Here is a 57,671-nt window from a genome sequence, read left to right as displayed (position 1 = left end):
GCACGCCGTAGACGGCGCCCGACAGGCCCTTGGACACGCCCTCGGCGATGTTGGGCACGAAGAGGATGAAGGCGGCACCGAGAAAAGCGCCCGGCAGCCAGCCGACGCCGCCGACCACCAGCCCGACCAGGATGGCCACCGACAGATAGAAGCTGAAGCTGTCCGGCGAGACGTACTGGACGACGATCGCGCTGAGAGCCCCCGCGATGCCGGTGAAGCAGGCGCTGACGGAAAACGCCAGCGTCTTGTAGAGCGCCACGTTGATGCCCATCGTGCGCGCGGCCAGCGCGTTGTCCTTCACGGCCGTGAGCGCCCGGCCCGTCCTGCTGCCGATGAGGTTGCGGGCCAGCCAGTAGACAAGACACGTGACGACCAGGGTCAGGACATACAACCACTGGTCCGCATTGAGCGGCAGGAACGCCGGCGCCTCAGGCTTCGTGATGGAAATGCCCTGCACGCCGCCGGTCCACGGGTCAAGCACCGACAGCTTCAGGATCTGAGGCAGCGCAATGGCGAGCGTGAAAGTGGCCAGCGCGAGGTAGATGCCCTCCAGGCGAAGCGCCGGCAGTCCGAAGGCAAAGCCCGCGGCGAAGGTGATCAACGCCGCGACGGGCAGCGCCCACCCATAGGGCATTCCGTAGCCGTCCATGAGGATGGCGACGGTGTAGGCGCCCAATGCATAGAAAGCGCCATGCCCCAGCGAGAGTTGCCCGTTGATGCCGACCAGAATGTTCAAGCCCATGATGGCAATGGCATAGACCATCAATTGCGTGGCCTGGAAGACGAAGAAGTCCTTCGCCAGTACGGGCACCAGAACAGCAACGAGGATCGCGATCACAGGGCCGTACCGGCCGGCTGGGGAGCGGGAGTTGGATGAAGCGGTCATACCCTGTGCGTTGTTGGCTTGCCGATGAGGCCCTGCGGACGGACCAGAAGCACGACCACGATCGCGATCAGTGCGATGGTGGACTTCAGCTCCCCGCCGACGACCGGAACGAAGGTGCTGATGAGGTTTTCCAGCACGCCCAGAAGCAGCCCGCCGATCAGCGCGCCGAGCAGGCTGTTCAAGCCGCCGAGCACGGCACCTGCAAAGCCGTAGATGACGATGCCGGCCATCATGTTCGGTTCGAGAAAAACGATGGGCGCCACCAGGATGCCGGCGATGGCCCCGATGCTGGCGGCCATGCCCCACCCCAGCGCTTCGAGCGCCTTGACCCGGATGCCCAGCAGCCGGGCGGAGTTCGGATTGCTCACCGCCGCGCGCATCGCCAGACCGGTGCGGGTGAAGCGGAAGAAAAGGAACAGCAGCAGCAGCACGACGAGGATCACGCCGATCATTCCCACCTGGTGCGCGCTGGCCAGGGGGCTGCCCATGAAAGGTGCCGTCCCGAAGGGCGAAGGGAACGGCTTGACGGTGTAGCTCCAGATGAACCCGGCCACACTGTTGAGCACCAGCAGCACGCCGATGAAGACGATGATCTGGTTGATGTCCGATGCGTTGCGGATCCGGCGGATGAGCAGGTGCTGGACCATGGCGCCCAGCACGAAGGAAAGCACCAGCGTCAGCACGAAGGCCAGCCAGTACGGCAGTCCGAACTCGATGAGCTGCCAGGCCAGGTAGGTCGAGACCATGGCCATCTCGCCCTGCGCGAAATTCACGTGGCCGATGGCCCGGTAGATCATGACGATCGCCAGCGCGACGCAGGCATAGATGGCACCGGTCGCAAGACCGGCGGTGACCTGTTGAACGAGCAGTTCCATGTTCAGCCTCCCAGGTATGCGCGACGGATTTCTTCGTTGTTCTGCACACTGGCGGCGCAACCCGAGAAGACGATGCGGCCTGTCTCGATCAGGTAGGCCTCCTGCGCAATTTCGAGGGCCAGGGCTGCGTTCTGCTCGACCAGCAGAATGCTCAGCCCCTCCTTCTCGTTGAGCTGGCGGAAGATCGCGAAGATCTCCGCGACAACCTTGGGCGCTAGGCCAAACGACGGCTCGTCGAGCAGCAGCAAGCGAGGGTGCGACATCAAAGCCCTGCCCACGGCAAGCATCTGTTGCTCCCCTCCCGAAAGCAGGCCGGCTTGCTGCAGGCGGCGCGCCTTGAGGATCGGGAAGTACTCGTACATCCGCTCGATGTCGGACGCCAGTTGCTTCTTGTCTTTCTGGAAGATCCCGCCCAGGCGCAGGTTGTCCTCGACACTCAGATGGGTGAAGGTGCCGCGCCCATCGGGCACGTGGCTGATGCCCAGACGGGCGATGTCCTCCGTGCCCATGCCTGTGAGCGGCTTGCCGTCCAGCTCCATGGATCCCTTGCGCGTCAACAGACCGCAGATGGCTCTCAGCGCGCTCGTCTTGCCCGCTCCGTTGGCGCCAAGCAGCGCTGTGACGCTGCCGCGCTTCACGTCGAGGTCGATGCCGTGCAGCACCGTGATGGCCCCGTAGGAGGCGGACAACTTCTTCACCTGCAGCAGTGGCGTCATTTGGATTCCCCCAGGTATGCCGCGATGACCTCCGGGCTCGCCTGCACCTGGGCAGGTGTCCCGGCGGCGATCCTGCGGCCGAAGTTGAGTGCAACGATCCAGTCCGAGATGCCCATCACCAGGCCCATGTGGTGCTCCACCAGCAACACCGTCAGGTCGAAGTCACGCTGCGTCCCGCGGATGAGCTCGGCCAGGCCCTCGACTTCTTCGTGGTTCAGGCCGCAAGCCGGCTCGTCCAGCAGCAGCAGCCGGGGCTTCATCGCCAGCGCTCGCGCGAACTCCACGCGCTTTTGCGTGCCGAAGGGCAGCTGGGCGACCTTGCGGTACGCGACGTCGCCCAGTCGCAGATAGGCGATCAGTTCGTTCGCCACGGCAGCCGCCGCGCGGTTGACCTGCCGGCTGCGCCGCAGGCTGAGCATGTCGGCCAGGAGATTGCCGTGCTTGCGCGTATGGCAGCCGATGAGGATGTTCTCGAACACGGTCGCACTCGGGAACAGCGCGAGGTTCTGGAACGTGCGTCCGATGCCGCGTTCCGCCATCGCATGGGCCGGCAGGTCCAGGATGGAAAGGCCGTCGAGTTCGATGCCGCCGGAAGTGGTCTCGTACAGTCTGCTCAGGCAGTTGAACAGCGTGGTCTTTCCCGCGCCGTTGGGCCCGATGAGTCCAACGATCTTCTGCTTGGGTACATCGAAGCTCACTTGATCGAGCGCGACGATGCCGCCAAACCTGACGACCACGTCGCGCACGCGCAGCAGCGGTGCGTTCGGGTCGGGCCGGGTGATCGATTCCAGGGAAGGGTTCATGGCATTCGCACACACGCGCAGCGCACGGCTTCGCAGGCGGAAGCCCACATGCACCGGTTGCATTCGCGCTGACTTCCTCCTTGCAGAGAAAGCTTGTCTCTTCGTTGTTCGGTGCTGGAACTTTAGGCCGCGCGCACTGCCGGAACAATGCACAAATAATCTGCCTTGTCTTTAGTTCTATTGAAACGACCCTGCCCTTTTCGCCCTCGACGCCGCGGGGTTCATGGGTGTCGTTCGTGCAGCGATACGCAAGGCTTCGGCGCGTTGAAATGACGAGGGACTTCCGCCCCAGGGAGATGCCGAGAGCGTTCCTTTCGCCCGCGGATTCAGCTGAGAAAAATCGTGGCTGCGCAGATGACTGCGCGCCCTGCGCTCACGCGCACGAATTCAGGCGCGCTCGTGCTGAACGTCGTTCTGGAGCGCCTCGCGCAGCATCGCGATCAGCGCGCGCAACGCGCTGGAAACATGCCGGTGGCCGGAGTAGTAGAGGCACAGGCCTGGATATGCCGGGCACCACGCATCCAGCACACGCTCGAGTCGCCCGTCGCTCAGCGCGCTGGCTGCGAGGTGATCGGGCACGAAGGCGATGCCGATGCCGTCGATGGCTGCATCGACCATCAAGGGCTGGTCGGTCAGGGTGAGCGGACCGTTGACGTTGACGGTCTCGGCATTCCCGTGGCGCTCGAACTCCCAGCGATAGATCGCGCCGCTGTCGAAGCGGAAGCGGATGCAGTCATGGCCATGCAGATCCTGCGGCACGGCAGGTCGTCCACGTGCCGCCAGATAGCCGGGCGAAGCCACCGCAGCGAAACGCACCGGCGCACCCACGCGGATCGACACCATGTCCTGCGGGACGGCCTCCGCCAGCCGGATGCCCGCATCGAAACCGTGGGCCACGATGTCGCTGAGCTTTCCGTCGCACACGATGTCGAGGTGAACCTGCGGGTTCTCGCGCAGAAAGCGCGCCAGCACCGGCTGCAGCACCAGGCGGACCGCGCCTTCGCTGGAATTGATCCGCAGGGTGCCGCTCGGGATGCCGCCGAAGCTGTCGATCTCCTGCAGGGCGCCGGCCACTGACGAGAGTGCGGGCCGCAGCGTGGCCGCCAATCGCTCCCCTGCATCGGTCAGCGACACGCTGCGCGTGGTCCGGTTGAGCAGCCTGACCGACAGGCGCTGCTCCAGCGCCTTGATGGAATGGCTCACCGCCGATGCGGTGATGCCGAGTTCCTTGCCTGCCTCGCGAAAACTGGAGTGCGCCGCGACGGCGAGGAACACATTCAGGGAGAGCAGGTCACAGCCCTTGAATTGATGAATGGGATTCACCGGCACAACAAGAATTGATGGGATTGTTTTGATCGTACGGGCTTCCTAGACTGAATGCACGATTCACTAGCAGGTACTCATCCATGTCCCAGAAGATCTTGATGACGGGCGCAAGCTCCGGTTTCGGCCGCGGCACGGCCATTGCATTGGCACGGCTTGGCCACAAGGTGGTGGCCGGCGCAGAAACATGGCCGCAGGTCCGCGAACTGCGTGCCGATGCGGCCGAAGCAGGCGTCGAGCTGGAGGTGATCAAGCTCAACCTGCTCGACAAGATCGACATCGCCCACGCGGGGTCCTTCGACCCTGACGTGCTGGTGCTCAATGCCGGCGTCATGGAGGCCGGGCCCATCACCGACATCCCGATGCAGCGGGCGCGCGAGTCGTTCGACATCAATGTGTTCGGGCACCTCGAACTGGTCCAGGCCATCGTGCCCAAGATGGTGGCCCGCCGCTCCGGCAAGGTGGTGTGGACCTCGTCCATGGGCGGCATCCTGGTGGTGCCGTTCCTTGGCATCTACTGCGCGACCAAGCACGCGATCGAGGCCATCGCGGGCTCGATGAAGGTCGAGCTCGCGCCCTTCGGTGTCAAGGTGGCCACCGTCAATCCGGGCGCCTTCCTCACCGGGTTCAACGACACGGGCGTGGAAAGCCATGTCCAGTGGTACGACCCCAAGACCGCGGTCGTTCCGATGCCCGACTTCACCGAAGGCCTGACCAATCAGGCAGACCCGCAGGAAATGATCGACGCGATGGTCGAGATCATCCCCGCCAAGGAACACCTGTATCGCACGATGCGCCCGTTCGCGACCGTCGACGTGGCCAAGCAATGGCAGGAGACGGAGTGGACCCAGAATGCCTGACATCGCCATCGACGAGGCGCATCGCATCGTGGCCCGCGGCCGCCAGGCGGCGAAGGATGTGGGCCTCAACGCGGTGTTCGCGATCCTGGATCGCGGCGCCAACCTCGTGACCTTCTCGCGCATGGACGATGCATGGCTGGCGTCGAACGAACTGGCGCTGGCCAAGGCGCGTGCGTCGGTGATGTTCCGCATGCCCAGCGAGTCGCTGAACGCGCCGCTGCAGTTGGGGGCGCCGACCCCGCACTTCGATCACGTCCATGCAGGGGGCCTGCTGTTGATGGGTGGCGGCGTGCCGATCTTCGACGCGGATGGGGCACTGACCGGAGCGCTCGGGGTGTCCGGTGGAACGCCGGAGCAGGACGCCGCCCTCGCCAGAGCGGCCGTGGCCTGAGGCGTGATGCAGCGGCTCCCCGCGCCGGACCTTCGGATGAACACGGCCGAGACCTACTTCCATGCGGAGCGATGGGGTGGCCTGATGTTCGTCGCCGTCGCGGTGACCGCGATCGCCGTGGCCGCATGGACCTGGCGCCACAGCGCGTTCTGGCGCGGTGCGGCGGGCCCGCTTGTCTTGGCGGCGCTGGTCCAGCTGGGTGTCGGCGGCTCCGTCTGGTGGCGCAGCCCGCAAGACCTCGCGCGCGTCCAGCACATCGTCGCGAACGAGCGGGTGCGCCTGGGCATCGAGGAAATTCCTCGCATGCAGGTCGTCATGAACGAATTTGCGAGGAATCGCTGGATCGAGTTCGCGCTCGCCGCAGCCGGGATCCTGCTCGTCATCCTTGCGCCGCAGAGCTCCGTCTGGCAAGGCGCAGGAGCTGGTCTTGCGGTGCAGGCGGCAATGATCTTCCTTCTCGACGGCAGCGCGGAACGGCGAGCTGCCGGCTACCTCTCCTGGCTGCAGTCGCTCTGAACCCGTACGGGCAAGGAGTCCAGTAGGCCGCCATCGTGCTCAGGCCCGCTGCGCGAACTGCCACGCCAGCTCAGCCATCGGCCGCACACCCCCGGCCTCGGCCTGCGCGCTCGACGCCGTGCCCGCCTCGACCCGCTTGGCGATGCCCTGCAGGATCGCCGCCATGCGGAACAGGTTGTAGGCCAGGTAGAAATTCCAATCGGGCGCCAGCGCCTCAGGCGTCGTGATGCCGGTGCGATCGCAGTACCTGCGGATGTAATCGCTCTCAGTCGGAATGCCCAGGCGCTCCAGGTCGAGTCCGCCGATGCCGCGAAACATCCGGGGCGTGATGTGCCACGACATGCAGTGGTAGCTGAAGTCCGCGAGCGGATGGCCGAGCGTGGACAACTCCCAGTCGAGCACGGCGATCGCGCGTGGCTCGGTAGGGTGGAAGATCAGGTTGTCGAGACGGAAGTCGCCATGCGCGATCGAGACCATCCGTTCATCGCGAGCGCTTTCAGGCACGTGCGCCGGCAACCACGCCATCAACCGGTCCATCTCTGGAATCTCCTGAGTGGCGGATGCAACGTACTGCTTGCTCCAGCGGCCGATCTGGCGCTCCAGATAGTTCCCGGGCTTTCCGAAATCGGCGAGGCCGTGCTCCGCGAACTTCACCGCATGCAGGGCGGCGATCACGCGGTTCATCTCGTCGTAGATCGCCGCGCGCTCAACGTTGCTCATGCCTGGCAGGGACTGGTCCCACAGCACGCGGCCCTGGACGAACTCCATGATGCAGAACGCACGGCCGATGACCGACTCGTCTTCGCACAGGCAGTACACGCGCGGCACCGGCACGGCAGTACCGGCAAGGCCGCTCATGACCTTGAACTCACGCTCCACCGCATGCGCAGAAGGCAGCAGCTTCGCGACGGGCCCCGGCTTGGCGCGCATCACGTAGCTTCGCGTGGGCGTCACCAGTTTGTAAGTTGGGTTGGATTGCCCGCCCTTGAACATCTCTACCGCGAGGGGGCCGGTGAAACCTTCGAGGTTGCTTTCGAGCCAGGCAGCGAGCGCGTTCACATCGAATCGATGCTGCGGGGAAATGGCACGTGTGCCGGCGAAATTCTTGGCGTCCTGGGTCATGTCTCTCTAATGGTCTTGATCGGCGTGAAGCGCCCGGCGCAGTTCGCGGGGGTCAACGCCCCTGAAAACTCGGCGCGCGCTTCTCGGCGAAGGCACGACGCCCTTCGATCCGATCGTCGGAATCGCGCAGGTTGCCGAAGCTCTGCTGCTCCAGTTCGAGGCCGGCGGTCAACGGCAGCTCGCGGCCGACCTGGGCGAGCCTCTTGGCGGTGACCACGGCCAGGGGTGCATTCGAGGCGATGCGCTGCGCGATCGACCGCGCGGCCGACGCGAGATCCGGTGGCGCAACCACCCGGCTGACCAGGCCAATGCGCAACGCTTCCTGGGCGTCGATACGCTCGCCGGTCAACAGCAGCAGCATCGCGTCCGACTGGCCCACCGCGCGCACGATGCGCTGCGTACCACCGCCGGCCGGGATGCTCCCGATGCAGACCTCCGGCAGGCCGAATACCGCGGTGCTCGCGGCGATCCGGATGTCGCAGAGCATCGCCATCTCGAGCCCGCCTCCCAATGCGAAGCCGTTGATCGCCGCGATCATCGGCTTGGGCGTCTGCAGGGTCGACACGGGCGGGAGGCCGGCCCTCGAGCCGAAATGCAGTTCAGCAAAGCTCTCTGCGGGCGGCATGGTCTTCTTCAGATCGGCGCCGGTACAGAAGGCCCGTTCGCCCGCTCCCGTGAGAATGCCGACCCGCACGTCCTTGCGAACCGATATCTCGTTCCAGGCTTCGTGCAACTGCGCGGCGGACTCCGGGTCGATCGCGTTCATCGCCTCCGGGCGATTCAGGGTCACGGTGGCAATGAAATCGCGCACCTCGAGCGTTACAGGCATGTCGTGTCTCCTTCGTTGTCGTGAGCGATCCCGGCGGCACGCAACACCTCGCGGGTGTGCTCGCCCACGAGCGGCGCGGGACGTCGGGCGCGCGGCACCTCGCCCACCGCGCGCAACGGCGTCCCGGGCAGGGTCAGCTCGCCGGCAATCGGATGGCGCACCGTCTCGGACAACCTCGCATCCGCGAATGCCGGCGAGGCGATGACTTCCGAGTAGTCGTTGATCGGCGCGCAGATGATGTCCACCGCCTCGAAGCGCTTCAGCCATTCGGCGCGCGGGCGGCGCGTCATGCGCTCTTCCAGCAACTGCACCAGCTCGCGACGGTGCGCAATGCGGCCCGACAGTTCGCGAAAGCGTGGGTCGGTCAGCAGCCCGGGGCATTCGAGGACCCCGCACAGCGCCTCCCAGCGCGACGGGTGGTAGGCGGCAAGCATGATCCAGCCATCCGCACAACGCAGTGCCTCGTTGGGCGCGGCATAGGGCGCGGCGCTGCCGATGCGCGCCGGGGGAACCCCGTCGGCGAAGTAGCTGGCGAAACTCATCTGCTGCAACGCGATGGCGGACGCAAACATGCTGGCGTCGATCCATTGGCCTTCGCGATCGCCCTCTCCCTCACGTCGGCGCCGCGCCAGCGCTCCCAGCACGCCGATGGCGGCGACGTAGCCGGTCACCATGTCGACGACCGGCACCTGCACCTTGCATGGCGGCGCCTCCGGCAAGCCCGTCACGCTCATCAGGCCGGAGACCGCCTGCAGCACACCATCAACGCCTGGCTTGTGCTGCCACATCCCCTCCTGCCCGTAAGCAGAGACGGAGCAATAGATGACGCCCGGATTGCGTTGCCGCACGTCCTCGTAGCCCAGGCCGAGCCGCTGCATCACGCCGGGACGGAAGCTCTCGACCACCACGTCCGCGTCGGCGGCGAGCTGGAGCGCCGCTTCGCGCTGCTGCGGATTCTTGAGGTCGAGCGCCACGCTGCGCTTGTTGCCGTTGAGCGCCATGAATCCGAGGCTCTGCCCCTGGACGAAGGGTGCCAGCGCGCGGCACAACTCGCCCGTGGGCGCCTCTATCTTGACGACATCCGCGCCGAGGTCGGCGAGTGTCTGCGTGCACACCGGTCCTGCGGCGACCTGGGTGAAGTCGATGACGCGGATGCCGTTGAGGGAGTCTCCAAGCATGTCGATTCGTCTCCTCGGTCAGCCGCCGCGAAGGTTGTTCGCGCGGATCACCTTCGTCCACTTGGCGGTGTCCTCCCTGAGTGCCTTCTCCGCCTCGGCGGGCGACAGCAGCATCGGCTCGAAGCCGCTCTTGAGCAGGGACTCGGTCAGCGCCGGGGTGCGCAGCGCCTTGTCCACCGCATCGCGCAGCTGCGCGATGACTGCTTGCGGCGTGCCGGTCGGCACGGTCACATGCCACCAGTAGCCGGCATTGAAGCCCGGCACCCCGCTCTCGCTGATGGTGGGGATCTCGGGCGCCAGGGCGGAGCGCTGCGCGGTCGCGACGCCGAGGATCTTCAGCTTGCCTTGGCGTGCGAACGGCAAGGCCGAAGGCAGGCCCAGCATGGCGAGCGGCACGTGACCACCGACCAGATCGGTCAGCGCCTGCGAGGTGCCCTTGTACGGCACATGCACCAGCGGAAGGCCCGCCATCTCGCCCAGGTAGATGCCTGCCAGATGGTGCGGCGAGGCGGTCCCGGGCGAGGCATAGGCCAGCGCTTGCGCGCCCTTTGCACGGCCCGTCGCGAGCAACTCCTGCAAACTCTTGGCGGCAATGCTCGGGCCGGCAGCCAGCACGATCGGCACGGTCGCCAGCGTGGCCACGAAGGCCAGGTCGGCCGAGGGATTGAACGCCAGCCTGTCGTACAGAAGGGGCAGCAGCGGGTCGCTGGTGCCGCCGACGCCGACGGTGTAGCCATCGGGGCGGGACCGCGCCAGTTCGCCCAGGCCGATGGTGGTGCCGGCGCCGGCCTTGTTGTCCACCACGAAGGGCTGCCCCATGAGCGTGGCGACACGCTCGAACACGGCGCGGGCCACGGTGTCGGTGCCACCACCGGGCGGATACGGCACGATCAGGCGCACGGGTTTCGACGGGTAGTTGTCTGCCCGCACGGACGCTGCCGGTGCCAGCAGCGCGGCGGCGGCTGCCAGCGTGAATTCTCTTCTTTTCATGATGTCTCCTTGGGGCCGGTGTCAGACCGATGCGCTGCTCAGGCTGCGCCCGCCGCACACGTACAACACCTGCCCCGTCACATAGCTGGACGCCGGCGAAGCAAAGAAGCGCACCGCGTTGGCGACATCTTCGGCCTGGCCGATGCGCTGCATGGGAACGGTGCGCTTGAGATCTTCTTGGGCCTGGGCCGCGAGCGTGCCGAACAGCGGGGTTTCCACGATCCCTGGCGCAATGGCATTGGCCGTGACGCCGCTGCGCGCGAACTCCAGCGCCAGGCTGCGGGTCAGGCTGACGACGCCGCCCTTCGACGCCGAGTAGCTGGCCTGTCCGCGGTTGCCCAGCCAGGCGCGCGAAGACAGGTTGATGATTCGGCCGAACTTCTGCGCGACCATCGTCGGAAGCACCGCCTTGCAGCAGATGAATTGCGAGGTCAGGTTGGTCTCGATGACGCGCTGCCAGAAGTCGAGCTCCATCTTCGTGACGAGCTTGTCGCCGCCGATGCCCGCGTTGTTGACGAGCACGTCGATGCGCCCGTTGCGCTCCAGGAGCTCGGAGGTGGCGGCCTGGACATCTTCCGGCGACGTCACGCTCACGCGGCGCGCAGACACCTCGGCACCTTCCGCTCTGAGCGCTGCAGTCGCGGCATGGAGCGCGTCCGCGTCGATGTCCCAGAGGGCAATGCGGCATCCGACCTCGGCCAGGCTTCGGGCGATGCCCAGGCCGATGCCCCGGGCGCCCCCCGTGACGATGGCGGTCAGGCCGGTGAGTCCGCTGGGGATGATGTTGTCTGTCATGGCAGGCTCCTTCTTCAGGCGGCGAGGATGTGAATGGAGCACGCGGCGTGGTCCACCCCCCAGATGCCGCCGCCCGTCACCTGGCTCAGGCCAAGGCGGGCGCCTTGCACCTGCCGCTTGCCGGCGCGCTGCTGCAGCTGCTCGCACAGTTCGACGATCTGCGCGACACCCGTGGCGCCCGGCGGATGCCCCTTGGCCAGCAAACCGCCGCTCGCGTTCACGGGAATGCGCCCGCCGAGCGCCGTGGCGCCGCTGGCCAGCAGTTCTGGCCCTTCCCCGGGCTCACACAGGCCGAGTGCCTCGTAGTACAGCAGCTCGGAAATGGTGAAGGCATCGTGCAGCTCGATCAGGCTGAGATCGTCAGCACCGACACCGGCCTGCTCATACGCCAGCCGCGCTGCGCGCCGCGTGATTTCCGCCTCGGTCATGTCCACCTGGTGGATCTCGAACAGGCCCGATTGCACCACCGAGGCCAGCACGCGCACCGGCTTCGCCGTGCCTCGGGAAGGACGCGTGCTCAGCACCAGTGCGGCAGCGCCGTCCACCACACCCGGGCAGCACTGCAGCAGCGTCAGCGGATCGGCCACCATGCGCGAAGCCAGCACCTCTTCGCGCGTCACGGGACGGCAGAAGGTCGCGATGGGGTTGAGCATGCCGTGGCGCCGATTCTTCACCGCCACATCCGCCAACACCTCGGCCGGAACGCCGCGCTCGTGCATGTAGCGCTTCGCGCGCATCGCGTAGAGCGCGGGCATGATCATGCCGCGCCGGTTGTTCCAGTCGCGTTCGTTCATGGGCAGCGCGCCGCCGCCGAGACCGCTCAGGTGGTCCATGCCGAAGACCAGCACCGTCTCGTACTGCCCCGCGCGAAGCGCCTGCAACGCCAGGTGAAACGCGGTGGCCCCGCTCGAGCAGGCGTTGTCGATGTTGTAGACGGCTTCGCCGCCGGTGCCCAGCTCGCGCAGCGCGCGCTGGCCGGGCAGGTGGCCGCCGAGCGCGTTGCCGCAGTAAAAGGCCTGCACATCGCGCATGCCCACACCCGCGTCCTTCAACGCAGACAGGATGGCGGCCTGCGCGAGCGCCTCTTCGTTGAGATGCGCAAAGCGGCCGAAGTCGGAGATGCCGACGCCGGTGATCAACGGCTCGTTCATGCTGTGGCTCCCTTCAGCGGCGCAAAGGCGTAATCCGGCGTGCCGTCCGGGAGTTCGAACGCGACGGCATGCACCAGGTCACCGATGGCGGGCTCGCGGCCCTCCGGCCAGGCCAGACGGCCAAACACCCGCATGCCGTTGTCGAAGTCGACCATGCCCAGCGCGTACGCGGCCGCCTTGGCGGGGTGAACCGTGGTGAAGGTGTACAGACGCCCGCTGGCGCCCATCGAGACCGGCTCCGCGGCCTCTCCGGCCTGGAGAAACTCGGGTGGTGGGAAGCGCAACTCGCCGGTGTCGCGGTAGCGCGCCCCCAGCAGCGTCATGCCGTCCGCATCATTGCGGAAGTGCGGTTCAGGGTACTTGGTGATTTCCATGTATTGCCTCGTCGTTTTAGATTGGCTAGATTTCAGTTTATGTAGCCGCCCATCCTGAAACAAGGCAGTTTTTTCCTTTACATCTTTTAGAAGCACTAAAAATGAACCGTAGCCGCCTGCCCCTGCTCGGCCTGCGCGCCTTCGAAGCCACGGCGCGCCATCAAAGCGTCTCGAATGCTGCGGCGGAGTTGTGCGTCACACCTGGCGCGGTGAGCCAGCAAGTCAAACTGCTCGAGGAAGTCGTGGGCGTGCCGCTGCTTCGGCGCAAGGGCCGCTCGGTCGAACTGACGGACGCGGGCCAGGTGCTGCGGCCCGCGCTCACGCAGGCATTTCAGACGATCGAACTGACGCTGAACGCCATCGCGCGCGGACCGCGTCACGACACGCTCAAGCTCTGCCTGCTGCCCACGCTCGCAGAGAAGTGGCTGGTGCCCCGCCTGTCCCGTTTCCACGGGGCGCATCCCGAGCTGGACATCCAGCTCATGACGAGCTTCCGCGAAATCCGCTTCGAAGCCGAAGACGTGGACATGGCCTCCTTCATGGGGACCGATGTACCTCCAGGCCTCGACGGTCTGAGGTTGTTCGACGACGCCTTCCAACCCGTGTGCAGCCCCGCATTCCTGCGCGACACATGCCCGCTCGCGACACCCGCCGACCTGTCGAAGGCGACGCTCCTGCATTCCGTGCGTCGCATGGACGACTGGCAACGCTGGCTCGACCACGCCGGGTTGACGAAGCTCAAGCCCAAGCGCCGCTTGTCGTTCGAGAACTCCTCGCTGGCGATCCAGGGGGCTGTCGATGGGCTGGGTGTCGCCATCGTCCAGCGCGCCTACGCTGTGGAGTTGCTCAAGGTCGGCACACTCGTCGCCCCCTTCGACCTGGTCGCGCGCAGCGACAACGGCTACTACCTCGTGTGGTCCACGGCGCGTGCGGCGACACCGGCCTTCGGGTCCTTTCTTCAGTGGATCCAGCAGGAGGTGCGAAACAGCGCCACCTGAGCGCTAGGGAGCAATCGTCTTGGTGATGGCGGCGAGCATCGCCTCGCGATGGCGATCCAGCAGCCGGTCGTGATTGGCGTTGAAGTTGCGCAGTGCGAGCGCGAGCAGCCGGGGCGCATCGGCGGCGGGGATTCCACAATCGTGCAAGTCGGTCCGCCACCCTTGCGCCTGGAAGTTGCGTGCCACTTGCGCCGCGACCTGCTCTGCCGCCTCGGTGCCGTTGCCGTTCGATGGCAGTTCCATGCCCAGTGCCTCGCCCATCGCGTGCGCCACCTCGGGCACTGCCGCACCCAGTTCACGGATCATGGCCGGTGCAAAGGCAGCATAGCCGCGCGATTGCGTCACTCCCTCGTAGTGGTTGAAGACGCCGACGGCGGATGCGTAGGCCGCGCGCGCCAGCAGCTGGCATGACCAGGGCCGCCCGCCATCTTCCTCGTCGCGGTTTTGCAGCAACGCAGCAGCGCACAGGTCGAGCCGGGCAGCCGCATCGTCCGCTTCGCCCAGCTTCGGATAAGCGTGTCGTGCCAGCTCCCACGCGTGCCGTCGACTGGCCTGGACCAGCGGGTTGGCTGTGCGCACGGCCCCCATGCACATCAAGGCCCACCAGTAGACCTCGAAGCTCGTGGAGCGCGCGAGCGCCGCCGGCGCAGTGGCCAGCGCCCTCGTGTCCCAGAACACCGCGCGTGGTCGGGTCTTCGGATCGAAAAATTCCAGGTGATGCGCGGATCCACGATAGCGCGCTGCCGAACCGCCACGGTTCTGCGCCGAGGTTGGCGAGGTCAGCACATTGAAGATTGGCATCTTCGGCGCAGCCAGGCGCTGACTCACCGGCGGCTCGTCATCGCGATGGACCGTTGCCATTTCCAGCAGGGAACGGTTCTCCCCGAGCAACATGGCAACGATGCGCACGCCCTTGATCACGCTGCCTGCACCGACAGCAATGAGCGCGTCGGCCTGCACCTCGCGCGCCTTCGCAGCAGCCTCCTCGAGGCACTCCGCAGGCGCGCCTTCGGAGATGCCCGAGAAGATGCCGACGATGCGGCCACCCGCCAAGGTTTCGATCACTTGCGTGAGCCCGGTGCGCTCACGAACGCTGCGCCCGCACAGGATCAGCGCACGGGAGGCGCCGGCGCGCTGGAGTTCCCGGGGGAGTTCGATCAGCGCATCCGTCCCCGAGTGAATTCTCAGCGGATAGGTTCGGGCGTGAAAGTCGTGAATGGCCGGTTCGTCAAAAGACATGTCGAAGCTTTGGGCGGTGGAGGATGTCGCCCAAGGTTAGAGACGGTCATGCCGGTCCACAATGCATATTCCATCGCTTGATCATTGAGTTCGCCTAAGGATTGCCTGTCGGCGGACTGTCGTAGAAGCGAATTGAACCGAGGCTTCATCGTGTCGACTACGGGACCCATCCGATGCGACGCACCAAGGCTGCGCTGATCTATCGGTGCACGAAGAATCTGCGCGCGGTGCAACTGCTGCTCGGGCACTCGACACTCGAGTCCACCGTGCGATATCTCGGCATTGATGTCGACGACGCATTGGAGATTTCGGAGCAGACCGAGATCTGAAGCGCACGGTCGCTGACAGCCAACGAATGACTGCTTCCGAGGCAGGCAGTCATATGGGCTCAAAATCTGAGCGGCTGCAATCAGTCTGAAGCAGCCGTCCAACACGTGCGACGGTCCGTTGCCGGCTTGTGGCCCCCCTGCCCCATCGGGGCGTCGCTGATGCAACCCGTTTCTGCGCCAACGACGAGCAGATTGCCCAACCGACGATAACCACAGGCACGCAAACACCTGGCTATCGGCGGCGGATCCCCCCTCTCAGTTCGCGATATCGGAACGCACGGCAGTGCGCGTTGACGCAACCTGCCGAACCGCCCCCTCCACCTCGCGAGCTCCGCATCCAGTGACCCCACTTTGCAAATCGAGCGCAGGCCGATATCCATCGACCGATAGATGAGGTCGAGACGTACGCTCAGTGCGAATAGACGCCTTGAGTGTCAATGGAAGTGTCGACCGCATAAGCGCGGAAAAATCAGCAAGCAGCGTGCACGCTCACCACGGCTCACGTTCGACTTGGACCCGGTGCAGACTAGGCTTGGTTTGGTTCGCGCTCTTGATCTTCCTCGCGTAGCCTGCGCAGCAGTGAACAACTGCATGAGCGCCAAACCAACATCATTGCGAACGTCCCGCCTCAAGCACTGACCCACTCGTCCGCGCCTGACGCGCGGGACTACTGCACGGATCAGGAAGGGCATACGCAAGGGGAATGTGAACCGTGTCTGCATACCCCAAAAATTCATCAAAAAAACCACAAAATCGCCTTTAAAAAGTATCACTGGTTTCCGTAGTACATCGGTTACCAATGAACTCCAGAGCCTTAAAAACGTGAAATATTTCACATGCAATTCAAATTCAATTCATACGAATTAATACTTAATCATCAATATGATGGATTGAAATCAAAAGTATTAGAAATTTTCAAAGATCAGACATAACCCTGCAGCGATACAATGATTACAAACAGATAAAAAATAGTGCGCGCAACTTTCATTTAAAAGTGGTGCTCGAGCGCAGGTACAGGGGGATTGAAAGCATGCACGCAGACTTAGCCTTAAAGATGATGGCGGACCTCTTTTGGACGGGGTTCCTGGTCTGTCTTCCATTGTTGGGACTGACCATGCTTGTGGGCATTGCGATCAGCGTGCTGCAGGTCGTCACACAGGTTCAGGAAATGTCTCTGACCTTTGTTCCTAAGCTTTTCACAGCCGGGGCAGTTTTGGTCATCGCGGGGCCCTGGATGCTGCGAAAGTTGTCGCAATTCACGCTCCAGCTCTGGAGCGGTATTCCCGCAATGTTTTAAGCGCCCCCGCTCGTCCCTCCTTTCCCAAACAGGCTTCAGTTCTTCAATGCCCGCAGCACCGTCGCTGCCCGACATGCTGGCGCCCGGATTCGGCGTCGCCTGGGTGATCTCGACAGGGCTGTTGAGCCTTCGCGTTGCAGCGACCTTCCTGATGACCCCTGTCTTCTACGCGCTGCCTTTGCCCACAATCGTGCGCACCCTGGCGATCCTCGCCCTGTCGATCGCCATCGCGGCCGGGCTGCCAACGCCTCGCGCGGAGTTCAGTGGCTGGAGTGCTCTGCTCAGTGCCGCCCTTGCCGAGATCTCGCTGGGCGCCACGCTGGGCCTGGGCGTTCTTCTGGCGTTCGGGGCCTTCTCGGTGGCCGGGCAAATCCTCGACGTCCAACTTGGCTTCGGCATCGCACAAGTGCTCGACCCCACCACCCAGCGCCCCATACCGATCCTCACGTCGGCCTTCGGTTATCTGGCCGTGCTCGTCTTCTTCCTGATCGATGGCCATCACGCGCTGCTGCGAGGGCTCAGCTTGAGCATCGAGCGGTTTCCCATCGGTGCGCCCTGGTCTGTCGCTCACGCCGCGTTGCCTCTACTCAAGCAGGCTGCGGGGCTGTTTGCGCTCGGCTTCGCCCTGGCGGCCCCCGTCGTCTTCTGCATTCTCCTGGTTGAATTCGTGTTGGGTGTCGTGGGGCGCAACCTCCCGCAAATGAACATGTTCGCCATGGGCATTCCGGTCAAGATCATTGCCGGCCTGATCGCCCTGTCCATGTGGTTCACTGGCATCGGCGGCGTGATGACCAGGGTCTACGCTGGCATCGCGACCACCTGGGATCAAATATTCACCGCAGTGCCCGTGCGGCCAGGGCAGGTGCGCTGATGGCCGAACAGGATCTCGATCGCAACGAGGCGGCAACGCCCTATAAGCTGCAACGAGCCCGTGAACGCGGGCAAGTCGCCAAGAGCGCGGACGTCGTGTCCGCGACGGTCTTTTTCGCGGCTGTGGTCTATCTCACGTGGCGCGGCTTCGGTGTCGCAGCGGAGCAGTTCCGCTTCGATCAGGCCTTGCTGATTCATGCGAGCCGCCTGGACGCATCGGGCGCCGGACTCTGGCCGACGATCGAACGCGCCTTGCGTGCAGCGCTCATGCTCCTGGGGCCGTTCTTCGCCGTTGCGATGGTGGCGGCCGTCATCGGCAACATGATGCAGACCGGTCCGGTGTTCTCGTTCGAACCAGTCAAGATGGACTTCAACCGCATCAATCCAGTCCAGGGTCTGAAGCGGATTTTTTCGATGCGCGTGCTGTTCGATGCTCTGCGCGCCGTCATCAAGCTGACGTTGCTCACGCTGGTCGCCGTCCTTGGGCTGCAAGCGCTCACCGACCAGTTCTATGCGCTGGCGTCACTGGCACCCATCGGCTACCTGCGCACCCTTATCGATGACCTTTCGAGCGTCGGTCTCAAGATGGCGCTGGTGCTCGGCCTGATCGCGCTACTCGACTGGATGTACACCCGACACGAGTTCGCCAAGAAGATGCGCATGAGCCAACGCGAACTCAAGGACGAGGTCAAGAACCGCGAGGGTGACCCGCGCATCCGCGCTCGCCTGCGCGAACTGCGCCGCGAAACGCTCAAGCGCAGCCAGTCGCTGCGGCAGACGCGCAACGCCGACGTGCTGATCACCAACCCAACGCACGTGGCGGTGGCGCTCAAGTACGAACACGGCCGCATGGTCTCTCCCCAGTTGTTGGCCAAGGGCGTAGGCCCAATGGCCGCTGCGATGCGTGAGATTGCGGCCCGCCACCGCATTCCGGTGGTACAGAACCCCGTCCTTGCACGGCGCCTGTACCGCGAGCTACCGGTCGACCACGCGGTGCCTCCGGAGCTCTACGCCCAGGTCGCACGAATCATCGTCTGGGTGTTCGCGATGCGCGAACAGCGCCAGGGCAGTGCCGCTGCGGGAGGAACACGATGAACGCATTCGCTCGCGCACTCGGCAGAAACAGCGATATTGCGCTCGTGGCGCTGGTGCTCGGCGTGCTGGTGGTGCTGTTCGCCCCCATCCCCAGCGGACTGCTCGATTTCCTGATCCTGTGCAACTTCAGCTTTGCCTTCCTGGTACTGCTGCTGACTTTCTACATGGCTCGGCCGGTGGAGTTCTCCACCTTCCCGTCACTGCTGCTGATCGCCACGCTGTTCCGGCTTTCTCTCAACGTGGCAGCCACCCGATTGATCTTGTCGGACGGCGACGCGGGCCGCGTCATCGGTGCTATCGGCGCCTTCGTGGTCGGTGGCAACTACGTGATTGGTCTGATCGTCTTTCTGATCCTGATCGTCGTGCAGTACGTGGTGGTGACCAGCGGTGCGCAGCGCGTCTCGGAAGTTGCCGCGCGCTTCACGCTCGACAGCATGCCAGGCCAGCAGATGAGCATCGATGCCGACCTCAACATGGGCTTCATCGATCAGGCCGAAGCGCAGCGTCGGCGCAAGAACCTCGAGAAGGAGGCCGGCTTCTACGGCTCGATGGACGGCGCCAGCAAGTTCGTCAAGGGCGATGCCATCGCGGGCATCATCATCCTCCTGATCAACATCATCGGTGGACTGATCATCGGCGTCATGCAGCACGGCATGCCGTGGGCCCAGGCGCTGCAAACCTACACACTGCTGACCATCGGCGACGGCATCGTGACCCAGGTGCCCGCGCTCGTGATCGCGGTTGGCACCGGCATCATCGTCACCCGCTCCTCCTCGGACGCCAACCTCAGCCGTGAGGCGATGCGCCAAGTGGGCTCCTTCCCCAAGACGCTTCTGCTGGTGGCGATGGCACTCGGTGGCTTGCTGTTGCTGCCCGGCATCCCGGCTTTGCCGACGCTCGCGCTCACCGCCTGCTTCTTGCTTGCGGGCACCCTGCTCTACCGCGCGAGCAAAACCGCTTCCCCCGATGCCGCTGCATCCCCCACTGCCTCGGCTGATGGAGCACTTGCTGACGACAGCGATGCCACCCCAGGCACATCGGCCTCGGGCTCCGACGACCCCTACGCACTGCTGCGGGTAGAGCCCATCGAGATTCACCTCGGTAGCAACTGGGTGCCCGTGGTGAACCAGCCCGGAGGCGTGTTCATGGATCGGATCTCCACGTTCCGCAAACAGCATGCGCAAGAGTTCGGGTTGGTACTTCCACGCGTGCGTTTCAGGGATTCGACGCGACTGTCGCCCGATCGCTATGAGATTCACCTCGACGGTGTGGTCGTCGGCAAGGGCGAAGCCCGAGCCGACCGCCTGCTGGCGATCCACCCGACGGGCGACACCAAGTCGATTCCTGGAGAGATCACACGCGATCCGACCTACGGCCTGCCCGCACTCTGGATCGAGGAACACCAGCGCGAAGCCGCGAGCCAGGCGAAGTTCACACTCGTGGACGCCCCTACCGTTTTCATGACCCATCTCACCGAGATGCTGCGGCGCGAATCAGCCACCCTCCTCACGCGCGCCGAGGTCGACCGGCTGCTCGCGCGAGTACGGCAGAGCCAACCCGGATTGGTCGAAGAGCTGATTCCAACCGTGTTGTCCTCCAGCGACGTACAGCGAGTGCTGCAGAACCTGCTGCGCGAAAAGGTCTCAATCCGCCACATCGAAGCGATCCTCGAGACCCTGGCCGATGCGGGTCGGTCCACGCGCGATGCACACCTGCTCACCGAAGTCGTACGCCAGCGCCTTGGCCATGCGATCTGTCAAGGCCTGCTGGGCGAGGCCAACTCCCTGCAGGTGCTGACGCTGGATCCAGCCATCGAAAGCCAGTTCCTGCAGAGCATCCAGACCGCTACCGAGGCAGGCGGCAACCAGCCCTTCGTGCTTGACCCCCGGTTGTCGGAGCAGCTCGTGAAGCGACTGGTGCAGCACGCAGAACGGATGATGAAGAGCAACCTCCTGCCCGTTCTTCTGTGCTCACCTGAACTGCGCCGCCACGTGCGCTCGCTTTCAGAACGCGTCATGCCTCATTTGCGAGTGCTGGCGATGACAGAAGTACCTCACACGATCGAGCTGAAGTCTTTCGGCATCGTTCAACTCTGAAACCCACGAAAGCGAAGCCTTTATGAGCGACGTACTCGCGATCAGCCTCCACAGCATGCAGCAGGACATGGCACGCCTGGAACGCATCAGCATGAACATGGCCAACGCCACCACACCGGGTTACAAGCGCGAGGTGGCGGTGTCGCTGCCGATCGGAGGGACCGGCACAGGGGCTTTCGTGGATGCTATGCGCGACGCTGGCGCCTCGCTGGCCGGAACATCTGGCACCGCCACATTGGGCGGCAGCTTCGTAGTACGTCCCGATTTGCGGCCGGGAACCTTGAAGTCGACCGGTCAAAGCCTGGACATCGCACTGACTTCCCCTGGTTATTTCGAGGTCTCGACCGACACCGGGCTTGCCTACACACGCCAGGGTGGCTGGCAGCTCGACGGTCGGGGACGCCTCGTCACGCCGCAAGGCCACCCGGTGATGGGCGTGGGCGGAGAGATCGTTCTCTCGCGGCCCAACCCGGTGATCGATGCCAACGGCCAGGTCTTCGAATCGAAGGCAGGCGGCGGTGCCGAGGCCACACCAATCGCCCAGATCAAAGTGGTGCGTTTCGATGACGCATCGGAACTGCGCCGCATGGGTGACGGACTCATGACCACCGCGCAGGCTCCCTCACAAGTGCCTGAAGCTGATGTGCAACTGCGTCAGGGCTTTCTCGAAAACGCCAATGTCAGTTCGATGCAGGAGATGGCCCAACTGATCCAGTCGATGCGCCACTTCGAGTCGATGCAACGCGTCGCGCTCGGCTACGACGAAATGATCGGCGGTGCCGTGCGCAAGCTCGGCGAGCTCTCCTGACGACCGGCCACACAGCCCCGCACCTTCTTCCACTCCTTTTTCCTCTCATCACCATGTTCGACGCCCTCTACATCAGCGCCACCGGCATGCAAGCTCAGCAGCTTAATGTGGACACCATCGCCAACAACCTGGCGAACGTCAACACGACCGGCTTCAAGAAGGCCAAGGTCGGCTTTTCCGACCTGATGGTGCGCGAGGCGGGTCGGCTGCAGCCGCCGACCGAAGAGCTCGGCATCCTCGGCGGCGATCGTCAGCTCGGCGCAGGGGTTGGCATCGCAGCGATATCCAAGCTCTTCGACATGGGCGACCTCAAGAAGACGGAGTCGGCCTTCGACATCGCGATCCAGGGCGAGGGATTCCTCGAGGTAACGATGCCCGACGGGACGAGTGCCTACACCCGGGGAGGCACTTTCAAGGTCAATCGCGACGGCCTGCTGGCCACACCCAGCGGATTTCCGCTGAAGCCGAACATCTCGATCCCCGACAACGCCCAGAACATGCAAATCGACGGCGACGGGCGCGTACGTGTTCAGGTGGCAGGACAGGGCACCCCCGTCGAAGCCGGCCAGCTCGACTTGGTGCGCTTCACCAACCCTTCGGGCCTGCAGTCGCAGGGCGACGGGTTGTACCGGACCACGCAGGGGTCAGGTGAATCCATCCTCGGCAAGGCCACCGAGGACGGTATGGGTAGCCTCGCACAGGGGTTCCTCGAGGGCTCCAACGTCAAACTGACCGACGAGATGGTGAACCTGATGGTGGCCCAGCGCGTGTATGAAGCGAACGTGAAGGTCATGCAGGCCTCCGACGAAATGCTGGGAATGATCAATGCCCTGCGCAAATAGGAACGCCCGGCGCACAGCAGCGGCGACCATCTCGGTCGCCCTCGTGGCCTGTGCCCATGCGGCGCCGGTGTCCATCGAGTTGCGCCCTGCGGTCCAGGTTCCTCAGGGTCAGGTCCGACTCGGCGATGTGGCCTACCTCACAACACGCGACCTTCCCACCTTGCGACGGTTGATGATGTTGCCTCTCGGTACCGCGCCGCGCCCCGGTTCGCCAGTGCTGCTTGACCGCGACACGCTCGAGCGCCGGATCCAGGCCCGAGGCAGCCTGGCTTCTTCCGAGCTCGACGCCGCTGCAGTTCTGCATTGGACCGGCGCCTCCGAGACGGTGATCGAGAGCGCAGCCCAGCAACTGCCGGGCGATGTGATTGCCGACGCCGCACGCTTGGCGCTGGAAAACTGGCTCTCGCAACGCAGTACCCGGGCCGAGGTACAGATCGCCTCAACCGTGCGCGACCTCACGCTGCCAGCTGGCACGCCGGTGCTGCGTGTGCGACCGCTGCCCGCCGGCGCGACGCCACAACGGCGCATGCTGGTCTGGGTTGAGGCCTGGGTCGATGACCGCTTCGTGCGTGCCACTGCCGTGAGCTTCGATGTAAGCGCATGGGCCCCGGTCACGGTGGCCTCGACACGGCTCGACAGCGGCGCGACCGTCGATGCCGTGACGCTGCGCGGCGCCACCGCATCGCGAGAAGTTGATCTGACCGCCTTGCGGCCCAGTGCACCAGTCAAAGCCTCTGGTCCCGCGCAGAACTCACTTGAAGCCTCCGGCCAACGCCTGCGCCGCCCGCTCAAGCCCGGCGAGGTACTGACCGCTGCACATCTGGAGTCGATGCCTGCCGTCGCGCGTGGCAACTGGGCGCAGTTGCTCGCGCGCAGCGGCGATGTCACCGTCGAAAGCCGGGTCGAAGTGCTGCAGGATGGCCGTAAGGGTCAGTTCGTGCGCGTCAAGGTGCCCGGCGGCAGCGGCGAGGTGCTTGCGCGCGTTACGGGCCCGGGCCAGGTAGAGGTGCAACCATGATTCACCTTCCACGCCGCTCGGCCCTTTCCATGCATGCTTTCGCGATGTGCTTGAGCGCTTGCGTCCTGCTCCTTTCGACTTCGGCCACGCTCGCCGAGAGTCTTTACCAGGAAGGCAGCTTCCGTCCTCTGACCGCCGACAACAAGGCATTCCGGGTTGGAGACTCGCTCACCGTCCAGGTGTTCGAAAACTCGTCGGCCACCACCAGCGCCAACACCGGCACGCGCCGTGCAAACGACATCAACGGCTCGGTCACCCAGACCGGCAACCGCACCGTCGGCCAGCTGGGCATTGGCGTCACCGGCGAGTTCGATGGCGGTGGACGCACGCAGCGCGCCAACAAGCTGCTGGCTACGCTGACAGTCACCGTGCTGGAAGTGCTGCCCAACAAGGAGCTGCGCGTGGCCGGCGAGCAGTTGCTAACCGTCAACGAGGAGCTGCAAAAAGTGAATCTCGAAGGTCGCGTGCGACCGCAAGACATCTCCGATGGAAACGTCGTCCTTTCTACACGACTCGCGGACGCGCGCATCACCTATGTGGGCGAAGGCGACGTGTCCGACCGCGCTCGACGCAGCGGATGGCGTCGCGTCTTCGATTGGCTGGGGTTCTGATGACCGACATGCGAACAACCTTGCACGCGACCGCGGTGCACCTGCTGCAGGCGGTGCTGGTGGTCAGCGCACTGTGCGCGGGCACCGCGCCGGCAATGGCTACGGACGCGATCCGCGTCAAGGACCTCGGCAAGCTCCAGGGCTGGCGCGATAACGCCCTGTTTGGCACAGGCATCGTCACCGGCTTGGCTGGCACGGGCGACTCGCCATCCAATCGAACCACGCGCCAGTCGCTGGCCAACGTCCTGTCGCAGTTCAACCTGACGATCGCACCCGAACAAGTTCAAAGTCGCAACGTCGCCGTCGTCATGGTCAGCGCCACACTGCCGACCTTCGCGCGGGAGGGTGATGCGCTGGACGTGACGGTGAGCTCCGCAGGTGATGCGCGCAGCCTGGTCGGCGGCACGCTGTTGACCACGCCACTCAAGGCTGCGAACGGCCGCGTCTACGCATTGGCCCAGGGCGGTCTTACCGTCGGCGGCTATCGCTACGACGCCAATGGCAACGTGGTGCAAAAAAACCACCCGACCGCCGGTGCGATCCCCAACGGTGCGACGGTGGAGGTCGGTGTCCGCGCCGCGATGCTCGACGAACGGCAGAACGTGACCTTCGTGCTTACCGAGCCTGACTTCACCACCGCCAGTCGTGTGGCCACCGCGATCAACAGCCAACTCGGCGGACGTATCGCCAAAGCGCGCGACGCCTCCGGCATCGAGATCGCGGTGCCGCCATCGCAGCGCGACGAACTGGTGGGCCTGTTCACCCGCATCGAGAACGTGATGGTCGAACCCGACCGCCGCGCCAAGGTGGTGATCAACGAACGCACGGGCACCGTGGTGTCGGGCGGCGATGTACGTATCTCCAAGGTCGCGATCTCGCACGGCGACATCAAGATCGCAATCTCGAACCAGAACACCGCCTCGCAACCCTATGGCGTCTGGGGCGGTGGCCCGGACATCCGCACAGCGATCGTCACCAACACCCGCATCGACGTCGACGAGCCCAACGGCCCCGGCTTCGTGACCGGCGCCAACACCGTGTCCGACCTGGTGCAGTCGCTCTCGCGACTCAAGACCAGCACCCGCGATGTGATCTCGATCCTGCGTGCAGTCAAAGCCGCAGGCGCGCTGCACGGCGAATTGATCGTCCAGTGAGCACATCCATGCCTACCTCCCCCAATCGCAAGACTTTCAGGAACACCGTCCGGAGACCCGAATGACCGATGGAATCGAAGCCGTGACCCGTTCGGCGCTGGCGCTCGCGCTTGATGCGGCAAGCCTGCGCCAGCAGGCGATCGCGAACAACATCGCCAACGCCAATGTGCTCGACTACGTGCCCCAGCGCGTCAGCTTCGATGCGCAACTGGCCGATGCACGCCGCAGCATGGCCCAGACCGGCCGTCTTGACACCTTCGCGCTCGGCCAGGTGAGGCCGCATCTCGAGCCCGCACTCGACGCCTCGGGTCTGCCAGAGACAGTGAAGCTCGATGCACAGGCCGCCGACATGGCACGCAACGCGGTGCACTACCAAGCCCTGGTCAAGGGCTTGTCGCGCCACCTCTCCATTCTGGCAATGGCAGCCGGCGACGGCAGGAAATGACCATGGACTACAACCAATCCTTTGCGATCAGCGCGATCGGCATGAGCATCGAGCGCACACGCGTGGACGTGGCGGCGCTGAACCTCGCCAATGCCAACACGGTGCAGGGCGCAGGCGGCGCGAGCTATCGACCGCTGCGCGTGATCGCGCAAGCACAGCCGCTGTCTGCCGAAGCGGGCAGCAATGCGATGGCCGGGGCCTTCGGCGCACTGGTTGAACAGGCCCTCGATGGCACCGTAGGCCCCACTGCAGGCGCCACCCCCATGGTGCAGGTCGTGGCGTCGCAGACCGGGCCGCGCATGGTGTACGAGCCGGGTCATCCGATGGCGGATGCACGCGGCTTCGTGGCCTACACCGGCGTGGACGCCGCCACCGAAATGGTAAGCCTGATGAGTGCCACCCGGGCCTATGAAGCCAACGTCTCGGCGATGAACACCAGCCGCACGCTCGCCCTGCGTGCACTCGACATCGGGAGCGGTTCATGAGCGAATTTCTTCCCGTCGAGGCACTGGCCGCGCTGTCGCCGCAAGCACGCGCCATGGCTACGCAGGCGCAGTCGCTGGTCAACGCCGCACCATCTGCGGCAACCGCATCGCTCGCCTCCTCCACCTCCGCCGACGGTTCGTTCGGCCAACTTGTCGCTGACGGCCTGACCAAGGTCAACGGCCAGTTGGTCTCGAGCCAGGTCGACCTGCAGAAGCTCGCCCTTGGCGATGCGCAGAACCTGCACCAGGTCATGATCGGTCTCGAGGAGAGCCGTCTGTCCTTCCAGCTGATGATGCAGGTGCGTAGCCGCCTGCTCGAGGCGTATCAGGACATCATGAAGATGCCGATATGAACCACTGGCGGGGACTCACGCAGCGCGCGCGCGCCGGCCTGGTGGCAGGCGTCGTGCTCATCGCGATCGCCACGGCCGGTGCGGCCTGGTGGATCTTTCATACCGAGTACCAGGTGCTGTTCGCGGACCTCAAGCCGCAGGACGCCCAGGCGATGACCACTGAGCTAGAACGCCAGAAGATTCCGTATCGCCTCGGCGATGCCGGGACCTCGATCCTGGTCGACAAGAACACGGTACATGCCACGCGCATCAAGCTCATGGGCAAGGAGCTTCCGCTGCAGGGCGCGGTGGGCCTCGAGCTCTTCAACAACACCGACTTCGGCATGACCGAGTTCGCGCAGAAGATCAACTACCAGCGCGCACTCCAGGGCGAGCTGACCCGCACCATCCAATCGCTGGCCGAAGTGCGCGAGGTGCGGGTGCTGCTCGCATTGCCTGAGCAGGGGCTGTTCAAGCAGGCAACATCGAAAGCCACGGCATCGATCACCCTCAACCTGCGCCAGGGCCAGGCCCTGCGACCGGAACAGGTACTGGGCGTGCAGCGCCTGGTGGCTGCAGCCGTGCCAGGCATGGCGGTGCAGGACGTGACCATCGTCGACAGCCACGGCATCGCGCTGACCCGGCATGATGCGGGCCATGCCGACGGCGAGGCGACGAGTGCGCGGCTCGACCTCAAGCGCGACACCGAGGCCTACCTGGCACGCAAGGTGGGGGCCGTTCTCGACCGCAGCTTCGGGCCGGGGCAGGCGCTGGCGAGCGTGGACGTGACGCTCAACATGGATCAGATCCGCACGACAACCGAGGACGTGCTGCCGGCCGCAAGCCGCGCTGGCCTGCAATCGACGGGCGTGGTAGTGCGCGAACGCGAGACGCTGCGCGATGGCGGCTCCACGCTTGACACACGCGTCAGCGACAGCAGCGGTCCACGTGGCGGCAGCGCGCAACGCGACGTCGAGTATGCCGTGGGCCGGCGTGTCGAGCAGGTAGTCAGCCAGCCCGGCTCGATCCGTCGCGTGCAAGTGGTCGCGGTGGTCCGCAAGGCACTCGACGCGACCCAAGAGGACCAGTTGCGCAAGCTGATCGCTGCCGCTGTCGGCGCCTCGCTGGAGCGCGGTGACACGGTGGTCGTCCAGTCGATGACTGCTGGGGCGGTGCAAGCGGCCGAGCCGGCAGCAGCCGCAGCTTCGCTTGCATCCCATGGCGAAGACACGCCGACTGCTGTCGCCCCCACCGAAGACAAGGGCCCCGAACTGCTGCGCTGGCTCGCGGCCGCCGTGGTGATCGGCTTGCTGGTTCTGCTCGTTCTGCGCATGGGCAAGCGATCGTCTCCCCTCCTCGACCGTCGCGATCCGCCCCCGTTGTCGGATTCTGAACGCGCCGCTGCATTGCAGCGCGTACGCGGCTGGCTGCACCAGCCACCCACCGCTGGTGTGGACCTCGCGGCCACTGGCGCCGGGAGGCGTCCGGGATGACCCCCGGCATTGCCATGTCAGGCTCATTGCTCCCGGGCGTCGACGCGGCCGAGTCCGGTGGCGCACGCCATGCCGCGCTGCTGCTTCACGCGATGGCGCAAGCGGATCGCGAATGGGTGCTCGACGCCCTGCCTCCCGCTCAGCGCCAGCCGCTCACCGCACTGCTCGCCGAACTCGAAGCCCTCGGGATCGAGCGCGATCCAGGCCTGGTCGCCGAAGCCACAGCCCATGCCGCGTCCGCGGCGACCGCTGCCGCGCACCGTATCGACGACGCCTGGCTTGAAACCCCGATGTCCGACGAGGCCATGTTGCAACAGCTGAGCGCCGCACGCGTGGAGATGCTGGTCAAACAGCTGCAGGGCGAACCTGCCGGCCTCGTGGCTGCCTTGCTGCGCGCAGGCACCTGGTCTTGGCACGCCACGCTGCTGCAAGCCCTGGAGCCCGTGCAGCGGCGCCGTGTCGAGGCGGCGCTCGCCGAGCACTCGCCTCACGTGACCACCCCACCTGCGTTGCGTGCTGCGCTGATCGCCTCCACGGCCAGCAGGCTGCGCGAACAGACGCTCGAATCCCCACATCCCCGGGACATCGCGCGTCGGCCGTCATTGGGTCGATCGCTGCGTCAATGGCTGGATGCTCGCCGCCGGCCAGGTGGAGCTCACCGATGAGCGAACGTCCGAACGGCCCGGCTTCCGGCACCACTGTCTTGCGGGACATCGCGGTGCACGGGCAGGTTGCGCTTGCTCGTCCCCGGCCCCCTCTCGCTCGCCCAGCGGCAAACGAGCCTGTTCGCCCAGCGGCACCGACGGTCGCACCTGCCCAGGCAATATCGCCTCTATCTTCAATCGCAACTCCACCGGCGGCGCGAGGTGATCCCGAAGCGCAGCGCCAGGGCTTCGAAGACGGCCTTGCACAGGGCCGTGCCAAGGCCGTGGAGGAAGCGCGCGACGCCGCCTTGCGCGCAGATCAGGCGCTGCAAAAGAAACTGCAGGACCTCGAGGCGCAAGCTCAGAAGCAGATGCAGGACCACCAACAGAAAGACCAGGCGGCTCTGCAATCTCGCCTGCAGCGCATCGACGCCCTACTCTCCGCATTGCCCGCACAAATTCACACCCGTATCGACGCGGCCGAGGACGATCTGCTGGCCCTGTGTTTCGAATCGGTCTGCCGCGTGCTGGGCTCCCACGCGGCGACCGCCGAAGGCATTCGGGCACAAGTCGCCCACGCACGCGAAGGCTTGCACAGCCGGGCGCTGGTGGCCGTGCACCTCCACCCCGATGATCTCGCGACGCTGCGCGGTGCGGCTGGAACTTCGCCGGACATCGGAAACGATGGCGTGCAATGGATCGCCGACCCCGCCGTCGCGCTCGGCGGCTGCATCCTCCAGTCACCTCAGGGCGGCCTTGATGCTCGACTCGAGACGCAACTGCGCACACTGGCCCAGTTGTTGGCCCAGTCGCGTGCGTCAGCACGTGCGGCCGCGACCAGCACTCCGCAAGAACGTTGACGCTATGAACGCCCTCGCCCTTTCACGTCAGACACTGCAGGCCACCGACCTGCGGCACCGCATCGGCCGGGTCATGGAAATGCAGGGCCTAGCCATCGACGCGCAGGGGCCCGACGCTGCAGTGGGTGAACTCTGCCGAATCGCCCTGCGCGACGGCAGTGCAGGCCATGACACGGACGGCACCGACGGCGTGCTCGCCGAGGTGGTCGGGCTCAAGCCAGGGCGCGTCACCCTCATGCCCTACGGCCCGCTCGACGGCATTGCCGCAGGCTGCGAAGTGCGTGCGCTCGGCCGCGAATCGCTCATCGGCGTCGGCCCGGCATTGCTGGGCCGGGTGATCGACGGTTTCGGCACCCCGCTCGACGGGCAGCCTGCACCAGCGGTCACAGAGCGCCGCCCGCTCAAGGCCACTCCGATCAATCCGATGCAACGTCCGCCGATCCGGCGCATTCTCGAGACCGGCATCCGCAGCATCGATGGACTGCTCACGCTGGGACAAGGCCAGCGCATAGGTATCTTCGCCGGCAGTGGTGTCGGCAAGAGCACGTTGCTCGGCCTGCTCGCGCGCCACACCAAGGCGCAAGGCCCCGACCAGGACCCGCGCGGCAGTGTCAACGTGATCGCGCTGATTGGAGAGCGTGGCCGCGAGGTGCGTGAATTCATCGAGAACCAGTTGGGACAACAGGGCCTGGCCCGTTCGGTTGTGGTGGTCGCGACATCTGACCAACCGGCGCTCGCACGCCTGCGTGCGGCCTACGCGGCGCTCGCCATCGCGGAGCACTTTCGCGACGACGGCCGCAACGTGGTCCTGACGATGGACTCGATCACACGCTTCGCGATGGCCCGACGTGAGGTCGGCCTGTCGGCGGGCGAGCCGCCTACCGCACGCGGCTACACACCGTCGGTGTTCGCCGAGCTACCCGAACTCTGTGAGCGCTGCGGCACTGCGCCCGGTGGTGGATCGATCACTGCGCTGCTCACCGTGCTGGTGGAGGGTGACGATTTCAACGAGCCCGTGTCCGATGCGCTGCGTGCCATCCTCGACGGCCACGTCGTACTCACTCGCCAACTCGCGCATCGTGGCCACTACCCGGCCATCGATGTGCTCAAGAGCGTCAGTCGGCTGATGCCCGAGCTAGCGAACGAACAGCAGCGTCAGCTCGCCGCTTCAGCGGTACAGCACCTCGCAGTGTTGGAACGCAACCGACAGATGATCGACATCGGAGCCTACGAAAAGGGTACGAACCCCGAACTGGATCGGGCGATCGCACTCGAACCTGGGCTGATGGCTTGGCTGCGGCAGGACAAGGGCGGGATCTCGCATGCTGAGGCGATCCGGAGGTTGCACGAGCTGCTGGCTCGGCCAATGGCGCCCGCGTCCCAGCCCGCCGTGCCTGCGCAGGGCCTGCCCAAGGGGAGACCATGAACGCGACCGCCTCGGCCAACGTTGCTGCCGTGAAGGATGTCGACATTCGCGGCTTCGCCTATGCGCTGGAGCCCCTTCGACAACGTCGACGTTGGCAACTGGATGCAGCGCTGGCGGCGCTGGCCCAGGCCCAGCGACTCCTCGACGAAACCGAGGCCCGACTGTCGGAGTTGCGCGAGGCCCACGACACCCAGGCCCGCGCACTCTCGGAAGCCGCGTTGCGCCGGCTCGATGCGGGCGCGCACCGCCGCGCCCTGGCCTACCTCACGCACTTGCGCGAGCGCGCGAAGCAACTCGAAGCCGAGCGCGATGCACAACGTCTCGCTCGCGACCAACAGCGCCGCGACTGTATCGACCGGCAAATGCGGCAGGACGGGCTGGAAAAACACAAGCAAGACGCGCTGACCGACTTCGCCGACGACGTGCGACGGCGCCTCGCGAATGAACAGGACCGCGACTGGCTGGCGCGCAGCGCTGCCGGTTTTGGTCCCAAGGAACCGCGGCCATGACCATTCCAGAAGCAGGCTCCACGCTGCCCTCGGTCGAACAGCGTTCTGCACGTGAGGGCAGATCCGCAGCCTCCGCAGGCAGCGACGACGCGCATCGACAACTGGCATGGCAGCGCGAGATGGAACGCGCGCAGTTGGCCCATTGGTTCAAGGGAAAGCCGCATGCACAAGGGCGCGACCGGGATAGCAACAGCACTCAAGATCAACGCCTCGAGCGCCGACACAGCCTCGCCTCTGCGAAGACGATTCACGGAGCCGCGGCGACCCCATCGGTAGCGTCCCCGTTGGTGTTGTCACAAGCCTCCCTCGCCTGGCCACGCCCTGGCGTTCAAGCTCCACTCGCGCCGTTCGTCGCGTCCGTGCAGCCCGACGGCATCGCTTCACGATCACCCAGTCATGGGGTCGCGCGCGACCCTGCATCGACAACCACGCTCGAGTCGCCCCTCCAGCTGGGCCCGCTTCTGCCTTCCGCCACAGGTGCCCGCCTGGCAAGGCTCGAACACTCAACGGCCAGCTACACGCCCCTAGAGCCTCAGCCCAACGAGCCCCCCGAGAGCCAGACCTGGCACGCGGCCTTCGAGAGCCCGAACAGCCAAGCCCCTGTGCGCATCCACGAGGAGTCGATGCCGTCGGGCCAGGCAATATGGATCGCGATGCGGGCCGATGACCAGGCCCTGGCGGCACTACTGCCTCGGCTCGTGCTCGACCTCCAGCGCGCCCAGGCACTGCAAGGCCGGCAGCTTCACCAGGTCGTCTGCAATGGCGAGCTGGTCTGGCGTTCGGGCGATTTCTTCCCGCGCGGTGCTTCGCGCAACGACTTTCCTCATCTACCCGCTTCCAAGGAGATCCCATGGCCATCGACACAGTGAGCGCCTCCGCAGGAACCAACCTGCGATCCAGCAGCCTGGGCATGGAGGACTTCCTAAAGATCCTCCTGACCCAGTTGACCTATCAGGATCCACTCAAGCCCATGGACAACCAGCAGTTCATGGCCCAGATGGCGCAGTTCACCAACCTTGAGCAGACCCAACAGCTCAACACCAAGATCGAGACCCTGATCACCAACCAGGCTGCGCTGCAGTCGGTGGGCCTCATCGGAAAGACCGTGGACATCACCACCGCGACCGGGACGGCAAGCGGCACGGTGAGCGCGTTGTCGCTCTCGGGCGCGGCCCCCCAGATCAGCGTGCGAACCACGGCCGGAGCCGTATTGACCAACATCTCGCTGAGCCAGATCACATCGGTTCGCTGAGCCGACACCTGAAAAAAGGGAGATCCCATGCTTGAATCCATCTATGTCGGAATGACAGGCCTCCTGGGCTATTCGCGCGGCCTTCGGGTCATCGCCAACAACACGGCCAACCTCAACACGCCGGGCTTCAAGAGCTCGAGCCCGCAGTTCGCCGACCTTTTTTACACCGGCGGCAACCTCAGTGGCGGCGCGGCGGGCCGGGGCGAAAACCAGCTTGGCTTCGGCGTCAACACAGCAGGCACGACGCTCTCGTTCAAACAGGGCGAATTGCGGCAGACCGGCAACGAACTCGACATGGCGGTCGATGGCCAAGGCCTGTTCGTGCTGCAGAACGCGGAGGGCAAGATCAGCTACACGCGGGCGGGCCAGTTCAAGTTCGATACCGATGGCACGCTTGTCAACCGGACTGGCGGAGAGAAAGTCATGGCCATGGGCGAGAGCGGCGAGTTCGTGCCGATCACGCTGGCCGGGCAGATGATGAACCTGGGCCGCCCCACCACGCAACTCAAGTTCTCGGGCATTCTCAACTCTTCGCCGGTCGACAACGCCTCGCAGTCCATCGAAGGCATCAACGTCGTTGACGCGACAGGCGCATCCCACGCGCTGATTCTTCGTTTCTCTTCGATCACCCAGACGGGGACCCGCATGACCGTCAAGGTCGAGCTCCTGGAAGGCTCAACCGTGATGTCCACCGGGCAGTTGGCATTCGTGGACGGCAAGCCGACCCCAGAAACCTCGAAGCTGGCCATGACCTACGCGCCCGTAGGCAGACCGCCTTCACAGCTGACCCTGGACTTCAGTACCGACGTCGCGTTTCTCTCGGGAACCACGACGCTCTCGATGAAGACCCAGGACGGTATCAGCCCCGGCACGTTGAGCAGCACAAGCTTCGACGACGACGGCATGCTTCAGATGAGCTACAGCAACGGTCAGAAGATCAAAGGTCCGCAGTTGGCGCTCGCGCGCTTTGACTCTCCCGACGCGGTGACTTCGCTTGGCAACAACCAGTTCGACGTGCTCAACAAAGACGCCTGGCATTTCGGCCGGGCAGGAGAGGGTGCGTTCGGGAATGTTGTCTCCGGGCGTGTGGAGATCTCCAACGTCGACCTGTCGCAGGAGTTCAGCGACCTCGTGATCATGCAACGCGGCTACCAGGCGAGCTCGCAGGTCATCTCGACCGCGAACGAGATGCTGCAGCAACTGTTCTCCATGAAGGGCAAATGAACGCCATTGCACCAAGCCCCACTGCGTCGCCGCTGCTGGACGCCAGCGTGTCGATGCTGCGAGCACGCCCGCTGCGCAGTTGGCCAGCCTCGGCCCGGGAGAAACTGCAAGCGCGCATGGTCGCACTGCACCAGGACTGGACCGCCGAATGGCTGCCGGCGCATGACGGGGGCGTGAGCGAATCAAAGATGGTGATTGGCGATGCGGTGATAACCCCGAGCGACGAGGATGAGGTGCGCTGGTCGTTTGCACCCGCATCACGCCGTGCGTCTTCGCCACCGACTGCCTCCGGCGCGCCACATGCTGAACCCGTTGCCTTCATCGCAAACGCCCTGTTCGGGGGCGACAACGGATTGCCCCGCCCAGCCGGAGCCTCAATCCCGCGCATCGCCGACGGCATCGCGCTTGCTGCCTGGAACGACTGGCTTCAGCGGCTGGGCAAGGCGCTCGGCGGCTTCGCGCTCACGCACCAGCACGCACCGATGAGCCCGGGAGTGGGGGCGGGCTCGCACGCTTGGTCGGGCGCCCTGCAAGTGCATTGGCCGTGGTGCGGCGGCATGTGGACGCTGGTGCTGCCCCACGATGCCGTCACCGCATTGGTGGGGCCCCTCGAGACGACAGCGCCAAGTCCGCACGATGCTCCCACACCTAAAGAGCCCCTCGATCGCGTACTGACAGGCGAGCGGGTGACCCTGCGTGTGCTGCTCGACGGCGCAGAACTCAACCTCGGCCAACTGCAGGGCCTGCAGATCAACGACGTGGTGCCGCTCGCACACCGTCTCGATGCGCCAGCGCAAGTCGTTGGTCTCGATGGCAGCACCGTCTGCGACGGCTGGCTCGGCCGCAGCGAAGACCGGATGGCGATCGAACTGGCCTCGCCTGCCCTCCCCATCACCGGCCTGGGGCCGGGCACCTCTTCATCCAAGGAAAGAAAATCATGACACAAGCCATGGAAGGCATTGCGGCCGCTGGCCGCACCGGTAGCACGTCGGCCTCAGCCGATCCGCGCCTGGACCATCGCGCCCCGACCGCGCAGATCATCGCCCTGCCCGACCTGCATGCCGGCGCCGACAGCCACGATGCGGCTGATCCGTCCAATGGGGAGCCCATCCTCAAGGACTGGAACCCCTTGCATCAGATCAAGGCCAAGCTGCAGGTGTGCGTTGGCGAAGCGACCCTGACCGTGGGTGAGTTGCTCAGCGCCAAGGAGCACCAGGTATTGAAGCTCGACCGCGGTATCGAGCAGCTCGTGGATCTCACTATCGAAGGCAAGGTCGTGGCCCGCGGCCAGCTGGTGGCCGTGGATGGTCACTTCGCGGTGCGGATCACCGAACTGCCCATGGCACTGGGCCTCGGAACGGGACGCTGAGGATGCTGGCTTTGCGGCAACAGGCGGCCCTCTCCTGCCGAGCGAACACATTTCGCAACGGATGGCTTGGCCTCGGCTTCGCGGCCTTGCTGCTCGGCGCGGCATCGGGTGCCTGGGCTCAGACCCCGCCCACTTCCGGTGTGCCGGATGTGAACAACAGAACGACGTCCGTTGGCAGCCTGCCGCCGGGAATTCCCGTCAAGCGCGATACCGACAGCAGCAACGTCGATGACGAAATCAGCGTGCGTTGGTGGCTCGCAGCAGTGTGCATCGGCGGCTTAGCCGCCTGGGGCTTTGTGATGGTTCGACGGCGCGACAAGGGCGCGGCCGTAACGGGCGCATGGCTCGGAAGGTGGACGCAGTTGGCCGAGCCCGGTGCACCGCGCGAGATCCGACGCATTGCGAGCACGCGCCTCACACCCCGCCACAGCCTGCATGTGATCGAGTGGAACAACCGGCAATTGCTGTTGGGCTGCACCGATCAGGCAGTTCAATTGCTTTCCGAAGCCGTGGCGGGCGGCCAGCCGGTGGAGACATCTGCGTCGCAGGAAACCCGCGCGCAATGAAGCCTCGCGTTCTCACCATTACTGACGGCCTTGGCATGGTCCGACGCTGGCTTCCCATGCTCGTCCTCGCGATGCTGGCCTGGATACTTCTCGGCCCCGGCACGCTCGCCCTGGCCCAGGCCCCCTCGGAAACGTCCGTGCAACCCGAAGCAACGCCTGCGTCGAGTCCGGCACCGGCCGTCGAGCAGCCCTCCGTGCCGGTGACACCGAGCGCGCCACCAGAACAATTGGCGCCGATACCTTCGCCCGCAGCTGCCAGCCCCGCGGTCGCTCCATCTACAGCGCCCGCCGCAACGCTTCCCGCAACCGCGGCCCCTCCCACCGCTCGCGCCCGGTCGTCCGGCAGCTCCGGCGCCCTGCCACCACCCGCCGTGTCAGGCACCGCGAACGCGTCCTCGATCACGCCGGCCACAGAAACCGCCCAGGCGCTGCGCGTGGTGCTGGGTCTTACGGTACTGGCCATCCTGCCCGCCTTGCTCGTGTGCCTGACGAGCTTCTTGCGCACCATCGTCGTCCTATCGATGCTGCGGCACGCGATCGGCATGAATGAGACACCACCCAACACCGTGCTGATTGGCCTCGCGCTCTTCCTGACCCTGTTCACCATGTCGCCCGTGCTGCAGAAGGTGAACCAGGACGCTTTCGAGCCTTTCATGTCCGGCAAACTCTCCATGGAAGACGGCTACAAGAAGGGCATTGCGCCGCTGCGCGAATTCATGGTGCGGCAAACGCGCGAAGCCGACCTTGCGCTGATGGTCGAACTGTCGAAAGCCCCCATACCGCGCACCATGGACGACATCGGCAACGTGCAGCTGATTCCGGCCTTCATGCTGTCGGAGTTGCGCGCCGCTTTCCAGATCGGCTTCGTGATCTTCCTGCCCTTCTTGTTGATCGACCTGATCGTCTCGAGCGTGCTCATGGCGCTCGGCATGATGATGATGCCGCCGACCACGGTTGCGCTGCCGCTCAAGGTGCTGATGTTCATCCTGGTGGATGGCTGGAGCCTGGTGCTCAAGGCACTGGTTGGCAGCTTCCACTGACGGGCGCGCGCTCCCCGTACGTCTGCCCCATGCCTCGCTTCGGTTCCGCACGCGCACTTCCGTCGCTGACGCCGCCACCAGCGGCGTCCGGGCATGGCGGCCAGGATGCGGATGCTGAAGACTTCGCAACGGTCACCACCGCAACGCCCCTCACCGATGACTCGTTGCCCCTGTGGCGGCTCTGGCGTGACCGAGGCGACATCGAAGCACGCGAACAGCTCATCACCCACTACCTGCCCTACGCCCGGATGATGGCCGCCACGCTCTACGGCCGGCGCACCCATGACGAAGTCGAGTTCGCCGACTACCTGCAGTTTGCGCGCGTCGGGTTGGTCGAGGCCGTGGACCGCTACGACCCGAGCCAAGGCGCCCAGTTCAAGACCTTTGCTGCCAAGCGCGTGCAGGGCGCGGTACTCAACGGCCTAGTGAACTTCACCGAAAAGAACCAGCAGATCAGCCTTCAGATGCGTCTGCGCCGGGAGCGCCTCGAAGCAGTGAAGGAGGCTGCGGCGGCAGCCGTCGCCGAGGATGAAGCCGGCGACGGGTCCGAATCGGCTTCTCCAGGCGCATCGCGCGGCAACGACAAGCTGTTTCGCTATCTGGCCGAAGTTGGCATCGGCCTTGCGCTGGGCGTCATGCTCGAAGATACGGGCATGGTCGACGCTCAGGCCTTCGATGGCAACGAGATGCAGTCGCCCTCACCCGAGGTGAGTTACTTTCGCAAATCCGAGATCGACCAGTTGCGCACCGTCCTGCGCAGCCTGGTCGGCCAGTTGAGCGAACAGCAGCGCCTCGTGATCCGCCACCACTACCTGCAGGAAGTGCCATTTAACGAGATCGCGGCGATGATGAACGTTACCCGTGGCCGTGTGTCCCAACTGCACCGGCAGGCGCTGTTGCGATTGCGAGAGCTGCTCGCGACCGACACCCGCATCGATGTCTCTTGGTGAATACACCGCCCTTTTTGTCGCCCCGACTGCTTCACTGTCTTCATCCATCATTCGCCATGACCGAAATCACCTCAACGCCCTCGGCAACCCCTGCTTCACAGCCCGACCATCCGCGCGTGGTTGCCGCACGCCAGCGCCTGGAACGGCTCGAAGGTTTTCTGCGCCAGGACCCGCGCAACAATGCCCTGCTGATCGACGCCTTCGAGACTGCGCTGGCTTGTGGTGAATGGGGGCGTGCCGAGTTTCATCTGAAGCATGCCCAAGCACTGCAGCTCGATGCCCTGGCCTGGCAACTGCGCGAAGGCGACTTTTGGCTTGCCCAGCAGGACTATGAGCAGGCCCTCACAGTGCTGGATTCACTGAATGCCGTGCCCAACCCACCTCCCGGCTTCAGGGACGTGCTGCTGCACAACCTCGCCTATATCGACCTGAAGCGCGACCGCCTCGCCGACTGCATCGAGCGGCTCGCACCCGTCCTCGAAGCACAGTCGTCAAAAGCGAGCGATCCTGCGAGCGTCGATGGCACACAGCCATCCGTCGCAGTCCGCGCATTGCAGCAACTGTGGCTCCGGGCATTGCATCGCGAGGGGCAGTTCGACCGTGCCATGGCGTGGTCCGTCGACGCCGAACAGAAGGGGCGCATCGATCCGCAAGCCGCCGGCGTCGCCAGCCTCATCGCCATCGACGCGGAAGATTTCGCGGCAGCACGGCGATGGGCTGCGCTGAGCCTCGCAGATGGGAGTCCGAACGATCGGCCGACAGAAACCCTCGTGGCTCAGGCATCACTCGCGCTGGCCGCGCGCGATGCCGAACAGGCCGGCAATTTCGCTGATGCGGCCCTGCAGCGGCATCCGGGCGACGGGCGGGCCTTGTCGACCAAGGGCTTTGCAGCGTTGCTGGGCAACGATCTCCGAGGCGCGATGGATGCGTTCCAGCGTGCGTTGGCCGTCATGGGAGAGCACATCGGCACCTGGCACGGCCTGGGCTGGACCCAGATCCTCTCGGGTCAGTTGGCCGAGGCACACGCCAGTTTTGAAGCCGCGCTCGAGCTCGATCGCAATTTCGCCGAAAGCCACGGCGGACTTGCGGTGGTGCTGGCGATGCAATCGAAACGCGAGCAAGCGCAGGAACATGCAGAGTTGGCATTGCGCCTCGACAAAAGCAACGTCTCGGGCCGCTATGCGCAGGCGCTGCTCTCCGGTGACGTCAAGGATGCGAACGACCTGCAGCGGCTCGCGCGACGGCTGCTCGGAGGACGGACTGCACCGCTGGGCGGAGACATGGGGCAGATGTTTGCTGAAGAGTCTGCACCAGTGCCGCCCAAAGACGCCTAGGGCCGAGGCCGTGCCTCACTGGTCGAACACGAAAGCGATGCCAGCGTCGGCCCGTTCGTTCTGAGGCCGGTCAACCAAATAGTCGCTACGCCTCGAACTAGCCTGTTGCAACTCGCAGCGTTCGTTTCAGCGCGGCGTGGCCTTGGTCCCTGTCTGCTGTGCCTCAGACAACAACAAGCCACCAGCCTCCCGCAAAGCTGCCTGAAGCTCAGGGTCACTCTCCATCCGCTGCAGAACGGTATCGACCATCTGATCGAAGCCCCGCTCATCGAGCCGGTCGCGCCCGAACGACTGAATCAGCACCGACTCGAGAAACAATCGAAACGCCTTGCGCTCGCGCTGCGGATCGTCTGGCGACAGCGCACGGACGCGCAGCGCGACCAACTGCTGAAGACGGGCATCCTGGGCATTCGGTGTTGCGTCTACTTGAACATCTGCAGCGCTCCGACCGCCCACCCCGCTAGCGGTGCTCCTGGAACCACTGGCTATCTTGCGCCGAGCAGCAGCCATCTCGCCTGCCTCCCCACCATGCTCTTGCGACTTGGTCTGCGCGCGAAACTGCGCCGCAAACTGCGCACGAATCATCGCCGCCAATTGGGTCGATGGATCAATCATGGTCGCGGGGCGCAATGACAGCCAGCCGCGGGGACATGGCGATCGCGCGAAAGACTACTGGCTTTCGACTCACTCAATGCTTTGGTCCGTTCTGCTGATAGTTGGCCAGAAACACATGAATGCTGGCATCGACAGCATCGTCTTCGCCTACCTCTGACTCAGAGAGTACAACCGCCTCGCCGTCGTTCTGAGCCATCGCAATGCGAATCCCCTCCATCACCTTTTCGATGTCAGCGGAGAGTGCTGGATTGCTCGTGTTGCGCTGAATCCCTTGTTCGTAGAAGGCCAGTGCTTCCACAAACTGATCCTGCACAAGCGCAGCGAAGCCATTGACAAAGTGAGGCAATGGATCGGATTCAGGCAACTCAAGCAGGGGTTGCCAGGTCAGCAGACCTACGGCTGCACGGCCTGAACTGAACTGCAAGAGCCCCAGTTGATACCGGGCCAAGGGAAAATCCGGTGCAAGCCGGACAGCATTGGCGAACGCAGCCTCGGCCTGATCCATGTCACCTAAGGCTACGTACTCAGCACCAAGAAGAAATTGGGGTAATCCCACATCTGGCTCGGCAGCACTGGCTTGTTGGAAGAATCTGATGGCCTGCGCGCTGTCATCAGCTTGGCTGGCGGTTAGGCCGGAAGAGATCAATTGATCGAACGACATTCACTGCACTCCAAAATTCGGATGATTGGTAGCCATTCCTAGTAGCCCACGGATGAGAATCACCTCATCACCCCAAAGGCTGGGTCGTCGCTGCCGACATAGGTTGGCAACCCACCGGGTTGATGCCTGCGCGTCGAGATGCCGCATCCTGCGAGAAGATGAATCCGTTGACTCGCGGAATTCCATCGCCCGGCCCGTCGGCGAAGTACCCCATGATCGTGGCGCGCTCGTCTGTGCCAATCCGCCCCGGCCCGCCCGAACTCTGCCCCTTCGCTGCAGCGATTCTGCCCCCAATGCATCGGCAAGGACGCTCAAAGCTTGCATTCAAATTTCTCCTCTATTACTCCGCAGCTCGGTATTGAAGGGAATTTCCTCACTCGCCTTCGAAATAAAATCCATCCATTCCGAGCCCAATACCTCAATAATACTTCGAGTCTTCCTCCCTCGTCAGACGGGCAATCCATTGCGCCACCGAAGCCGATGAACTCAATGTGCCACCTGATCGATATGTGCTAATACTTTTGCAAAAGTAGCTCAGCAACGCCTTTATCGCAGGGCGGTCTCAAATCCCAAGTGCAACGATGGGTTGGATGTCGACATTCTGGTTGAAGCAGTCCTCGAAGAGGACCTGAGCCGGAGTACGAAAGCCCAAGGTCTTGCGCGGACGAGTGTTCAAGCTCCAGGCGATGTGGTCCAGTTGACGTTGGGAGTGCACGCTCAGATCGGTCCCCTTGGGCAGGTACTGCCTGATCAGGCCGTTGGTGTTCTCGCTGATGCCGCACTGCCAAGGACTGTGAGGATCCGCAAAATAGATCTTCAGTCCAGTGCTCTCGGCAAGCCGCTTGTGCAAGGCCATCTCCTTGCCCTGGTCGTAGGTCAGCGTCTGGCGCAGGGCTTCGTCCAGCGGCGAGAAGGCCTGTTCGTAGCCTTTGAGCGCATCCAGGGCCGTAGCCCCGTCCATCTTGACCAGCATCACGAACAAGGTCTTGCGGCACACCAAGGTGCCCACGGCCGAGCGGTTGAGTGCGCCCTTGATCAAATCCCCCTCCCAGTGCCCGGGCAGCAGGCGATCGTTGGCCTCGGGCGGGCGCACATGAATGCTGACCATGTCCTGCAGCGCGCCACGCCTGTCTTCTCCCCGGGTACGGGGTTTGCGCGCGCCGCGTCCCTGGCGCAGCAGCGCCACAAGCTCCTTGCGCAATCCGCCGCGCGGGGCGGCATAGATGGCCGTGTAGATCGGCTCGTGAGAAGCTTGCAATTCGCGTTGTCCAGGGTAAGCGCGCTCTCACCACCCATCTTTCCTGAACGGACGGCGACCGGCATGCTTGCGTGATCATGTGCGCCGCGATGGTGTGCATCAAGACCGATCATGCACATCATGTCCGCAGAGATAGAGTCCGTAGCCGAGCGCACAGCCAAACCGCGACGACGCGTTCATAGCGAGGCGCTCAAGCGCGAGTTGGTCGAGCGCAGCCAGAGCCTGCCGCAAGCTGGACGCCGGCAGACCGATTGCCGCCGGGCTGGCTGAACGCCTCTAATCTGGTCGTAGGCTGCAGCGCGCGTGTCCCACGATGGCTGATTCCGCAAGATGAAGTCGCCCCAGCGATCTTCCTGCTGGCCGGTCGAACCAGCAGTGCCCTGCCCGTTGGCGCTCGCGATGAAGTCCCCCAGTGCATTGCCAAATGCGTCAGAAGCGATCTGTGCCTTGTCGATTTTGCCCCACGCACGGCTTGCCCCACGATGCTTTCGCCGGGTTATAGCCCATCGCCATTACTCGCTAAAAACCAAAGAATTCAGGGCCACCGTATCTTGTAGCCTTGGGTAGTCAACACACAAGCTCACCTGCCAACTACCTGACATTGCTTGACTAACAGAGATACCATAAACAGGAGCAAGCACCCGCTCACCACTGCTGCTTACTAAAACCACACGCTGTCCGAATGCTTGTTGAATCTCGCTTCGCCTAAAAAGGTCTTTTAGAAGAAGGGGACCAGTAAGAATGGTTTGACCACTCTTGCCCAACATTACATCATTAACAACCATCAATTCCATTTCCAGACCTTTCAGCGGCGTTCGATATAGAGCAAGCTCTTCACATCACCGATGCGCACCGGGCCTCCTGGTGCACCTTGCAAGCGAGTGATTCCATCTCTAAGTAATGTAAATCGCTCTGTCGATGTCAAGTCAGGAGCGAATCGAGCTGCTCGAATACTGGCCTGTGCCTCTTCCAAGAAGACAAGATCTTGCGTCCGACCAGCTATCGCAGCTTCCCTGTGTCCCACAATTTCGTGAGCCAAAGTGCCTTTGATGCTAACCCTTGAATTTGCTGATCGAGTACCCGAGCCAACGTTTCCAGGCACTACATCAGAACCGATGTTCAATATGCGCGCGCCATACATCTCTCCGTACGCTGTGCTCAAGTTGCGGTCGTCAACCCATCGCACATCGACATCTTTCAAGTCGAACCTTGACAGATATTCTTTAACTTGAGTTCTTTGTGTCAGAGTAAGAGGAATTTCGCCACGAGTACCTCCTGACTCGACCTTGTAGAACGTTGAACGTGCAGTGCTAGCAATCCCAAATGCCGCCGTATTCAGCGTCTGCGCCCCAACATTACTCCAGTCCCGATTCGGCGCGTACAGACTGCTGACTAGCCCGATGCCAGGCGCACTGCGCACCGCACCGACGATGCCACCGCCCACCGTGCCGACTACGCCATTGAGTTGAATGCTCTGGAGCAATCCGCTGCTCGGCTTATACGGGATTGACTCGCCGGTTAGCACGCTCCGCTGCGGGAAGAGCGCGTTGTTGGCATAGCCCATCGCATCGCCCGCCAGCCTACCCACACCCACCACAGCCTTCGGCAAGGCCGTCCATGCGTCATACGCGGTACCAGCCACACCCTTGACGAATCGTCCCGCAGGATTGAAGGTGAAGAAGCCCTCAACCGCGCCTATTGGTGTGATGGTGCCTGTCGACGTGGGCGCAGGAGCAACCGGCCCAAGACCGTTTGCAACGTCGAACGCGGCCTCTTCGGCCGCTGTCATGCGCTGGCTCACTACGTTAATCACGCCGTTACTATCCATGTAGCTGTAGTCACCACCGTTGCCACTGTTGCCACTGTTGCCGACGATCGGCATCACCGTCTCGCGGATGTCACCGGCACCGCTGGCATATAGATCCGACGTAGCCTGAGCTTGCGCGGCCAGCCAAGATGTCCCGCTGCCACGCAAACTATCGGCTGTTCCTCTGATTTCCACTCGATACGTGCCATCCGATTGGCGCAACGAATCGACCGATCCAGGATCAATGCTCCCGCCACCAGCGTCCGTCATGAAGCCCGTACGCAGCATCCTCGATGCGTCGGCATACTGGGTGCCCGGTTGACTTGTGCCGCCAGCAGCTTGACTAAAGGCCCCCACGATCTGGTCATAGGCTGCCGCCCGCGTGTCCCACGATTGCTGGTTCTGCGCAATGAAGTCGCCCAAACGGTCTTCTTGCTGGCCTGCACCTCCACTGCTGTTGGCCGCTGCGATGGAGTCCCCCAGTACATTGCCAACTGTCGCCCCTATGGCATCGCCAATGATGCCAGGCAATGCACGATCGATGCTGCCGCCGCGCACCACTGTGCTCACAAGCCCGCCAGCCAAGCCGCTGGCCAGTCGCTGACCAAACGCCCCTACATTCATGTCCCGGAGACCGTTGCCCACCCATGCGGACACGTAGCCCGAGGCAGCACTGGCGGCCACACCTCTCCAATCGAAACTCTTTTGCAACCCGGTCGCAATACCGAGCCCCTGGCTCGCGATGTTGCCCACGGCCATACGCCCGGCCGTAGCCCACTCTCCGGTTCCCGAGAGGAGTCCACCGGGTACATTGAGCACACCGCCTACGCCCGCTGCTACACCGGCTCCAAGTGCCCCCAGAGCCACACCTTTCCAACTAAAGGAGTCCTGGACGCCCAGCGCCATTCCTACACCTTGACTAACGATGGAGCCTGCAGCCCCGCCAATGGCAGCAGCCCCAAGCGAGCCACCCGCCAGCGCGGCTCCGCCTGCAGTCATGATGCCACCCAGTCCCGCACTACTCAAGGCCGCACCAATGCCACCCTGCGCCGCCCCCAAAGCGATCGATGCCACACCGGCAGTAAATACCGTAGCGACTACCGCCACCACGATCACGATGATCTTGCCCAGCCCGCCGCACCCTCCTCCACCCTTTCCCGGTGGTGGCAAGGGATTCGGCAGCGTCGGACTCGTATCCCCCATTGCCTTGCCGGCGTCATAGGGCCTGAAGGTGTCGCTCGTGTTGTGCACGTTCGTCACCCGGTTCGGAATGGTCAGAACCGTATTCGCTACGAGCGGCGCCGAGGGCTGGCCGTCAATGCCATTGGCATCGGCGATCAGGTACCACAGCATCGCGTCGCCCCACATGGCGCGCGCAATGCCTTCAAGCGTGTCGCCTGGGCGCACCGTATAGCTGCCGGGTGCCGCCGTGGGATAGCCTGCGTTGATAGGCTGGTAGTTTTCGTCGAAGTCCGCGGAGTTCGTGGGCGTGAACTTGCGGTACTTGGCATCGACGCCTTGAGACGAATCCTTCTCACGGGCAAGTTGCTGCGCATAGTCCTCGCGCTCCGTCCCGTCGTTACCGACATTGCCGACGCGCTTGCTGTCGAAATAGAAGTAGCGATGCGTGCGATTCTTTTGCGCACCGATGCCCAGCCCGGTGGGAAAGAAAGCCCCCCCCATGTACTCATCGCGCTGCAGCACCTGCCCCTCAGCGTTCGTCCAGTAAGTGAAGGTACGAGTGCCGTAGGGGTCATTCGCGGCCTTGACGTGCCCATTCACGTCATAGGCAAAGCGCGAGTACCCCGGTTTCCACTGCGCGCCGCCCGAATTTGCGACTTGCATGGTGATTTCCGTCTGCTTGGCGGCATCCCACCATTCATAGGCATACATCGTCTTGACGGCAGTCAAGGTCGCACCATCCGTGGACCACGTCATGGTTTCGGAAAGGGTGCCGTCCTGCAGCCGGGCATAGGTGGTGTACCCAAGGCTGGTGCTGTCGTCTTCACGGGTGAGCAGATTGTCCTTGTCCCACGTCCTTTTCTGGCTCTGGTGCAGCGTTTGGTTCTCGTTCCATTCCTCGTACAGGGTCACCCGCCCTGCAAGGTCGTTGGTGCGGCGGGAACGAAGCACGCCATTGAGGTTCATGGTCGTGAGGTTGCCCGTCCCGTTGTAGGCGTAGTCTTCGCGATGACCATCGCTGGCGTAGGTTGCGGCCTTGCGCTGCCCCGCGTTGTCGTACTCGATCGTCACGCCGTCACCGGATGTGCCACGCACGATTTGTCCGTTGACCAACTGCCCCATGGTCACCGTGAAACGGTTCATGCCGTCGTACTGGTACCAATAGTCTTGTGTGGCCCGCACACCACTGACGCCGTCGTAGTAGACGCTGTGCACACGCCGACGATTGCCATTAGCGTCGTATTCATACTCGATCGTGTAGCGGTCGTCCTGGATCTTGCTGACGCGGTTGAAGGCGTCATAAGTCACATTGGACTGCTGGAACACCATCGCTGCGGTGCCTGCGGTGGATTTGTGGCCCTCGAAGGTGCGGTTGCCGTTGCTGTCGTACTCGAAGAGGCTTTCGGTAGACGTGCCCAGGTCGATCACCTGGCGCAGATAGCCATTGGCGTAATAGCTGTAGGTGATGTTCTGGCCAGAAGTGCCGATCTGGGTGGCGATGAGGCCCGACCAGTTGTAGCTGTAGGTGAACTGGTGACCACCAAGGTCCTGCTTCCACATGGTGCGGCCGAACACGTCGTTCTTGAGCGTCTGCACGCGTCCGGTCGCGTCAGTGGTGGTGTAGACCCAGCCGCCGGTGTTCACCCCACCCGCAGAGCCGATGGTCTTGTCATAGGTGTAGGCATAGTTGACGGCACGCCCTTCCGCGGAGATGTACCGCACCACGCGCCCCAGGCTGTCGTAGTACGTGCGTTCTCGGAAGCCCAGTGCATTCTGGTGTGCGATGCGCTGTCCGAGCGCGTCGTACTGATAGACATCGAATGCCCGGCTGCCATCTGCATTGACCGGGCGATCGACACGAACGAGTCGGTTGTTCAGGTCGTAACTGTTGTTGGTGATCCGACCGATCTCGTCAGTCACAGTGCGCAGATTGCCGAAGACGTCGTAGGCCTTGCGGACCGCCACAGCACCACCTGCTGCGCCCGGGTGCCATTCAGACACCGCCTGCCCTGCCGCGTTGATTTCCAGAGTGCTCTGGTTGCCGTTGGCATCACGTTTTCCAACGAGCTGACCGTTGAGGTTGTAGCTGTAGTGCTCCGTGGGGGTGACGGTCTGTTTCTGACCGTTGGCCAAGGTGATGCTCGTGGCGGGCCCCCGCTTGTCGATGAGTTGGCCCAGCGCGTTGTAGACCAACGATGTGATGTTGGTTCTGCCATCCGTTTCGGAGTCGATCTGACCAAAGGCGTCGTAGGTCTGGCGACGTTGAATCTGCCACGTGCCAGAAATATCCGACGGTTCACCCGGCACGCTGGGGCCACCCGGCAGATTCGGAATGACCCACTGGATACGCACGTTGGAGGCATCGTTGGTGCCTGTGTTGTCAGGGCGGAAGTATCCCTCTCCATTCCCAACAATAACGCCGGCGGCGTTGTAGACGTCGTAAAGGTATTCGTATTCCTTGTCTTGCTTCAAACCAGCACTGGTCGCATCCCATTTGAAACTACCACTGGTAGTGCGAGTTGCTGCGACCTCAAGAAAATCCAATGTTTTCTGACCGACCACAAATTCTGCGGGATCAGGAGGCGCGGCCTCCCAACGAGTTTCGATGACGTTGGCGGTATAAAGAAATCTACCCAGCTCATCTCTCCCGTAAATTGAAACAATATTCCCCTTCTCAGGAAAATCCGCGTAAACAAAGCCAGCAACCATGTTTGCATAGGCGATGGTGTAGCTACCAACCGGGATTGAATTAGGATTAATGGCCGCCCCCGCACCTAGGCGCAGGACAAACTTCTGTAGCGATTCAAGACTGGTGTGATATTCAATCGTCCCAGCCGTAACACCATTTACGGTTCCTGTCAGCACCGCCTTATATATTGCAGGACCTTCGCCAATTTTCAGCTTTTCTGCGCCGGGATAAAGATTGAGTTCATCTACTCTAATGGTTTTTTTTACTGTTTCAGAAACTTGATAGGAGCTTGCGGTCGCGACTCCATAGATTGGCTTTCCGTAAATATCGGTTCCAACTATTGGCGCTGAATAACCTTTTCCAAAGATAGCCGTTCCATCTGGGTTCTTGCCGAGCACTACCGGAGGCCCATAGACCGGCACAGCCTGAGCGGCTGCCCCCTTCTCACGATACCGAAGTTTCAGGGTTTGACCACTCGCAATTCCTGGATCGAAAGTCAAAACCTGTGGCTTGGAACTTCCGGTTAGCGACGCACTCGTTCCTTGAGCAACTGCGCCGACCGTGATCGAGCCGGAAGCATCAGTTACCTTGAAACCATCCGCATCTCTGGCAACAAACTTGATGTTGTAGCTATAGAGGTTGAGGAAATTCGGGATCAACCCGTCGCTGCGCGTATCCCACACGAACGTCGACGATCCGGCCGGACGAGTGAGCGTGACCGAGCCTGCCGGCTTGCCAGGCCCCACGGGCACATAGTCGATAGTCAGCGTTGTCGCGGTAGTCGGAATGCCCTGGAACGTCACAGTGGAAGGCAATTCACGCACGAACTGCATGTCGTAAACAGAAACCCCGATATCGACCTGCCCGCGCAACGTGTCGGCCACGACGCCGCCCTTGAACATTTCGATCAGCACATCGCGCGCCCCTCCAGCAAACCCCACATCGGTGCGGCCTGGGCCTGCCATCCCATGCGTGGTCACGGCATAGGCCCCGGTGCTTCCCCACGGCCGCTGGCTGACCCGGATGTAGTCTGGCCACCGGCCGTCCGACATCTGGAGACCCGTGAAATGGCCAACCCCGTCCGAGGTGAAAGCGGGCTTGGGCGCAGCGACCCACGAACCCACGCCATTGGGAGGCGACCAATGAACGGTGTCACGACGAAGAACAACGCCGTCGTTGCGCGTCACCACGAGCAGCAAATCGGTGGCCCCCCAGCCGTCGAGTCGGGTCATGAGCCAACCGTCGACCGACACGCCATTCAGGCTGGAGCCGCCCTCGCCCGCCTTGAACACTCCGAGCGATTGCTGGTACGTCCCGTTCGATCCTAGGGGACGATGGAACAGTTGAACGGAGGCGTCGCTGGGAATACCGCCATCCGTCAGTCGCAGGAAGTTGCCAGTTGGATAGTTCGGAACAAGCCCATAGGACAACAGCAACTGTGCCGACGTGAACCCCACCACCACCTCCCTGCCGCTAGCAGTCATGGCAGAAACAGTAACACTCGTGTTGACTAGGTCCGTTTGGCGATACATGCCGGCGTCGTAGAGCCACTTCGGCCACGCACCGCCGCCTTCTGCGTACCGAACGACAGGAGCCGCCCCATTTGGACCTTGGACCGTGATCTTCCAAGTCGGTATGTAGCCATACAGCGCTTCATAGCTTTCTGCCAACGCGGCAGAACCGAAAGCCATCGGCGAAAGTTCGTAATACAGTTCCCCGTCGATGTATCGACCAGTTCCGCCGGAAACCAGAGGAATGCTTCCCAGTTGCGCAGCTCTGGCAACACTTCCTTGCCACGCGGGTGACGCAACGGAAGATGTGTAATTCGTCCCGAGCGACGACCCCACCGTGAGGTTCAACCCACCGAACTGCCCAGAGTCCACGCTGAGCGGCGTCGCCACCATCACCAGGTTCGGCCGGGAAGCCGTCACCTTCGGCTGAGTGACGCTGATCGCCTGGTTGCGCTTGTCATAGGCAGTGATCGTCTGAAGGATGTCGGTCCGGCCCACGAGCGTGCTCATCGTCATGGAGCGCAGATCCAGCGTCTGCGACTGCATTAACAGCGTGGCATTACCGGCGAGATCGTAGAACCAGGCCTTGTTGATCCCGTCTTGCGAGTTGGTGCGCCACAGGCGGCCGGCACCGTCGTAGTCGAAGTATTCCTGTGCCGCCCCTGCGGAATTGCCGGCGCCAGTTCGGCGACCGGACACCTGCCCATAGGCGTTGTAGGTGGTGGTGATCGTCTTGGCGATGTCGTAGACCGGTGCATTGGCGGCGTCACGCGCACCAGTGAAGCGGCTGATCTCTCGATTGTCCGCATCGAAGGCCATGCTGACGATTTCCCGCGTCACAGCTCCGTCCGCATCCGCTCGATCAACCATTTGAGCCGTCGTGTTGCCATTGGCATCGCGCCCGTAGGTGAACGTCTCGCCCTTGGCTGTGATCATCGACGTGCGAACGCCTGTCGCGTCGTAGCCATAGCGCACGATCTGGTCATCGGTTTCCACGGCGGCATCCGTGCCTCGCCGAATTTCTCGCCGAATGTTGTCCAGCCCGTCGTACTCGTATTCCGTCGTCTGACGAACCTGTGCTCCGGCTTCGTTGGCGGCCGTTGGCTTTTGCTCCTTCAGCAGTCGCCCCAACACGTCATATGCAAGATCGGTTCGCTGGTTCAGGGCATCCGTGGTGGATGACTGATTGCCCATTGCGTCATAGCCGTAGCGCTTGGTCGCCGTAGCTGTGCCTTCGGTAAGCGTGCCGCTGGTGTTGACGCTGCCGTAGACCACATTGAGACGCGACTCGGTCAGCACGCGGCCGTTGCGATCGTAGGTGTACTGGGTGACCCGGTTGGCGGTTGCACCCTGATCAGGGATTTTCGCCAGTACTGCGTCTATCAGATTGCTCTCGCCCAGCAACGCCAGATCATTTGGAAGCATCGGCTTGAAGAACCGCGTTTCGCGCAACACAGCTCCATTGGTATCACGCTCCCAGCGCACCGCGTAGCCAAGTTGATCGATTTCGAGCACTTTTTGGCCGAGCTTGTCGTACCAGGTGTAAATCAATGCACCTGCACCGTTCTTCTGGCGCACCGCCTGGCCGTTGGCGTCATAGATGCTCTCTTGCACCATGTCGCCGTAGCCGATTTCGTACTGGCCGGTCTGCTCGTTGCGCAAGCCGAAGTACAGGTTGGAGACCGTGCTACTGACGACACGGTTGTTGGCGTCCACCCGATAGGTTGTCTTGCGCAGGTTGTTCGCATCCACCGGCACCGGCGAAGCGTCGCCTGCGGGAAGTGCCACCCGATCGCCATACACGCGCAGCGCCAACACGTTGCCCGCCGCGTCGTACTCCCAGGTGCTCAGCGTGCCCGTAGCGCTGACCTCTGCGGTCTTGCGGTTATTGGCATCGAACCAGCTGCGTGTACGCCCGCCATTCGGGTCCAGCGTGACGATCAGATTGCCGTTCGCATCGTAGGTGTTGGTGCGTGTGGGAGCGCCGGTGGTCCAGCCACCGGCTGCGGTGTACAGGCCCACCGACGCCTGACGCACCGTCAGCTGACGGTTCAGGCCATCGTAGGTGTACGTGGTTACGCGCTGCTCGGGAAGCCCCGCTGCCTCGGTGGTGGTCAACTTGTTGCCGAAGGCGTCGTAGGTGGACTGATTGACCACCGCCACTGCCTGACCTGCCGCGTTCTTGCTCGTGATCGGCAAGGTCTCGCTGACGATGCGCCCGAGTCGGTCGTAGGCGTAGGTGGTAACCCCGCCACGCTTGTTGGTCAGCGTCTCGCGTTGGCCCAGCGCGTTGTATGTGTAGCTCTCGAAGTTGTTCTCGGCGTCGGTGGTGCGCAACAGCCGCCCCGAGACGTCGTATGAAAACTGGGTGAGCGCATCGCTCGCGTTCGCGACTGGCTGAGCTGGCGCCTGAGTGGTGGTGTAGGTACCGGTGACACGGTTGAAGTACCGCTTGACACCCAATGTCTTCCCGAGTGTGTCGTAGGTCGTTGCGGTTGCATAGCCTTCCGGGTCGACGCTCAATGTGACGCGCCCGGCTGCATCGAAATAGTAGAAGGCCGCGTTTCTGCGCGGATCGGTGATCTTGACCACGTTGCCATTGGCGTCGTAGCTTGACTGAGTCACCCCCCCCAGCGCATCCGTGGTGCTGATCCTTCGGCCTGCCGCGTCGTACGCATAGGTGGTCGTGTATCGCGCCGCCAGTGCATCCCGCTGCGCTGGCGTGAGACTGGTCTGAAGCAGCCCGCCCCCCGCGGCGTTGACTATGCCCAGTTGCTGGCGTTGCACCAGCGCCCAGGTCGTGTCGGACTGCGAGAGTTCGACGCCACGTGCTTCCACCGTCTTGGTGAGCTGGCCCAGCCCGTCATACACGGAAACGGTGGTTGCAGCCTCCGGCCGACCAAATGCCGAGGTCTGGCTGACTCGCCGCCCAGCAGCGTCGTAGACCATGACTGTGACCTGCGCGGGCAAGCCTGCAGCACTGGCCTGCACACCGGCAGCGTCGAGCAATGCCTGATAGGTATTGGCAGTGGCAGCAGGCACCGGCTTGGGGTAGCGCGTCACGCGCGTCAGACGGCCGTTCGCGTCGTACTGATTCTGCTGCACATTGCCCAGCGCATCCACACTGAGCTGCTCGCGCCCCGCTGCATCGACAAAGGTGCGGGTGCGCTGGTCACGTGCATCGTCGTTGGTGGGCGCAGGCACCGAGCCTGGCACCCAGTTCGTCATGACAACGGCGTTGTAGTGCGCGCGTTTCTCCGTGACGTTGCCGTTCGCATCACGCGTGTACTTGATGACGCTACCGAGTGCGTCGACGGAAGCGACCAGTCGTCCTGCCTTGTCGTAGACGCTGTGCTGCTGCTCGTCTTTCGCGTTGGTCGCGGCTGTGGTGGTCGACACATAGGTGCCTGCGGCAGCCGTCTCCTCGAGCTGATAGCCGGAAACACGAAAAGCGCGAGCGTCGTTCCCTGCATATTTGATCGCGCCAAAGCCAAGAGGCGGCGAAGCAGGCGCCACACCCGTGACGGAGACACGGTAGCGCCCATTGCCTAGGTTTTGCACGACATACGTCGTTGGATTGGTCGCGCCGTTGAACAGCGCAAGTCCAAACGAATTCGCGGCACTCGAGGCAGATGCATTCACAAAGGACGGCGGCTGACCATCCTCCATTTCCACGACCACCGACAACGTGTAGGTCGTTCCCGGGCGGGTCGCCAGCATCTTGTAGACATAGGTGTACGGGACGCTGGGGTCGGCGCCAATCCGCATCGCACCGGCGAATCCAGTCATTGTCGCCACGGATACAGGACCGCCCTTGGCTTGAACATCGCTCAGGCCGTTGGCAAACTCGCTCTGAGTGAATAGATTGGTGTTCGCTTGCGTCAACGCATTCAGCTGCGCGACCGTCGGCGCAGCCGCCAGGCCAGAGGTATTGATCGCCTTGGCGTAGCGGGTAACCAGGGTGACGCGGCCGTTGGCATCGAAGGTGTTCTTTTCCACCTGTCCCTGCGGCCCGACGGTGTAGACGAGACGGCCGGCGGTGTCGTAGGCATAGCGGGTGACCTGGCTGAACGCGCCAACAGCTGCAGTCGTGGTCGGCGTAACGCTTCCTGCGACACTTGCTTGTTCGAGCTGGTAGCCGGTGGTTCGGAAGCCGCGCGCGTCGTTCCCCGGGTACTTGACGATGCCGAAATTCAGCCCTGCCGAAGCGGGTGCTACGCCCGTGGCCGACACGCGATATCGGCCACCACCGAGGTTCTGCACGACATACGTGGATGGGCTGACTCCATTCGCGAACATCACCAGTGCGAATGAGTTCGTAGCATCGGAGACGGTCCCGCTGCCGAAGGCCGGCGGTTGACCGTCTTCCATTTCCACGATCACGGACAGCGTGTAGGTTACGCCAGCCGTGGTGGCCAGGGTCTTGTAGGCATAGGTGCCAACGGGGTCGGCACCGAGCCTGATCGCCCCTGCAAAACCCGCCATGGAGGATGCCGTCACGACACCACTTCTGACCGGTGCGTCGCCCACACCGCTACCGAACTCGCTCTGCGTGAGCAGGTTCGCTCCTCCTCGCACATAAGTCAGGTTCGTGAGATTCCCATTCTTGTCGTAGGCACGCTGGGTGACGGTGCCGACGCCATCCGTGCTGGAGGTCAATCGGTTGGCGCGGTCATACACACGCACTTCACGCTGATCGCGCGCGGAATTGACCACCAACGCAACGGCGGCTGACAGCGATGTGGTCGTGGCCGCGGTGGCCACCGGTACAGTGGCGGCATAGGCGATACGTTCGACCACATTCCCGTTCGCGTCGTAGACGTTGCGAACAACCGCCCCGACACCATCGATGGTGTAGATCGCACGATTGAGACCGTCATACACAGTGCGCAAACGCAAGTCACGCGTATCAACGGCTGTAGGGGCAGGCACAGTACCTACTATCCAACTGGTCAGGACGATCGGAGTCGCGAATGCACGACGCTCGATCACGTTGCCGTTGGAGTCGTAGACGAACTTGACCACCTCGCCCAGGCCATTGACGGAAGCCACCAGGCGGCCATCCTTGTCGAGCACACGGTGCTCGATGCTGTCGCCTGGGGCGGCAGCCGGAACCTTGGCGTTGAGTTGGTCAAGAGTCAGCGCCGTCGGCGCTGCCGGCAACCCCGTCAGGCTGATGGGGGTTGCGTAGCGGACGGTCTGAGTGACGCGGCCCTCAGTGTCGTAAAAGATGCGCTGCAGACCTGCGGCCGGATCCAGCGTGTAGACGAGCCGATCCTCGGCGTTGTAGACGTAACGCGTGATCTGATTGTTTGCATCGGTGCTACTTATGACATTGCCACCCTTGTCGTAGACATAGCTGCGGATAATGTTCAGCCCAGCGGGATCGACTCGCTCCTGGGTACGCCGGCCCAACTTGTCATAGATGTATTGAGTGGTCGTACCGTTGGGGTCGATCACCGCCAGGGTGTTCCCCTCGCCGTCATAGGCGTACTGAGTGACGAGCTTCAGGCCGGTTGGATCCACCTCCTTTCGGGTGACTTGGCCCTTGAGGTCATAGCTGATCTTGGTGACTGTGCCGTTGGGATCGGTCACGCTGAGCTGCTGACCCTTGGCGTCGTACGTGTAGGTTGTGACCAGATTCAGTCCTGTCTTGTCGACAGTGCGGGTCAGGAGTCGATTGGCTGCGTCATACGTCAGCTCGACGATGGTGCCTTTGGCATCCGTGGCCTGGAAAAGGCGATTGGTGCGGTCGTAGGTGTTGGTGGTCGCGGCGAGCGCGTTGGTGGTGCTCAGCAGGTTGCCATTCTTGTCGTAGGCAAAGCTGGTGGTCACGCCATTGCCATCTACGACACTGAGCTTTTGTCCCTGCCGAGTGTAGGCAGTCTTGACACTGATGTTCTCGGGTGTCTTGACCGTGACCGTGCGCAGCGTGTTGTCGTACACGTAGCTGGTGACGCGCAGCAATGCATCGGTTTGGGTCAGCACGCGGTCGAAGGCGTCGTAGCTGGTCGAGCGCACCGCGTTGAGCGCATCGGTGGTGGTAACGACCCGCCCGAGACGGTCGAAGCTCTGCTGCTGGAGATTCAGGTTCGCATCTGTGGTGCGCGTCAAACGCCCGAAGGCATCGTAGACCGCACTGGTGATCGCATTCACGCCCACGGCGTCGGTCACCGTCCCAGTCACCAGACCGCGCCGATCCACCGCCATGGTCTGCACGCGCTGGGCCCCGCCGCCCAGATCTTGCGTACGCCCCGTCAACTCGCCGAAGGCGTTGTAGGCCGACGCCGTGGTGTTGCCCAGAGCGTCCTTCGAGGTGCTCAGCTCGCCTCTCGCGGTATAGGTGAAGCTTTGCTTGCTGTCGAGCGCAGGGTTCTTGATGGCGTTGACGGCCGTTGTAAGCGCAGTGCTGACCAGGCCACCCGTCAGGCCGGTGAGACTCGCAATCCGCGTGCCGTAATGGACGGTCGCACCCAACTGGCCGAGTGAGTCGTATTGCCGTTCCGTGACCTCGCCCAATGCGTTGATCGTGTGAGTCAGCCGCCCGCCTGCATCATAGAAAAACAGGGTCTTGTAGCCATAGCCGTCGGTGGTGCTGATTCGCCGGCCTGCGGCATCGTAGGCGTGCGTGACGCCATACTGCGTCCAGATGGTATCGATTTGGGCTTGCGTCTGCCCTGCCACAAGCAGCGCGCTACCGACGCCGGTGAGCTCGCCCACCAGCCGCCCTTGAATGTCGTAGCGAGCATTGACGATCCGTGCGTCAGTGGTACCCACTGCGCTGGTGGTGGCCACGACATTGCCGACCTTGTCGTAGACGTACTGAGTGACCGTACCCTCGAAGTTGGTACGCTGCGTAACCCGGTTGAGCTTGTCGTAGACCGAGACCGTGGAGCGATCGGCGGTGTTGGCGCCGGCTGCATCCCGCAGGCTCGCCACCGTGGTAGCGGTCGTGATCTGGCCAAGAACAGTGGAACTGAGTGCGGTTGCGTAGCGCTTGAAGGTGGCGATGTTCCCGTTGGCGTCGTACACGCTTTCGGTCAGAAAACCTTCGGCATCGACTTGACCGACGATTCGATCTTGCGCGTCGTACAGCCAGCGCGAGGTCTGGTCCTGCGATGGATTGAGTTGGGGAATGAGTTGAGCCAGCGTACCAGCAGCGCGCTTGGTGGCATCGGTGGGGTTCGCGTAGGCGACCTGTGTGACAAGGCGCCCCTGGGCGTCATAGCGCGACTCGGTCAGGTAGCCCTCGGCGTCGAGGATGCCTAGGAGGAGACCGTCGTTGTCGTAGAAGCGACGGGTGACACGGTCGCCTGCAGGATCGACGGTCGGCGCCGTTTCGACCAATGTCGGTGCAGCCGACAGATTGGCCAATGCGGCACCCAGAGGATTCTTGTATGAGGTGGTGCCAACGAGGCGCGAGGCGCCGTCGTAGCGCATGTCGACGACGGCTCCCGCCCCGTCAACAGTGCGCACGAGACGTCCTGCGCTGTCATAGATGCGCCAGGATTTTTGATCGGCCAGATCCTTGGCCGGACGCAGTGCCGCGAGACGATTGACGGGGGCGGCGTTGGGGTCGGCGAAATAGGCTGCCAGCACCGTCGCATTAACCGGGATCGCGTAGACGATCTTCTGTGTCAGCTGGTTGTTCTTGTCGTAGACGTACTCGGTCAGGCGAGCAGTGCTGGTGATCTCGCCGACCAACCGGCCAGCCTCGTCGTAGAGGCGACCGCTGCGCACTCCCGTGGGACTGGTCTGTTGATCGGTCTGTTGATAGAGCCGATTGTTCTTGTCGTAGGAATAGGTGATGGTGCCGAGGTTGGCAACAAGGGCGCTACCTTGTGTGACGCTCACGAGACGGGCGTTCTTGTCGTAAGCGCTGGTCGTGATCAGGCCATTGGCAAGAGTGACGACTGTCTTGTTGTTGGCGTCGTCGTAGCTGGTGAGCGTGGTCTGGTTCAGTGCGTCCTGCGCTGAGAGCTGCCGCCCCTTGCCGTCGTAAGTGAAGGTGGTGGTGCCGCCGGTAGCACTGATGGTGCTCAACAGAAGGCCGGCGCGGTCGTAGACGTACTGGGTGACGGACTGGCTGCCATCGGCGACGCCATTGCCGCTGGCATCGACGCGACTGAAAACGGTGACCTTCTGGACCTGACCACGCGCGTCGTAGATGGTGTCAGTACGGCTGGCCTGGGTGCGATCCTGGGTGCCGGCGCCAGCCCACGTTGTCACTTGGCCCTCAGTAGGAACTGCAGTGACGGCCAAGGCCGTGACGTCGTACTTGCCCGCCGCGTACTCCAGACTGCTGATCCGCTGACCATAGCTGTCGTAGCGATGCTCCAGGACCCGACCCTCGGGCGAGATGACGAATCGCAACTGGTTCTTGCCCGCTGCGTCGTAAACATAGCGGGTGGTCAGCGGTTGCGAAGGTGCACCGGCGCCTGCACCATCTGGGTCGGGAGCAAGGTAGACAGTCTCGGTCAGCAGCTGATTGCGCGCATCGAAGGTGCGAGTGACGGTATTGCCGGCGGCATCACGTTGCGAGAGTTGGTTGCCGTTGGCGTCATATGTCATCTCGACCGCGAGATTCTGCGGATCAATGACCCGGATCACGTTGCCATTGGCGTCATAGGCGAACAGCGTGATCTGCGAGACCCCCGCAACGGGCGGGGCCTTGATCTGGATCAGCTGACCGACGGCGTCGTAGGTGTAGACCGTGGTAAGCCCCAAGGGATCCGTGACGGTGGTGGTGCGGTTCGCCGTGTCATAGACGTAGCCGGTCACCTGACCCAGGCCATCCTTGACTGTGGCGACGCGACCATCAGCCGCATAGGTGAACGCGAGGCTGGTGCCATC

At 63.5% G+C, this 57,671-nt stretch carries 47 protein-coding genes and 2 pseudogenes (1 of these 49 running past the window's edge); 31 read left to right on the top strand and 18 right to left on the bottom strand.

Translation table 11 applies throughout. The annotated features are described in order from the left end of the window. The 5 genes from AC07XP_RS00245 to AC07XP_RS00225 form a co-directional block, all read right to left on the bottom strand. A protein-coding gene (locus AC07XP_RS00245) for a branched-chain amino acid ABC transporter permease (RefSeq protein ID WP_495263415.1) crosses the window boundary here: on the bottom strand, positions 1 to 886 show its 5' portion. 134 nt of this gene lie to the left of the window's left edge; only the first 886 of its 1,020 coding nucleotides appear in the window; it begins with the start codon at positions 884 to 886; its stop codon lies beyond the left edge, outside the window. Further along, positions 883 to 1,761 (bottom strand): branched-chain amino acid ABC transporter permease, encoded by an 879-nt coding sequence (locus tag AC07XP_RS00240; protein WP_062471874.1) that lies wholly within the window; start codon positions 1,759 to 1,761, stop codon positions 883 to 885. The genes AC07XP_RS00245 and AC07XP_RS00240 overlap by 4 nt, the downstream gene beginning before the upstream one ends. A 2-nt stretch (positions 1,762 to 1,763) precedes the next feature. Continuing rightward, positions 1,764 to 2,477, bottom strand: coding sequence for an ABC transporter ATP-binding protein (locus AC07XP_RS00235; protein ID WP_495263414.1), 714 nt, complete (start codon positions 2,475 to 2,477; stop codon positions 1,764 to 1,766). Then, entirely contained in the window at positions 2,474 to 3,280 is an 807-nt protein-coding gene (locus AC07XP_RS00230; RefSeq protein ID WP_495263578.1) for an ABC transporter ATP-binding protein, read from the bottom strand. Before AC07XP_RS00230 ends, AC07XP_RS00235 begins: the two co-directional genes overlap by 4 nt. A 387-nt stretch (positions 3,281 to 3,667) precedes the next feature. After that, a complete protein-coding gene (locus AC07XP_RS00225) occupies positions 3,668 to 4,603 on the bottom strand; it encodes a LysR family transcriptional regulator (RefSeq protein WP_495263413.1) in 936 nt (311 codons plus the stop codon). A gap of 83 nt (positions 4,604 to 4,686) precedes the next feature. Between AC07XP_RS00225 and AC07XP_RS00220 the strand changes: the two genes are divergently transcribed. Genes AC07XP_RS00220 through AC07XP_RS00210 form a run of 3 tightly spaced genes read left to right on the top strand, consistent with a single transcriptional unit; the run spans position 4,687 to position 6,370 of the window. Further along, positions 4,687 to 5,463, top strand: a complete 777-nt coding sequence (locus AC07XP_RS00220) for an SDR family oxidoreductase (protein ID WP_495263412.1) — start codon at positions 4,687 to 4,689, stop codon at positions 5,461 to 5,463. Beyond that, positions 5,456 to 5,854: a GlcG/HbpS family heme-binding protein gene (locus tag AC07XP_RS00215; protein WP_495263411.1), complete on the top strand. Its 399-nt coding sequence runs from the start codon at positions 5,456 to 5,458 to the stop codon at positions 5,852 to 5,854. Before AC07XP_RS00220 ends, AC07XP_RS00215 begins: the two co-directional genes overlap by 8 nt. Before the next feature lie 36 nt (positions 5,855 to 5,890). After that, positions 5,891 to 6,370, top strand: coding sequence for a hypothetical protein (locus AC07XP_RS00210; protein WP_139702312.1), 480 nt, complete (start codon positions 5,891 to 5,893; stop codon positions 6,368 to 6,370). Positions 6,371 to 6,409: 39 nt separating this feature from the next. Here AC07XP_RS00210 and AC07XP_RS00205 read toward each other — a convergent pair whose 3' ends face one another. The 7 genes from AC07XP_RS00205 to AC07XP_RS00175 are packed head-to-tail and all read right to left on the bottom strand — an operon-like array spanning position 6,410 to position 12,809. Next, a complete protein-coding gene (locus AC07XP_RS00205; RefSeq protein ID WP_495263410.1) occupies positions 6,410 to 7,492 on the bottom strand; it encodes a phosphotransferase in 1,083 nt (360 codons plus the stop codon). Between the two features lie 52 nt (positions 7,493 to 7,544). Continuing rightward, the gene (locus tag AC07XP_RS00200) at positions 7,545 to 8,321 is read right to left on the bottom strand and encodes an enoyl-CoA hydratase/isomerase family protein (RefSeq protein ID WP_495263409.1); all 777 of its coding nucleotides are present in this window, start codon (positions 8,319 to 8,321) and stop codon (positions 7,545 to 7,547) included. Next, a complete protein-coding gene (locus tag AC07XP_RS00195) occupies positions 8,312 to 9,499 on the bottom strand; it encodes a CaiB/BaiF CoA transferase family protein (protein WP_495263408.1) in 1,188 nt (395 codons plus the stop codon). Before AC07XP_RS00195 ends, AC07XP_RS00200 begins: the two co-directional genes overlap by 10 nt. A gap of 18 nt (positions 9,500 to 9,517) precedes the next feature. After that, positions 9,518 to 10,489 carry a Bug family tripartite tricarboxylate transporter substrate binding protein gene (locus AC07XP_RS00190; protein ID WP_495263407.1) on the bottom strand — a complete coding sequence of 324 codons (972 nt, stop codon included), beginning with the start codon at positions 10,487 to 10,489 and terminating at the stop codon, positions 9,518 to 9,520. 21 nt (positions 10,490 to 10,510) lie between these two features. Further along, positions 10,511 to 11,284, bottom strand: a complete 774-nt coding sequence (locus tag AC07XP_RS00185) for an SDR family NAD(P)-dependent oxidoreductase (protein WP_495263406.1) — start codon at positions 11,282 to 11,284, stop codon at positions 10,511 to 10,513. 14 nt (positions 11,285 to 11,298) lie between these two features. Beyond that, the gene (locus AC07XP_RS00180; RefSeq protein ID WP_495263405.1) at positions 11,299 to 12,435 is read right to left on the bottom strand and encodes a thiolase family protein; all 1,137 of its coding nucleotides are present in this window, start codon (positions 12,433 to 12,435) and stop codon (positions 11,299 to 11,301) included. Continuing rightward, positions 12,432 to 12,809 (bottom strand): Zn-ribbon domain-containing OB-fold protein, encoded by a 378-nt coding sequence (locus AC07XP_RS00175; protein WP_495263404.1) that lies wholly within the window; start codon positions 12,807 to 12,809, stop codon positions 12,432 to 12,434. The genes AC07XP_RS00180 and AC07XP_RS00175 overlap by 4 nt, the downstream gene beginning before the upstream one ends. A 101-nt stretch (positions 12,810 to 12,910) precedes the next feature. Here AC07XP_RS00175 and gcvA point away from each other — a divergent pair, with 101 nt between their 5' ends. Then, complete coding sequence (gene gcvA, locus AC07XP_RS00170) at positions 12,911 to 13,807, top strand: transcriptional regulator GcvA (protein WP_495263403.1); 897 nt, start codon at positions 12,911 to 12,913, stop codon at positions 13,805 to 13,807. A gap of 3 nt (positions 13,808 to 13,810) precedes the next feature. Here the strand turns inward: gcvA and AC07XP_RS00165 are convergent, their stop codons facing one another. Further along, the gene (locus AC07XP_RS00165; protein WP_495263402.1) at positions 13,811 to 15,046 is read right to left on the bottom strand and encodes an iron-containing alcohol dehydrogenase; all 1,236 of its coding nucleotides are present in this window, start codon (positions 15,044 to 15,046) and stop codon (positions 13,811 to 13,813) included. Positions 15,047 to 15,189: 143 nt separating this feature from the next. Here AC07XP_RS00165 and AC07XP_RS00160 point away from each other — a divergent pair. The 27 genes and pseudogenes from AC07XP_RS00160 to AC07XP_RS00030 form a co-directional block, all read left to right on the top strand. Beyond that, a pseudogene (locus AC07XP_RS00160) lies at positions 15,190 to 15,375 on the top strand (integrase); the annotation flags it as partial. Positions 15,376 to 16,405: 1,030 nt separating this feature from the next. Beyond that, on the top strand, positions 16,406 to 16,672 hold the full coding sequence (locus AC07XP_RS00155; RefSeq protein WP_390342981.1) for a flagellar biosynthetic protein FliQ: 267 nt from the start codon (positions 16,406 to 16,408) through the stop codon (positions 16,670 to 16,672). 46 nt (positions 16,673 to 16,718) lie between these two features. Beyond that, complete coding sequence (locus tag AC07XP_RS00150) at positions 16,719 to 17,543, top strand: flagellar biosynthetic protein FliR (RefSeq protein WP_495263401.1); 825 nt, start codon at positions 16,719 to 16,721, stop codon at positions 17,541 to 17,543. Then, complete coding sequence (locus AC07XP_RS00145; RefSeq protein ID WP_495263400.1) at positions 17,543 to 18,637, top strand: EscU/YscU/HrcU family type III secretion system export apparatus switch protein; 1,095 nt, start codon at positions 17,543 to 17,545, stop codon at positions 18,635 to 18,637. Before AC07XP_RS00150 ends, AC07XP_RS00145 begins: the two co-directional genes overlap by 1 nt. After that, a complete protein-coding gene (flhA, locus tag AC07XP_RS00140) occupies positions 18,634 to 20,733 on the top strand; it encodes a flagellar biosynthesis protein FlhA (RefSeq protein WP_495263399.1) in 2,100 nt (699 codons plus the stop codon). The genes AC07XP_RS00145 and flhA overlap by 4 nt, the downstream gene beginning before the upstream one ends. Before the next feature lie 22 nt (positions 20,734 to 20,755). After that, a complete protein-coding gene (locus AC07XP_RS00135) occupies positions 20,756 to 21,541 on the top strand; it encodes a flagellar hook-basal body protein (protein ID WP_495263397.1) in 786 nt (261 codons plus the stop codon). Between the two features lie 53 nt (positions 21,542 to 21,594). Further along, entirely contained in the window at positions 21,595 to 22,383 is a 789-nt protein-coding gene (gene flgG, locus AC07XP_RS00130) for a flagellar basal-body rod protein FlgG (RefSeq protein WP_495263395.1), read from the top strand. 67 nt (positions 22,384 to 22,450) lie between these two features. Beyond that, positions 22,451 to 23,401, top strand: a complete 951-nt coding sequence (flgA, locus tag AC07XP_RS00125; protein ID WP_495263394.1) for a flagellar basal body P-ring formation chaperone FlgA — start codon at positions 22,451 to 22,453, stop codon at positions 23,399 to 23,401. Continuing rightward, positions 23,398 to 24,012, top strand: coding sequence for a flagellar basal body L-ring protein FlgH (locus tag AC07XP_RS00120; protein ID WP_495263393.1), 615 nt, complete (start codon positions 23,398 to 23,400; stop codon positions 24,010 to 24,012). Before flgA ends, AC07XP_RS00120 begins: the two co-directional genes overlap by 4 nt. Then, positions 24,012 to 25,166, top strand: coding sequence for a flagellar basal body P-ring protein FlgI (locus tag AC07XP_RS00115; protein WP_495263392.1), 1,155 nt, complete (start codon positions 24,012 to 24,014; stop codon positions 25,164 to 25,166). The genes AC07XP_RS00120 and AC07XP_RS00115 overlap by 1 nt, the downstream gene beginning before the upstream one ends. A gap of 61 nt (positions 25,167 to 25,227) precedes the next feature. Then, positions 25,228 to 25,611 carry a flagellar basal body protein gene (locus AC07XP_RS00110; RefSeq protein ID WP_390342965.1) on the top strand — a complete coding sequence of 128 codons (384 nt, stop codon included), beginning with the start codon at positions 25,228 to 25,230 and terminating at the stop codon, positions 25,609 to 25,611. A gap of 2 nt (positions 25,612 to 25,613) precedes the next feature. Further along, the gene (gene flgC / locus AC07XP_RS00105) at positions 25,614 to 26,096 is read left to right on the top strand and encodes a flagellar basal body rod protein FlgC (protein WP_495263391.1); all 483 of its coding nucleotides are present in this window, start codon (positions 25,614 to 25,616) and stop codon (positions 26,094 to 26,096) included. Continuing rightward, the gene (fliE, locus tag AC07XP_RS00100; protein WP_495263390.1) at positions 26,093 to 26,449 is read left to right on the top strand and encodes a flagellar hook-basal body complex protein FliE; all 357 of its coding nucleotides are present in this window, start codon (positions 26,093 to 26,095) and stop codon (positions 26,447 to 26,449) included. The genes flgC and fliE overlap by 4 nt, the downstream gene beginning before the upstream one ends. Continuing rightward, entirely contained in the window at positions 26,446 to 27,921 is a 1,476-nt protein-coding gene (fliF, locus tag AC07XP_RS00095; RefSeq protein ID WP_495263389.1) for a flagellar basal-body MS-ring/collar protein FliF, read from the top strand. The genes fliE and fliF overlap by 4 nt, the downstream gene beginning before the upstream one ends. Then, positions 27,918 to 28,586: a hypothetical protein gene (locus AC07XP_RS00090; RefSeq protein WP_495263388.1), complete on the top strand. Its 669-nt coding sequence runs from the start codon at positions 27,918 to 27,920 to the stop codon at positions 28,584 to 28,586. Before fliF ends, AC07XP_RS00090 begins: the two co-directional genes overlap by 4 nt. After that, complete coding sequence (locus tag AC07XP_RS00085) at positions 28,583 to 29,425, top strand: FliH/SctL family protein (protein ID WP_495263387.1); 843 nt, start codon at positions 28,583 to 28,585, stop codon at positions 29,423 to 29,425. Before AC07XP_RS00090 ends, AC07XP_RS00085 begins: the two co-directional genes overlap by 4 nt. A 4-nt stretch (positions 29,426 to 29,429) precedes the next feature. Continuing rightward, positions 29,430 to 30,851, top strand: coding sequence for a FliI/YscN family ATPase (locus AC07XP_RS00080; protein WP_495263386.1), 1,422 nt, complete (start codon positions 29,430 to 29,432; stop codon positions 30,849 to 30,851). Continuing rightward, a complete protein-coding gene (locus AC07XP_RS00075) occupies positions 30,848 to 31,360 on the top strand; it encodes a hypothetical protein (RefSeq protein ID WP_495263385.1) in 513 nt (170 codons plus the stop codon). Before AC07XP_RS00080 ends, AC07XP_RS00075 begins: the two co-directional genes overlap by 4 nt. Continuing rightward, positions 31,357 to 32,229, top strand: coding sequence for a hypothetical protein (locus AC07XP_RS00070; protein ID WP_495263384.1), 873 nt, complete (start codon positions 31,357 to 31,359; stop codon positions 32,227 to 32,229). Before AC07XP_RS00075 ends, AC07XP_RS00070 begins: the two co-directional genes overlap by 4 nt. Then, complete coding sequence (locus tag AC07XP_RS00065; RefSeq protein ID WP_390342948.1) at positions 32,211 to 32,612, top strand: flagellar hook assembly protein FlgD; 402 nt, start codon at positions 32,211 to 32,213, stop codon at positions 32,610 to 32,612. The genes AC07XP_RS00070 and AC07XP_RS00065 overlap by 19 nt, the downstream gene beginning before the upstream one ends. Before the next feature lie 27 nt (positions 32,613 to 32,639). Continuing rightward, positions 32,640 to 33,836, top strand: a complete 1,197-nt coding sequence (locus tag AC07XP_RS00060; RefSeq protein WP_495263383.1) for a flagellar hook protein FlgE — start codon at positions 32,640 to 32,642, stop codon at positions 33,834 to 33,836. Continuing rightward, entirely contained in the window at positions 33,833 to 34,777 is a 945-nt protein-coding gene (locus AC07XP_RS00055; RefSeq protein WP_495263382.1) for a FliM/FliN family flagellar motor C-terminal domain-containing protein, read from the top strand. Before AC07XP_RS00060 ends, AC07XP_RS00055 begins: the two co-directional genes overlap by 4 nt. Continuing rightward, positions 34,774 to 35,205, top strand: a complete 432-nt coding sequence (locus AC07XP_RS00050; protein ID WP_495263381.1) for a FliM/FliN family flagellar motor switch protein — start codon at positions 34,774 to 34,776, stop codon at positions 35,203 to 35,205. Before AC07XP_RS00055 ends, AC07XP_RS00050 begins: the two co-directional genes overlap by 4 nt. Before the next feature lie 2 nt (positions 35,206 to 35,207). Next, the gene (locus AC07XP_RS00045) at positions 35,208 to 35,771 is read left to right on the top strand and encodes a flagellar biosynthetic protein FliO (RefSeq protein ID WP_495263380.1); all 564 of its coding nucleotides are present in this window, start codon (positions 35,208 to 35,210) and stop codon (positions 35,769 to 35,771) included. A 56-nt stretch (positions 35,772 to 35,827) separates the two neighbouring features. After that, a complete protein-coding gene (gene fliP, locus AC07XP_RS00040; protein WP_495263379.1) occupies positions 35,828 to 36,811 on the top strand; it encodes a flagellar type III secretion system pore protein FliP in 984 nt (327 codons plus the stop codon). 29 nt (positions 36,812 to 36,840) lie between these two features. After that, positions 36,841 to 37,761 (top strand): sigma-70 family RNA polymerase sigma factor, encoded by a 921-nt coding sequence (locus AC07XP_RS00035; protein ID WP_495263378.1) that lies wholly within the window; start codon positions 36,841 to 36,843, stop codon positions 37,759 to 37,761. A gap of 56 nt (positions 37,762 to 37,817) precedes the next feature. Further along, positions 37,818 to 39,095: a tetratricopeptide repeat protein gene (locus AC07XP_RS00030; RefSeq protein WP_495263377.1), complete on the top strand. Its 1,278-nt coding sequence runs from the start codon at positions 37,818 to 37,820 to the stop codon at positions 39,093 to 39,095. Positions 39,096 to 39,221: 126 nt separating this feature from the next. Here the strand turns inward: AC07XP_RS00030 and AC07XP_RS00025 are convergent, their stop codons facing one another. The 5 genes and pseudogenes from AC07XP_RS00025 to AC07XP_RS00005 all read right to left on the bottom strand — a co-directional run bounded on the left by AC07XP_RS00025 (position 39,222) and on the right by AC07XP_RS00005 (position 57,599). Continuing rightward, on the bottom strand, positions 39,222 to 39,710 hold the full coding sequence (locus tag AC07XP_RS00025) for a hypothetical protein (protein ID WP_495263376.1): 489 nt from the start codon (positions 39,708 to 39,710) through the stop codon (positions 39,222 to 39,224). A gap of 73 nt (positions 39,711 to 39,783) precedes the next feature. After that, on the bottom strand, positions 39,784 to 40,371 hold the full coding sequence (locus AC07XP_RS00020) for a hypothetical protein (protein WP_495263375.1): 588 nt from the start codon (positions 40,369 to 40,371) through the stop codon (positions 39,784 to 39,786). A gap of 562 nt (positions 40,372 to 40,933) precedes the next feature. After that, positions 40,934 to 41,644, bottom strand: a pseudogene (locus tag AC07XP_RS00015) (IS30 family transposase); the annotation flags it as partial. 497 nt (positions 41,645 to 42,141) lie between these two features. Beyond that, complete coding sequence (locus AC07XP_RS00010; RefSeq protein WP_495263374.1) at positions 42,142 to 42,423, bottom strand: hypothetical protein; 282 nt, start codon at positions 42,421 to 42,423, stop codon at positions 42,142 to 42,144. Positions 42,424 to 42,434: 11 nt separating this feature from the next. Next, on the bottom strand, positions 42,435 to 57,599 hold the full coding sequence (locus tag AC07XP_RS00005) for a phage head spike fiber domain-containing protein (RefSeq protein ID WP_495263373.1): 15,165 nt from the start codon (positions 57,597 to 57,599) through the stop codon (positions 42,435 to 42,437). Positions 57,600 to 57,671 lie beyond the last annotated feature (72 nt).

Source organism: Variovorax sp. GW531-E2 (assembly GCF_059423125.1).
The sequence above is the reverse complement of the archived record's forward strand: the minus strand, read 5'-3'. Positions and strand labels throughout refer to the sequence as shown.

Excerpts from the sequence above, each read along its gene's own strand:
- AC07XP_RS00240 (WP_062471874.1), bottom strand. The coding sequence starts at position 1,761 with ATGGAACTGCTCGTTCAACAGGTCACCGCCGGTCTTGCGACCGGTGCC.
- AC07XP_RS00235 (WP_495263414.1), bottom strand. The coding sequence starts at position 2,477 with ATGACGCCACTGCTGCAGGTGAAGAAGTTGTCCGCCTCCTACGGGGCC.
- AC07XP_RS00230 (WP_495263578.1), bottom strand. The coding sequence starts at position 3,280 with ATGAACCCTTCCCTGGAATCGATCACCCGGCCCGACCCGAACGCACCG.
- AC07XP_RS00220 (WP_495263412.1), top strand. The coding sequence starts at position 4,687 with ATGTCCCAGAAGATCTTGATGACGGGCGCAAGCTCCGGTTTCGGCCGC.
- AC07XP_RS00215 (WP_495263411.1), top strand. The coding sequence starts at position 5,456 with ATGCCTGACATCGCCATCGACGAGGCGCATCGCATCGTGGCCCGCGGC.
- AC07XP_RS00210 (WP_139702312.1), top strand. The coding sequence starts at position 5,891 with ATGAACACGGCCGAGACCTACTTCCATGCGGAGCGATGGGGTGGCCTG.
- AC07XP_RS00205 (WP_495263410.1), bottom strand. The coding sequence starts at position 7,492 with ATGACCCAGGACGCCAAGAATTTCGCCGGCACACGTGCCATTTCCCCG.
- AC07XP_RS00200 (WP_495263409.1), bottom strand. The coding sequence starts at position 8,321 with ATGCCTGTAACGCTCGAGGTGCGCGATTTCATTGCCACCGTGACCCTG.
- AC07XP_RS00195 (WP_495263408.1), bottom strand. The coding sequence starts at position 9,499 with ATGCTTGGAGACTCCCTCAACGGCATCCGCGTCATCGACTTCACCCAG.
- AC07XP_RS00190 (WP_495263407.1), bottom strand. The coding sequence starts at position 10,489 with ATGAAAAGAAGAGAATTCACGCTGGCAGCCGCCGCCGCGCTGCTGGCA.
- AC07XP_RS00185 (WP_495263406.1), bottom strand. The coding sequence starts at position 11,284 with ATGACAGACAACATCATCCCCAGCGGACTCACCGGCCTGACCGCCATC.
- AC07XP_RS00180 (WP_495263405.1), bottom strand. The coding sequence starts at position 12,435 with ATGAACGAGCCGTTGATCACCGGCGTCGGCATCTCCGACTTCGGCCGC.
- AC07XP_RS00175 (WP_495263404.1), bottom strand. The coding sequence starts at position 12,809 with ATGGAAATCACCAAGTACCCTGAACCGCACTTCCGCAATGATGCGGAC.
- gcvA (WP_495263403.1), top strand. The coding sequence starts at position 12,911 with ATGAACCGTAGCCGCCTGCCCCTGCTCGGCCTGCGCGCCTTCGAAGCC.
- AC07XP_RS00165 (WP_495263402.1), bottom strand. The coding sequence starts at position 15,046 with ATGTCTTTTGACGAACCGGCCATTCACGACTTTCACGCCCGAACCTAT.
- AC07XP_RS00155 (WP_390342981.1), top strand. The coding sequence starts at position 16,406 with ATGCACGCAGACTTAGCCTTAAAGATGATGGCGGACCTCTTTTGGACG.
- AC07XP_RS00150 (WP_495263401.1), top strand. The coding sequence starts at position 16,719 with ATGCCCGCAGCACCGTCGCTGCCCGACATGCTGGCGCCCGGATTCGGC.
- AC07XP_RS00145 (WP_495263400.1), top strand. The coding sequence starts at position 17,543 with ATGGCCGAACAGGATCTCGATCGCAACGAGGCGGCAACGCCCTATAAG.
- flhA (WP_495263399.1), top strand. The coding sequence starts at position 18,634 with ATGAACGCATTCGCTCGCGCACTCGGCAGAAACAGCGATATTGCGCTC.
- AC07XP_RS00135 (WP_495263397.1), top strand. The coding sequence starts at position 20,756 with ATGAGCGACGTACTCGCGATCAGCCTCCACAGCATGCAGCAGGACATG.
- flgG (WP_495263395.1), top strand. The coding sequence starts at position 21,595 with ATGTTCGACGCCCTCTACATCAGCGCCACCGGCATGCAAGCTCAGCAG.
- AC07XP_RS00120 (WP_495263393.1), top strand. The coding sequence starts at position 23,398 with ATGATTCACCTTCCACGCCGCTCGGCCCTTTCCATGCATGCTTTCGCG.
- AC07XP_RS00115 (WP_495263392.1), top strand. The coding sequence starts at position 24,012 with ATGACCGACATGCGAACAACCTTGCACGCGACCGCGGTGCACCTGCTG.
- AC07XP_RS00110 (WP_390342965.1), top strand. The coding sequence starts at position 25,228 with ATGACCGATGGAATCGAAGCCGTGACCCGTTCGGCGCTGGCGCTCGCG.
- flgC (WP_495263391.1), top strand. The coding sequence starts at position 25,614 with ATGGACTACAACCAATCCTTTGCGATCAGCGCGATCGGCATGAGCATC.
- fliE (WP_495263390.1), top strand. The coding sequence starts at position 26,093 with ATGAGCGAATTTCTTCCCGTCGAGGCACTGGCCGCGCTGTCGCCGCAA.
- fliF (WP_495263389.1), top strand. The coding sequence starts at position 26,446 with ATGAACCACTGGCGGGGACTCACGCAGCGCGCGCGCGCCGGCCTGGTG.
- AC07XP_RS00090 (WP_495263388.1), top strand. The coding sequence starts at position 27,918 with ATGACCCCCGGCATTGCCATGTCAGGCTCATTGCTCCCGGGCGTCGAC.
- AC07XP_RS00085 (WP_495263387.1), top strand. The coding sequence starts at position 28,583 with ATGAGCGAACGTCCGAACGGCCCGGCTTCCGGCACCACTGTCTTGCGG.
- AC07XP_RS00080 (WP_495263386.1), top strand. The coding sequence starts at position 29,430 with ATGAACGCCCTCGCCCTTTCACGTCAGACACTGCAGGCCACCGACCTG.
- AC07XP_RS00075 (WP_495263385.1), top strand. The coding sequence starts at position 30,848 with ATGAACGCGACCGCCTCGGCCAACGTTGCTGCCGTGAAGGATGTCGAC.
- AC07XP_RS00070 (WP_495263384.1), top strand. The coding sequence starts at position 31,357 with ATGACCATTCCAGAAGCAGGCTCCACGCTGCCCTCGGTCGAACAGCGT.
- AC07XP_RS00065 (WP_390342948.1), top strand. The coding sequence starts at position 32,211 with ATGGCCATCGACACAGTGAGCGCCTCCGCAGGAACCAACCTGCGATCC.
- AC07XP_RS00060 (WP_495263383.1), top strand. The coding sequence starts at position 32,640 with ATGCTTGAATCCATCTATGTCGGAATGACAGGCCTCCTGGGCTATTCG.
- AC07XP_RS00055 (WP_495263382.1), top strand. The coding sequence starts at position 33,833 with ATGAACGCCATTGCACCAAGCCCCACTGCGTCGCCGCTGCTGGACGCC.
- AC07XP_RS00050 (WP_495263381.1), top strand. The coding sequence starts at position 34,774 with ATGACACAAGCCATGGAAGGCATTGCGGCCGCTGGCCGCACCGGTAGC.
- AC07XP_RS00045 (WP_495263380.1), top strand. The coding sequence starts at position 35,208 with ATGCTGGCTTTGCGGCAACAGGCGGCCCTCTCCTGCCGAGCGAACACA.
- fliP (WP_495263379.1), top strand. The coding sequence starts at position 35,828 with ATGCTCGTCCTCGCGATGCTGGCCTGGATACTTCTCGGCCCCGGCACG.
- AC07XP_RS00035 (WP_495263378.1), top strand. The coding sequence starts at position 36,841 with ATGCCTCGCTTCGGTTCCGCACGCGCACTTCCGTCGCTGACGCCGCCA.
- AC07XP_RS00030 (WP_495263377.1), top strand. The coding sequence starts at position 37,818 with ATGACCGAAATCACCTCAACGCCCTCGGCAACCCCTGCTTCACAGCCC.
- AC07XP_RS00025 (WP_495263376.1), bottom strand. The coding sequence starts at position 39,710 with ATGATTGATCCATCGACCCAATTGGCGGCGATGATTCGTGCGCAGTTT.
- AC07XP_RS00020 (WP_495263375.1), bottom strand. The coding sequence starts at position 40,371 with ATGTCGTTCGATCAATTGATCTCTTCCGGCCTAACCGCCAGCCAAGCT.
- AC07XP_RS00010 (WP_495263374.1), bottom strand. The coding sequence starts at position 42,423 with ATGGAATTGATGGTTGTTAATGATGTAATGTTGGGCAAGAGTGGTCAA.